This window comes from Variovorax sp. W1I1, from assembly GCF_030815625.1.
GTDB classification, from domain to species: Bacteria; Pseudomonadota; Gammaproteobacteria; order Burkholderiales; family Burkholderiaceae_C; genus Variovorax; species Variovorax paradoxus_C.
Genome location: NZ_JAUSWZ010000001.1, coordinates 3,601,279 through 3,655,649 on the forward strand (window position 1 = coordinate 3,601,279; position 54,371 = coordinate 3,655,649).

56 protein-coding genes and 2 riboswitches (2 of these 58 only partly in view) are annotated in these 54,371 nt (G+C 66.2%); of the genes, 29 read left to right on the forward strand and 27 right to left on the reverse strand.

The window, feature by feature from the left end; genetic code table 11:
* The 7 genes in view from QFZ83_RS16800 to QFZ83_RS16830 are tightly spaced (at most 52 nt apart) and all read right to left on the reverse strand, a layout consistent with a single transcriptional unit that may run on beyond the window.
* Positions 1 to 4,968 carry the 5' portion of a DNA repair ATPase gene (locus QFZ83_RS16800; protein WP_307508233.1) on the reverse strand. It extends 294 nt beyond the left edge of the window, so the window shows 4,968 of its 5,262 coding nt (coding positions 1-4,968); the start codon lies at positions 4,966 to 4,968; its stop codon lies off the left edge, out of view.
* Between the two features lie 12 nt (positions 4,969 to 4,980).
* Entirely contained in the window at positions 4,981 to 5,526 is a 546-nt protein-coding gene (locus tag QFZ83_RS16805) for a zf-TFIIB domain-containing protein (RefSeq protein ID WP_307508235.1), read from the reverse strand.
* Positions 5,523 to 7,709, reverse strand: a complete 2,187-nt coding sequence (locus QFZ83_RS16810; RefSeq protein WP_307508237.1) for a hypothetical protein — start codon at positions 7,707 to 7,709, stop codon at positions 5,523 to 5,525. Before QFZ83_RS16810 ends, QFZ83_RS16805 begins: the two co-directional genes overlap by 4 nt.
* A gap of 52 nt (positions 7,710 to 7,761) precedes the next feature.
* Entirely contained in the window at positions 7,762 to 8,406 is a 645-nt protein-coding gene (locus QFZ83_RS16815) for a ubiquinone biosynthesis protein (RefSeq protein ID WP_307508239.1), read from the reverse strand.
* 35 nt (positions 8,407 to 8,441) lie between these two features.
* A complete protein-coding gene (locus QFZ83_RS16820; RefSeq protein ID WP_307508241.1) occupies positions 8,442 to 8,801 on the reverse strand; it encodes a hypothetical protein in 360 nt (119 codons plus the stop codon).
* Positions 8,798 to 9,511 (reverse strand): PspA/IM30 family protein, encoded by a 714-nt coding sequence (locus tag QFZ83_RS16825; protein ID WP_307508243.1) that lies wholly within the window; start codon positions 9,509 to 9,511, stop codon positions 8,798 to 8,800. Before QFZ83_RS16825 ends, QFZ83_RS16820 begins: the two co-directional genes overlap by 4 nt.
* Before the next feature lie 13 nt (positions 9,512 to 9,524).
* The gene (locus QFZ83_RS16830) at positions 9,525 to 9,941 is read right to left on the reverse strand and encodes a YjfI family protein (protein WP_306877225.1); all 417 of its coding nucleotides are present in this window, start codon (positions 9,939 to 9,941) and stop codon (positions 9,525 to 9,527) included.
* A 140-nt stretch (positions 9,942 to 10,081) separates the two neighbouring features.
* Between QFZ83_RS16830 and QFZ83_RS16835 the strand changes: the two genes are divergently transcribed.
* The 3 genes from QFZ83_RS16835 (at position 10,082) to QFZ83_RS16845 (ending at position 13,225) form a co-directional block, all read left to right on the forward strand.
* On the forward strand, positions 10,082 to 10,513 hold the full coding sequence (locus tag QFZ83_RS16835; RefSeq protein ID WP_307508245.1) for an N-acetyltransferase: 432 nt from the start codon (positions 10,082 to 10,084) through the stop codon (positions 10,511 to 10,513).
* A gap of 92 nt (positions 10,514 to 10,605) precedes the next feature.
* A complete protein-coding gene (locus QFZ83_RS16840; protein ID WP_307508247.1) occupies positions 10,606 to 11,457 on the forward strand; it encodes a class I SAM-dependent methyltransferase in 852 nt (283 codons plus the stop codon).
* 169 nt (positions 11,458 to 11,626) lie between these two features.
* Positions 11,627 to 13,225 (forward strand): glucan biosynthesis protein, encoded by a 1,599-nt coding sequence (locus tag QFZ83_RS16845; RefSeq protein WP_307508249.1) that lies wholly within the window; start codon positions 11,627 to 11,629, stop codon positions 13,223 to 13,225.
* 9 nt (positions 13,226 to 13,234) lie between these two features.
* On the opposite strand, the gene QFZ83_RS16850 is transcribed toward QFZ83_RS16845, so the two are convergent.
* The gene (locus QFZ83_RS16850; protein WP_306877232.1) at positions 13,235 to 14,155 is read right to left on the reverse strand and encodes a LysR family transcriptional regulator; all 921 of its coding nucleotides are present in this window, start codon (positions 14,153 to 14,155) and stop codon (positions 13,235 to 13,237) included.
* Between the two features lie 124 nt (positions 14,156 to 14,279).
* On the opposite strand from QFZ83_RS16850, the gene QFZ83_RS16855 reads away from it, so the two are divergent.
* The gene (locus tag QFZ83_RS16855; RefSeq protein ID WP_307508253.1) at positions 14,280 to 15,032 is read left to right on the forward strand and encodes a glucose 1-dehydrogenase; all 753 of its coding nucleotides are present in this window, start codon (positions 14,280 to 14,282) and stop codon (positions 15,030 to 15,032) included.
* A 4-nt stretch (positions 15,033 to 15,036) separates the two neighbouring features.
* Here QFZ83_RS16855 and QFZ83_RS16860 read toward each other — a convergent pair whose 3' ends face one another.
* Positions 15,037 to 15,492 (reverse strand): FKBP-type peptidyl-prolyl cis-trans isomerase, encoded by a 456-nt coding sequence (locus QFZ83_RS16860; protein WP_307508255.1) that lies wholly within the window; start codon positions 15,490 to 15,492, stop codon positions 15,037 to 15,039.
* Between the two features lie 100 nt (positions 15,493 to 15,592).
* Between QFZ83_RS16860 and eat the strand changes: the two genes are divergently transcribed.
* The 7 genes from eat (at position 15,593) to QFZ83_RS16895 (ending at position 22,017) form a co-directional block, all read left to right on the forward strand.
* Positions 15,593 to 17,026 carry an ethanolamine permease gene (gene eat / locus QFZ83_RS16865; RefSeq protein WP_307508257.1) on the forward strand — a complete coding sequence of 478 codons (1,434 nt, stop codon included), beginning with the start codon at positions 15,593 to 15,595 and terminating at the stop codon, positions 17,024 to 17,026.
* Positions 17,027 to 17,032: 6 nt separating this feature from the next.
* Positions 17,033 to 18,427 (forward strand): ethanolamine ammonia-lyase subunit EutB, encoded by a 1,395-nt coding sequence (locus QFZ83_RS16870; RefSeq protein ID WP_307508260.1) that lies wholly within the window; start codon positions 17,033 to 17,035, stop codon positions 18,425 to 18,427.
* Positions 18,424 to 19,209: an ethanolamine ammonia-lyase subunit EutC gene (gene eutC / locus QFZ83_RS16875; RefSeq protein ID WP_307508262.1), complete on the forward strand. Its 786-nt coding sequence runs from the start codon at positions 18,424 to 18,426 to the stop codon at positions 19,207 to 19,209. Before QFZ83_RS16870 ends, eutC begins: the two co-directional genes overlap by 4 nt.
* A gap of 68 nt (positions 19,210 to 19,277) precedes the next feature.
* A complete protein-coding gene (locus QFZ83_RS16880) occupies positions 19,278 to 19,625 on the forward strand; it encodes a helix-turn-helix domain-containing protein (RefSeq protein WP_307508264.1) in 348 nt (115 codons plus the stop codon).
* On the forward strand, positions 19,615 to 20,871 hold the full coding sequence (locus QFZ83_RS16885; protein ID WP_307508266.1) for a type II toxin-antitoxin system HipA family toxin: 1,257 nt from the start codon (positions 19,615 to 19,617) through the stop codon (positions 20,869 to 20,871). Before QFZ83_RS16880 ends, QFZ83_RS16885 begins: the two co-directional genes overlap by 11 nt.
* Before the next feature lie 155 nt (positions 20,872 to 21,026).
* Complete coding sequence (locus tag QFZ83_RS16890; protein ID WP_307508268.1) at positions 21,027 to 21,317, forward strand: DUF1330 domain-containing protein; 291 nt, start codon at positions 21,027 to 21,029, stop codon at positions 21,315 to 21,317.
* Positions 21,318 to 21,363: 46 nt separating this feature from the next.
* Positions 21,364 to 22,017: a glutathione S-transferase family protein gene (locus QFZ83_RS16895; RefSeq protein WP_307508271.1), complete on the forward strand. Its 654-nt coding sequence runs from the start codon at positions 21,364 to 21,366 to the stop codon at positions 22,015 to 22,017.
* 17 nt (positions 22,018 to 22,034) lie between these two features.
* Here QFZ83_RS16895 and QFZ83_RS16900 read toward each other — a convergent pair whose 3' ends face one another.
* Positions 22,035 to 22,871, reverse strand: coding sequence for an oxidoreductase (locus QFZ83_RS16900; protein WP_307508272.1), 837 nt, complete (start codon positions 22,869 to 22,871; stop codon positions 22,035 to 22,037).
* A gap of 125 nt (positions 22,872 to 22,996) precedes the next feature.
* On the opposite strand from QFZ83_RS16900, the gene QFZ83_RS16905 reads away from it, so the two are divergent.
* The 3 genes from QFZ83_RS16905 to QFZ83_RS16915 all read left to right on the forward strand — a co-directional run bounded on the left by QFZ83_RS16905 (position 22,997) and on the right by QFZ83_RS16915 (position 25,141).
* Positions 22,997 to 23,956, forward strand: a complete 960-nt coding sequence (locus QFZ83_RS16905) for an AraC family transcriptional regulator (protein WP_307508275.1) — start codon at positions 22,997 to 22,999, stop codon at positions 23,954 to 23,956.
* A gap of 277 nt (positions 23,957 to 24,233) precedes the next feature.
* Positions 24,234 to 24,791, forward strand: coding sequence for a DUF2867 domain-containing protein (locus QFZ83_RS16910; RefSeq protein ID WP_307508278.1), 558 nt, complete (start codon positions 24,234 to 24,236; stop codon positions 24,789 to 24,791).
* The gene (locus tag QFZ83_RS16915) at positions 24,788 to 25,141 is read left to right on the forward strand and encodes a nuclear transport factor 2 family protein (protein ID WP_307508281.1); all 354 of its coding nucleotides are present in this window, start codon (positions 24,788 to 24,790) and stop codon (positions 25,139 to 25,141) included. Before QFZ83_RS16910 ends, QFZ83_RS16915 begins: the two co-directional genes overlap by 4 nt.
* Before the next feature lie 536 nt (positions 25,142 to 25,677).
* On the opposite strand, the gene QFZ83_RS16920 is transcribed toward QFZ83_RS16915, so the two are convergent.
* From QFZ83_RS16920 to QFZ83_RS16930, 3 genes are all read right to left on the reverse strand, one after another.
* A complete protein-coding gene (locus tag QFZ83_RS16920) occupies positions 25,678 to 26,091 on the reverse strand; it encodes a hypothetical protein (protein ID WP_307508284.1) in 414 nt (137 codons plus the stop codon).
* Positions 26,092 to 26,142: 51 nt separating this feature from the next.
* Positions 26,143 to 26,553: an Imm70 family immunity protein gene (locus QFZ83_RS16925; protein WP_307508287.1), complete on the reverse strand. Its 411-nt coding sequence runs from the start codon at positions 26,551 to 26,553 to the stop codon at positions 26,143 to 26,145.
* 99 nt (positions 26,554 to 26,652) lie between these two features.
* On the reverse strand, positions 26,653 to 26,922 hold the full coding sequence (locus QFZ83_RS16930) for a hypothetical protein (protein ID WP_307508289.1): 270 nt from the start codon (positions 26,920 to 26,922) through the stop codon (positions 26,653 to 26,655).
* A gap of 437 nt (positions 26,923 to 27,359) precedes the next feature.
* Here QFZ83_RS16930 and QFZ83_RS16935 point away from each other — a divergent pair, with 437 nt between their 5' ends.
* Together QFZ83_RS16935 and QFZ83_RS16940 are read left to right on the forward strand one after the other, a co-directional pair.
* On the forward strand, positions 27,360 to 28,622 hold the full coding sequence (locus QFZ83_RS16935) for an HAD family hydrolase (RefSeq protein ID WP_307508291.1): 1,263 nt from the start codon (positions 27,360 to 27,362) through the stop codon (positions 28,620 to 28,622).
* 72 nt (positions 28,623 to 28,694) lie between these two features.
* Positions 28,695 to 29,276: a peroxidase-related enzyme gene (locus tag QFZ83_RS16940; RefSeq protein ID WP_307508293.1), complete on the forward strand. Its 582-nt coding sequence runs from the start codon at positions 28,695 to 28,697 to the stop codon at positions 29,274 to 29,276.
* A gap of 6 nt (positions 29,277 to 29,282) precedes the next feature.
* Here the strand turns inward: QFZ83_RS16940 and QFZ83_RS16945 are convergent, their stop codons facing one another.
* Genes QFZ83_RS16945 through QFZ83_RS16955 form a run of 3 tightly spaced genes read right to left on the reverse strand, consistent with a single transcriptional unit; the run spans position 29,283 to position 32,356 of the window.
* Positions 29,283 to 31,034: a phosphoethanolamine transferase gene (locus QFZ83_RS16945; protein WP_307508295.1), complete on the reverse strand. Its 1,752-nt coding sequence runs from the start codon at positions 31,032 to 31,034 to the stop codon at positions 29,283 to 29,285.
* Positions 31,035 to 31,080: 46 nt separating this feature from the next.
* Positions 31,081 to 31,665 (reverse strand): phosphatase PAP2 family protein, encoded by a 585-nt coding sequence (locus QFZ83_RS16950; protein ID WP_307508298.1) that lies wholly within the window; start codon positions 31,663 to 31,665, stop codon positions 31,081 to 31,083.
* Positions 31,652 to 32,356: a phosphatase PAP2 family protein gene (locus QFZ83_RS16955; RefSeq protein ID WP_307508300.1), complete on the reverse strand. Its 705-nt coding sequence runs from the start codon at positions 32,354 to 32,356 to the stop codon at positions 31,652 to 31,654. The genes QFZ83_RS16950 and QFZ83_RS16955 overlap by 14 nt, the downstream gene beginning before the upstream one ends.
* 143 nt (positions 32,357 to 32,499) lie before the next feature.
* On the opposite strand from QFZ83_RS16955, the gene QFZ83_RS16960 reads away from it, so the two are divergent.
* Together QFZ83_RS16960 and QFZ83_RS16965 are read left to right on the forward strand one after the other, a co-directional pair.
* Complete coding sequence (locus tag QFZ83_RS16960) at positions 32,500 to 33,174, forward strand: response regulator transcription factor (RefSeq protein WP_013540781.1); 675 nt, start codon at positions 32,500 to 32,502, stop codon at positions 33,172 to 33,174.
* Entirely contained in the window at positions 33,171 to 34,526 is a 1,356-nt protein-coding gene (locus QFZ83_RS16965) for a HAMP domain-containing sensor histidine kinase (protein ID WP_307508304.1), read from the forward strand. Before QFZ83_RS16960 ends, QFZ83_RS16965 begins: the two co-directional genes overlap by 4 nt.
* Here the strand turns inward: QFZ83_RS16965 and QFZ83_RS16970 are convergent.
* The 4 genes from QFZ83_RS16970 to QFZ83_RS16985 all read right to left on the reverse strand — a co-directional run bounded on the left by QFZ83_RS16970 (position 34,523) and on the right by QFZ83_RS16985 (position 37,326).
* Positions 34,523 to 35,215, reverse strand: coding sequence for a M949_RS01915 family surface polysaccharide biosynthesis protein (locus QFZ83_RS16970; RefSeq protein WP_307508306.1), 693 nt, complete (start codon positions 35,213 to 35,215; stop codon positions 34,523 to 34,525). The two genes, QFZ83_RS16965 and QFZ83_RS16970, sit on opposite strands and share 4 nt — an antisense overlap.
* Positions 35,216 to 35,222: 7 nt before the next feature.
* Complete coding sequence (locus QFZ83_RS16975) at positions 35,223 to 35,645, reverse strand: thioesterase family protein (RefSeq protein WP_307508307.1); 423 nt, start codon at positions 35,643 to 35,645, stop codon at positions 35,223 to 35,225.
* Positions 35,642 to 36,466 (reverse strand): DMT family transporter, encoded by an 825-nt coding sequence (locus QFZ83_RS16980; protein WP_307508309.1) that lies wholly within the window; start codon positions 36,464 to 36,466, stop codon positions 35,642 to 35,644. Before QFZ83_RS16980 ends, QFZ83_RS16975 begins: the two co-directional genes overlap by 4 nt.
* Before the next feature lie 77 nt (positions 36,467 to 36,543).
* On the reverse strand, positions 36,544 to 37,326 hold the full coding sequence (locus QFZ83_RS16985) for an SDR family oxidoreductase (protein ID WP_307508310.1): 783 nt from the start codon (positions 37,324 to 37,326) through the stop codon (positions 36,544 to 36,546).
* A gap of 106 nt (positions 37,327 to 37,432) precedes the next feature.
* Between QFZ83_RS16985 and QFZ83_RS16990 the strand changes: the two genes are divergently transcribed.
* From QFZ83_RS16990 to QFZ83_RS17020, 7 genes are all read left to right on the forward strand, one after another.
* Complete coding sequence (locus tag QFZ83_RS16990) at positions 37,433 to 39,130, forward strand: electron transfer flavoprotein-ubiquinone oxidoreductase (RefSeq protein WP_307508312.1); 1,698 nt, start codon at positions 37,433 to 37,435, stop codon at positions 39,128 to 39,130.
* A gap of 156 nt (positions 39,131 to 39,286) precedes the next feature.
* Positions 39,287 to 40,261 (forward strand): TRAP transporter substrate-binding protein, encoded by a 975-nt coding sequence (locus QFZ83_RS16995; RefSeq protein WP_307508315.1) that lies wholly within the window; start codon positions 39,287 to 39,289, stop codon positions 40,259 to 40,261.
* Between the two features lie 88 nt (positions 40,262 to 40,349).
* Positions 40,350 to 40,862 (forward strand): TRAP transporter small permease, encoded by a 513-nt coding sequence (locus QFZ83_RS17000; protein ID WP_307508318.1) that lies wholly within the window; start codon positions 40,350 to 40,352, stop codon positions 40,860 to 40,862.
* Between the two features lie 11 nt (positions 40,863 to 40,873).
* Positions 40,874 to 42,166, forward strand: a complete 1,293-nt coding sequence (locus tag QFZ83_RS17005; protein ID WP_307508321.1) for a TRAP transporter large permease — start codon at positions 40,874 to 40,876, stop codon at positions 42,164 to 42,166.
* Between the two features lie 77 nt (positions 42,167 to 42,243).
* Complete coding sequence (locus QFZ83_RS17010; RefSeq protein WP_306877266.1) at positions 42,244 to 42,765, forward strand: DUF4440 domain-containing protein; 522 nt, start codon at positions 42,244 to 42,246, stop codon at positions 42,763 to 42,765.
* 118 nt (positions 42,766 to 42,883) lie between these two features.
* Positions 42,884 to 43,423 (forward strand): hypothetical protein, encoded by a 540-nt coding sequence (locus QFZ83_RS17015; RefSeq protein ID WP_307508324.1) that lies wholly within the window; start codon positions 42,884 to 42,886, stop codon positions 43,421 to 43,423.
* Positions 43,420 to 43,803 (forward strand): hypothetical protein, encoded by a 384-nt coding sequence (locus tag QFZ83_RS17020; protein WP_307508326.1) that lies wholly within the window; start codon positions 43,420 to 43,422, stop codon positions 43,801 to 43,803. Before QFZ83_RS17015 ends, QFZ83_RS17020 begins: the two co-directional genes overlap by 4 nt.
* A 69-nt stretch (positions 43,804 to 43,872) precedes the next feature.
* Here QFZ83_RS17020 and QFZ83_RS17025 read toward each other — a convergent pair whose 3' ends face one another.
* A complete protein-coding gene (locus tag QFZ83_RS17025) occupies positions 43,873 to 44,301 on the reverse strand; it encodes an H-NS family nucleoid-associated regulatory protein (RefSeq protein WP_307508328.1) in 429 nt (142 codons plus the stop codon).
* Between the two features lie 179 nt (positions 44,302 to 44,480).
* Positions 44,481 to 44,555, forward strand: a riboswitch (glycine riboswitch).
* Between the two features lie 20 nt (positions 44,556 to 44,575).
* Positions 44,576 to 44,691, forward strand: a riboswitch (glycine riboswitch).
* A 47-nt stretch (positions 44,692 to 44,738) separates the two neighbouring features.
* Between QFZ83_RS17025 and gcvT the strand changes: the two genes are divergently transcribed.
* From gcvT to gcvP, 3 genes are all read left to right on the forward strand, one after another.
* Positions 44,739 to 45,917, forward strand: a complete 1,179-nt coding sequence (gene gcvT / locus QFZ83_RS17030; RefSeq protein WP_307508331.1) for a glycine cleavage system aminomethyltransferase GcvT — start codon at positions 44,739 to 44,741, stop codon at positions 45,915 to 45,917.
* A 64-nt stretch (positions 45,918 to 45,981) separates the two neighbouring features.
* The gene (gene gcvH, locus QFZ83_RS17035) at positions 45,982 to 46,353 is read left to right on the forward strand and encodes a glycine cleavage system protein GcvH (protein WP_198784555.1); all 372 of its coding nucleotides are present in this window, start codon (positions 45,982 to 45,984) and stop codon (positions 46,351 to 46,353) included.
* Positions 46,354 to 46,402: 49 nt separating this feature from the next.
* Entirely contained in the window at positions 46,403 to 49,315 is a 2,913-nt protein-coding gene (gene gcvP, locus QFZ83_RS17040) for an aminomethyl-transferring glycine dehydrogenase (RefSeq protein WP_307508335.1), read from the forward strand.
* Between the two features lie 50 nt (positions 49,316 to 49,365).
* Here the strand turns inward: gcvP and QFZ83_RS17045 are convergent, their stop codons facing one another.
* The 4 genes from QFZ83_RS17045 to QFZ83_RS17060 form a co-directional block, all read right to left on the reverse strand.
* A complete protein-coding gene (locus QFZ83_RS17045) occupies positions 49,366 to 49,614 on the reverse strand; it encodes a hypothetical protein (protein WP_013540765.1) in 249 nt (82 codons plus the stop codon).
* 90 nt (positions 49,615 to 49,704) lie between these two features.
* On the reverse strand, positions 49,705 to 50,619 hold the full coding sequence (locus tag QFZ83_RS17050) for a DUF3014 domain-containing protein (RefSeq protein ID WP_306877271.1): 915 nt from the start codon (positions 50,617 to 50,619) through the stop codon (positions 49,705 to 49,707).
* Positions 50,620 to 50,749: 130 nt separating this feature from the next.
* Positions 50,750 to 51,427 (reverse strand): alpha/beta hydrolase, encoded by a 678-nt coding sequence (locus QFZ83_RS17055; RefSeq protein WP_307508337.1) that lies wholly within the window; start codon positions 51,425 to 51,427, stop codon positions 50,750 to 50,752.
* 12 nt (positions 51,428 to 51,439) lie between these two features.
* The gene (locus tag QFZ83_RS17060; RefSeq protein WP_307508339.1) at positions 51,440 to 52,495 is read right to left on the reverse strand and encodes a nitronate monooxygenase family protein; all 1,056 of its coding nucleotides are present in this window, start codon (positions 52,493 to 52,495) and stop codon (positions 51,440 to 51,442) included.
* A gap of 101 nt (positions 52,496 to 52,596) precedes the next feature.
* Here QFZ83_RS17060 and QFZ83_RS17065 point away from each other — a divergent pair, with 101 nt between their 5' ends.
* A complete protein-coding gene (locus QFZ83_RS17065) occupies positions 52,597 to 53,622 on the forward strand; it encodes a hypothetical protein (protein WP_307508341.1) in 1,026 nt (341 codons plus the stop codon).
* Between the two features lie 33 nt (positions 53,623 to 53,655).
* On the opposite strand, the gene QFZ83_RS17070 is transcribed toward QFZ83_RS17065, so the two are convergent.
* Both QFZ83_RS17070 and QFZ83_RS17075 read right to left on the reverse strand, forming a co-directional pair.
* A complete protein-coding gene (locus tag QFZ83_RS17070) occupies positions 53,656 to 53,940 on the reverse strand; it encodes a hypothetical protein (RefSeq protein WP_306877275.1) in 285 nt (94 codons plus the stop codon).
* Positions 53,937 to 54,371, reverse strand: partial view of a UDP-N-acetylglucosamine 1-carboxyvinyltransferase gene (locus tag QFZ83_RS17075; RefSeq protein WP_307508342.1) — the 3' end only. Its footprint extends 867 nt past the window's final position; only the last 435 of its 1,302 coding nucleotides appear in the window; the start codon falls outside the window, past its right edge; the stop codon is at positions 53,937 to 53,939. Before QFZ83_RS17075 ends, QFZ83_RS17070 begins: the two co-directional genes overlap by 4 nt.

Consider the following 54,371-nt stretch of genomic DNA (forward strand, 5'->3'; position numbering starts at 1 on the left):
GCCGTCGACGTCGGCACCGCCGAGCTTGCGCTGCCGCACGAACTCCTCGCAGATGGCGGTCCAGCGTGCGCTCTCTTCCGGCGTCGGGCTGCCCAGCAGTTGCGCGAGGCGCAGCAGGTTTTCTTCAGCGCCGGTGGTCAGCGTCTGCGCCTCGCCGCGGTAGTGGTCGCGCAGGAGCGCATCGAGCTCGTCGTCGCGCATCAGCGCGGTGATCTTGCCCGCGAGCTTGGTCATGTTGCGGTAGCTGCCCTGCAGCTTGAAGGGCGGCGCGACGCGGTAGCTCTCCTGCTGCGCGGCCGATTCGATGTATGCGAGGTTGACCTTGAGCAGCAGGTCGCGCGCGCGGAACAGGCGCTGCAGCAGCGCCTTGATCTCTTCCAGCTCGACCGCGCTGTAGGCATGCGAGAGTGCGCTGCTCGGCACGTCGTGGCCCTGCGCCATCTTCACCAGCAGTTGCACGTCCTTCGGGTCGCGCGAAGCCAGCGGCATCAGCGTGGGGTTGGAGGTCAGGCTGTTCTCGATGTACGAGAGCGCGAAGGCCGCCTCGCGGCCCGAGAGCACATCGCCCAGGTTGTAGATGTCGGCGCGGTTGGCCAGCATGTCCGGGATCTTGAACACGTCGCCCGACTCGGTGTACGGGTTCCCCGCCATCACGATGGCGAAGCGCTTGCCCCGCATGTCGTAGCTGCGCGGCTCGCCGTTCCACACGCCCTCGATGCGGCGCGTGCCGTCGGCCAGCGCGATGAACTTCTGCAAAAACTCGGGGCTCGTGTGCTGGATGTCGTCCAGGTACAGCATCACGTTGCTTCCCATCGCGAGGCCCAGGTTGAGCTTTTCCAGCTCCTGCCTTGCCGCGCTGTTGGGCGCGTTGGCCGGGTCGATGGCCGTCACGCCGTGGCCGAGCGCCGGGCAGTTGATGCGCACGAAGATGAGGCCGAGCCGGTCCGCCACGTACTCCATCAGCGTCGTCTTGCCGTAGCCGGGCGGCGAAATCAGCAGCAGCAGGCCCATGCGGTCGGTGCGGCTCCCCTCGCCCGCCGAGCCGATCTGCTTGGCGAGGTTGTCGCCGATGATGGGCAGGTAGAGCTCGTCGATCAGTTGGTTGCGCACGAAGGTCGAGAGCGGCTTGGCCTGGAACTGGCCGAGCTTGAGCCGCGCCTTCTCGCGCTCGAGCAGCTCGTGGCGCAGGCTGTGCAGCGCTTCGTAGCCCGGCACCGCGTGCATGGTGTGGAACAGGAAGCGGCGCCAGAAGTCGTTGAGGTTCAGCGTGATGCGGCCTTCCGCCACGCGCGGATGTTCGCCGCGCAAGCCTTCGATCGTGCGGTCGAGCGCCGCATTGACGCGGGTGCGCTGCAGCGGAATGGCCAGCACGCTGGCTGCGTCGTCCACCCAGTCGAGCGACTGCGGCGCCTGGTGCACGGCATAGGCGCGCACCCAGTCGCGCGCGAGGCGCCAGCGCTCTGCGGGCGGTGCGGCGTCGAGGTCGTGCTGCCAGGTGTCGCGCCGGCCGCTGCGCTCCAGTTCGCGCAGCAAGGCGGCCGCGAGGTCTTCGCCCGCGCCCGAGACGGCCCAGGTTTCGCCGCCGCGCTCGCCGGCCAGCTCGCGCACGAGGTATGCGGCGGCCTGGTCGCACAAGGTGGACACGCGGCCATCGTGCGCATTGCGCTCTTCTTCGTTCGCGTCCTGCGCCAGCGGCAGCATGTCAGGCACCACGTCGTGGGCGAAGTGCTTCAAGGCGCGCGCCGTGTCCGCTTCGAGCTGCTCCAGCGCATCGCGCCGGCCGAACAGGGTCTGCATCTGCATCGCGGCCCGCGCTCGGCGCAGCAGCGATTCACGATGGGCGATCAAGTGCCCGTGCTGCCAGTAGAGCAAGGCCAGCGCGCGTTCGGTCGGGCCCCAGGCCAGGAGCCCGGCCTGGTCCTGCATCGCGACGAGCGCGCCCAACAGGCGCAATGCGTCGTCGTCATGGATGCCCTTCTGGTAGCCCTCTTGATACCGCGCCGCGGCGAAGCGGCGGACCATGTCGAGCAGTTGCGGATGCAGCGGGTCTTCGGCCAGCAGCGTGAGCACTTCGGCCCAGGTGCGCTCGGCCTTGCCGTCGAGCAGTGCCTCCAACAGGCGCCCCGCGAGGTATTCGGCGCGCGACAGCTCCGGGGTCTCCGACACCAGCGACTGGTTCCAGTAGCGCTGCAGCGGCAGCAGCCGGGGTTCGTCCACGGGGCTCTGGTAGTCGGTGCCCGTCACCTGATAGGCCATACCCTCGTCGCGAGCCACCAGCGTCAGGTCGACCGGCTGGCGGTGCACGGTGAAGGCGTGGCGGCCCAGGCGCAGCGTGTCGCCGCCCTCGCTCACCAGCTCGCGCTTGTCGCGGATCGAGCGCAGCGCCTGGTCGCGCGCGGTCTTCAGGCGGGTGTCGAGCTCGTCGGCCGGGACCGCGGCGCCCAGCGTGCGCAGGTCGGCGATCAGCGTGCGCAGCTTGCCGATCATCGGGTCGGCCGCGAAGTAGCTGTGCACCTGCGTCAGGTCGGCCAGTTGCGCGATGCGGCGCGGAATGCCGTCGAGGATGCGGCCCGCCGCATCGACCACGCCCTGGGCGCGGCGCTGCCGGGCTTCCACCAGGCTCTGCCGGCGCGCGGACAGCGCTTCGTAGACGGTCTCGCGCTTCTCGGCGATGTCGACGAGGAAATCCTCCTGCTCGGCGAAGCGGCCTTCGATTTCTTCTAGCTGAGCCAGGAGACGCGTGAGCGCGTCGTCGCACTTCTCGGGCGTGTCGGCGAACTCCAGCGCGTTTTCGACTGCCTGGCTGAAGAGCTTGAACTGCGCGCCGAACTCCGCGCGCGCCTCGGTCGCGCCCAGCGACTTGCGCCGCACACGGGCGTCGGCGCGCATGCGGTTGATGTCGGCGTAGATCAGCGAGATGCGGTCGAGGATGGACGTGCGGATCACCGCATCGCCGCCCGGCAGGCTGCCCAGCTGCTCGGTCAGCAGGTCCAGGCCCGCGGCCTGCTCGTCGAGCGTGGCGAGCATCTGCCCGAGCGCGGGAGAGGTTGCCAGGTTGGGCAGCTCGAGCGCGAGCTTGTCCAGCGCCTGGCGCTGGCCGTTAAAGGCGGTATCGGCCGCCAGGAACTGCATGGCGCGCTCGCCGATGCGCTGCTGCTCGACCTCGAGTGCCGCATCCATCGCGGCGATGCGCGGCAGATCGGCGTAGCGCAACTCCTTGAGCATCTGCAGCGCGCCGCGGCGCTCCCGCAGACGTCCGAGCGCCTTCACGAAATCATCGGGTGCGCGCCAGATGGTGCTGGCGATGTCGACCAGCAGCGCATGCTGCGCGTCTTCGGCCCGGGCCAATGCGCGCGCGGTTTCGCGCCGGATGGTGTCGACCTTCTCGAACTCGGCCAGCGTGCTGCGCGCCACGTCGGCAATGCTGCGCAGCTCGGCCATGAGGCCGGCGGCTTCGGGCGCGTCGAGCCAGAAGTAGGCATCGCTCACGCGGGTGCACTGGCGGATCAGGTCTTCGTAGGCGGCGCGCGTGGGCGCCTGCTCGCGCACCGCACGCGCAATGCCCATGAGGTCGCTCACGCCGCGCACCAGCTCGGCATTGCCGATCTTGCCGAAGAAGCCGGTGGCCGGCGGCTGCGCGCTCACATGCTCTTCGCTGGCGAACGGCGTCTGCCACAGCTGCATCGGGTGCACGCGCGTCGGCTCGCCGTCGTTGTCGTGGAACACCAGGATGCGGCCGTCCGCAAAGCGCGCGTAGCCGTTGGCGATGATCGGCGTGGCGAGCTTCTTGTCGATCAGGTTGTAGTTGAAGAGCGCGTAGCGCCCCGGCTTCGGGTCGTAGAAGACATAGGCCACGTCCTCGCCGTTGGGCGAGCGGAGCATGCGCTTGAAGCGCAGATGCTCGACCACTTCGGCCGGCAGGTCGAAGCGCTTGTATTCGCCCGACTGCAGGTAGTAGCCCCCCGGAAAGATGATGCCGTGGTCTTCGGGCAGCTGCACGCAGGAGCCGCCGATGGCATCGATGCGCTCGACCTGCTGCGTACGGATGTTGAACACCAGGTAGCGCGTGACCTGCTCGCGGTAAGGCTTCACGCGCAGCAGGATCAGCATGCCGAGCTTCGCCCAGGCGATCTCGGCATCGGTGAGCGACTGGCTCTTGTCCTCCACCGGTTCGCTGTAGATACCGAGGCCCGTCTCGGTGTTGTTCTCGATCTTGATCGTGAGATCGCCGCCCAGCGTTTCGACGAACACCGTGTCGAGCACGTTCACATGCGGATGCTTGCCGCCCACGTGGTCTTCGCGCGTGGCGACGGTCCATTCGAAATCGTGGCTCGCGGGCAGCGCGATGTCGCGCTCGCCGCGGTTGTCGATGTACTGGATGCTGCCGTCGCGCTCGATGGCCCAGCGGAACACACGCACGTCGTGCAGCTGCTGGCCGATCTGGAACGAGGCGAGCAGCTTGTCCTGCGTCACGCGCAGCTGCAGCAGCGTGGCCTGCTTGTAGTAGGCGTAGAGCTCGCGGAAGTCGGAGACGAAGCGGGTGTCTTCGAGGAAGGTGCCGGCCAGCGGCACGGGCTGCAGCTCGTCGTTCTCTGTGGCCGCTTCGCCCGGCGTCGCGAGCCGGTAGAGGCCGAACACGTCGCCCACGGCCGTTTCCTTGCGAAGGCCGATGAACACGTTGTAGCCAAACAGCAGCAGGTCGCCGATGCGCACGATGTCGCGCGCCACGGCGTTGTTCTCGGTGCGTGCGCGGGTGCGCAGGATCAGCGTCTGGTCGGAGCGGCCGAACTCGGCCAGGCGCTGCTCGTTGAGTGCCTGTGTCTTCTTGAGCAGGCCCTCGCCCTGGGTTTCGAGCCGCTTCTTCAGCAGGTCATAGCTGCCGCTGCCCGAGACCAGGGCTTCGGTCGGGTCGGCGGGGGTCTGCGCCTGGGCGCCGGGTGGCGCTCCCGTTTCGTCGGTAGGTTGCATGGGTCGGCGCGGTCAGTCCGCGCGCAGCAGTGCGAGCAGTTCGTCGCGGTGAGGCTGGGTGTCGAGCCAGCCGCGGATGCGGTCCAGCTCGTCGATGCAGTCGTCGCCGTAGCGGCGGCGCAGCGCGGCGAGGCGGGCTTCGCGCACCTCCTCGGTCTGCAGGCGTCGCTGCCATCCGTCGGACAGCAGTTCGTCGAGCCGGCCCGCGAGGCCGCGGCTCACGACGGCGCGCCATTCGCCCGCGTCGAACCACAGGTTCTGGCAGGACACGCAACGGTCGATGCGGAAATCGGGGCCGGCGCTCACGCGCAGGCGCTGCATCAGCCGGTCGCATTCGGGGCAGTGGCGAACGGCGGCGACGTCGAATACCTCGATCACTTCATCGTCGACCTCATGCGGCACGCGCTTCGGGTCGGCGGCCTTCCAGGCGCGCCAGTCGTCCATGGCCATCACCATGCCGTTGCAGTCGACGCACTGCACGCCCAGCAGCGCTTCGGCCAGCGCCACCGGCTGCATCGATGCCTGCCCGGTGCAACTGCACTTCAGGTTCGGGTTCATTGCGCGCTTCCGTTCAACGGACGGAAGGTGGAAATGAGGTTCTGCAGCGCCGACTTCTGGCTGTCGGTGCCGTCGGCGGCGATGCGGCTCATCAGCGAGGCGACGCTCAGGTTCTGGATCTCGCCCGACGAGTTGCCCAGCGCGCCGACGATGTCGCGCAGGTCCTTCACCACGTCGCGTTCGCCCGAAAGCTGGTCCTTGAAGGCGACCTGCACCGCCTGGCTCTTGGAGATGACGCCGTCGATGCCCTTGCCCACCGAGAGCGAGCGCACGAAGCTGTCGAAGTAGTCGCCCGAGCCGCCCACGATGTCGATCTTGGCGTTGGCCAGCGCAGTGCCCAGCACATCGGCCTGTTCCTTGGCGATGGAGGTCTGTGCGTCGATGCCCTTCAGGGTCTCGATGTGCGACTTTTCCAGGCGCATGCGGAACTCTTCGTGGTCGCGGGTTTCGGGGCTCATGGACTTCATGGCCTCGAACTTCTCGTGCAGGCCCTTAGCCTCCGCGTTGAAGCGGGCTTCGATCACCTGCGCATCGGCCTGGCCGGACTTGAGCGTGGCTTCGGCATCGGCCGTGCGCACGCTCACGTCGGCGAGGCCGAGCTTTTCCTTGCCCGAGGCTTCGGCATCGAACTTGGCACGCATGCCGGCGGCTTCGGCCTGCGAGCGCGCCTCGATCACCTGCGCGTCGGCCTGGCCGGCCTTGAGGATGGCGTCGGCATCGGCCTGACGCACATGCACGTCGGCCAGACCCAGCTTTTCCTTGCCCGAGGCTTCGGCCTCGAAGGTCGCCAGGCGCGCCTGTGCAGTGGCGATCTCGACCTTGGCGGCGGCGAGGCCCGGCGCGGCGGAGAGGGCTTCCATGCCCTCGGCTTCGCGCTTCTTCGATTCGGCATCGCGCTCGGCGACCTTGAGCTTGGCGTCGGCCAGCGTCAGTTCTTCGGCCGCCTTGTGGCGCGCGCGCTTTTCCTGCGTTTCGGCGGCCTTCACGTCGATCACCATCTTCTCGTCGGCCTGGCCCTCGGCCATGATGACGACCGATTTCTTGGTGCGCTCGGCCTCCGCGACCACGCGCAGTTCCTTGATCGCTTCTTCCTGCTCGGCCACCGTGCGCTCGACCACGATGCGCTCGCGGATCACATCGGCAATTGCCTTCTTCTGCACTTCGACCGCCTTGTCCTTCTCGATGCGCTGCAGCGTCACTTCCTTCTCGCGGTCGACGATTTCCAGGTCGCGGGCGCGCGTGACTTTTTCTTCCTCGACGGCCACCGCGCGCTTGCGGTTGTTCTCGGCCACTTCCTTTTCGCGCTGCACGTTTTCCTGCTGCACGGCCACGGTCTGCTCCGAGAGCAGGCGCGCGGTTTCGGACTTGGTGCGCTCTTCGGACTGAATCTTGGAAGTTTCGGCTTCCTCACGGGCACGCACGCTGGCGATCTCGCGGTGCTGCCGCGAGGTAGCGTCGGCCTGCTGGCGTTCGAGTTCGAGCAGCGCTTCCTGCGTCTCGACGTTCTTCTTCTTGATCTGCATTTCCTCGTTGCGGCGCAGTTCGTTGGTGCGCACATGCTCGACCGCCGTCAGCTCGGTGATCTTCTTGATGCCCTGCGCATCGAGGATGTTGTTGGCGTCGAGCTCCGACAGCGGCGTCTGTTCGAGGTAGTCGATCGCCGCGTCTTCGAGCACGTAGCCCGAAAGGTCGTTGCCGATCTGGCTGATGATCTGGTCGCGGAAGCCGTCGCGCGCCTGGTAGAGGTCGACGAAGTCCATCGACTTGCCCACCGTCTTGAGCGCTTCGGAGAACTTGGCAGAGAACAGCTCTTCGAGCGTCTCGTGGTTGGAGGCCCGCGCGCAGCCGATGCCCTGCGCCACCTTCAGCACGTCGTCGGCGGTCTTGTTGACGCGCACGAAGAACTTCACCTTGATGTCCGCGCGGATGTTGTCGCGGCAGATGAGGCCCTCGTTGCCGGAGCGGTCGATCTCGATGGTCTTGACCGAGATGTCCATCAGCTCGGCCTTGTGGATGATCGGGTAGACCATGCGCCCGGTGAAGGTCACCTCGGGCTCGGCGCGCAGCGTGTTCACGATGAGTGCGTGGCCCTGCTCGATCTTTCGATAGAACTTGGCGAACATCGCGAACAGGCCGAGGATGACCACGGCCAGAATGACCACGGCAAAGATGATGGGCTCCATTTTTTCTCCAGAATTGCTTTGAGAGCGGACGAACAGTAAGGGGTGCGCGCGGTCAGACGATGTCTTCGTGCGCCGCGATGAGGTAGCGGCCGGCCACCTCGTCGTATTCGAGGATCAGCGCGTGCGAGCCGCGCTTGAGCGTGTTGGGCGTGGGCGCCCAGACGCGGATATTCAGGCTGGCGCCGCGGCGCGAGATTTCGGCGCGGCCGTCCTTCTCGTTCACCACGCCGGTGACCACGCGGCAGGCCTGGCCGACCAGCGCGGCGTTGCTCACGGCCGTGTGGCTCACGAAGAGCCCGCGCAGCGGCCGGATCGCGACGGCGGTGACGGGAATGGCGATGACCATGCTGACCACCAGCAGCACCGTGCCGGCCACGAGCTTGAGCAGCATCGTCGGCACCAGCGGCAGCAGCCACTCGCCGCCCAGGCACGAGACGGTCCATGCGACGAGCACCAGCAGGCTCACGGCCACCGAGAACGGCACGCCGTTGAGGCCGAAGGCGACGACGTAGCTCGCAAGCTGGCCGACATCGCTCGTGTCGCCATCGGCATGCGTCTGCACGTCGACATCGATGCCGCTGCCTTCGATGTCGACCATGCCGAGCACCGCGAGCACCCAATAGATCAACACGACGCCCAGCAGCACCGTGTAGATCGCGGTGGGGTAGCCCACCACCGCATCCATGAAATTACCCATTGATCCCTCCCGCGTGCGGGTTGTTGTTCGTTGTTCTACTTGCGGCCCGGCTTCCCTGCGCCGGTGCTCTTTTTCCCACTGCTTGCAAACGCGATCAGGTCGCGCGTGGCCCTCTCCTTGATGGCTAGGCGGTCGTCGGCGGCGAGCCCGTAGCGCTTCGCCAGGAATTCATAGTCTGCCCCACTGAGCGACACCGTCAGGCGCGGGCGCTTGGGCTTGGACGTGGTCGCCAGGCCCAGCACCTGCCGGATCTGGTCGGAGGTGGACACGTGCTGCTCGAAAGCCGCCGTGCGCACCGCTTCCAGCACGGCCTCCTCCACGTCGAACGCCACCTGGACGGCGCGTATCGCCTCGTCCGAGCCTTGCCAGCGAACCGGCTTGACCCGCACGTTCATTCGGAAACGGTCCCGCCCGGGTTGGCCTGGCGGGCGCGGATGCGTTCCATCACCTTGCCGGTGCGGTCGGCATCGCTTCCGATGCCCGCGGCCGCCAGCTTCTTCTCGAGCGCCTGGTGGCCCAGTTCGTTCTCGAGCGCCTGGCTGGCCGTCATGCGATCGGCCAGGTCTTCGTGGCGGGCGCGGATGCGTTCGAGCGATTCACGCGCGTTCGCCAGCCGTGAACCGCCGCTGCCGATGTTCTCGGAGATCGACTGCGTGGCGCGGTAGACGCTCTCGGTGGTCTTGGCGATGCCGATCTCGCGCTCGTGCTCGCGGATGCGCGCCTCGGCCGACTTGATCAGCTCCTTCAACTTGGAGACCTGCAGCGCGTAGGAGGCGTGGGCCTTGGCCTGCTCCTCGAGCTCCTGCTCGATGGTGCCGACCTTGGCCGCCACGTCGAGCGCGAGGCCCTCCTGCGTCTTGTTGAGCGCTTCGATCGCGAGGCCTTCGTAGCGCGTGATCTCCTTCTTCAGGCGCTCGATCTCGCGGGCCGACTGCATCTCCTTGGCCATCACGCCGGTGAGATCGCCCTTGGCCTTCTCGATGCTGTGCTTGGCATCGATGATTTCCTGCTCGTAGATGCGCGTGGCGTTGCTGTCGACCACGCTCTCGCCGATCTCGCGCGCGCTGCCGCGCAGCAGGGTGACAAGCTTCTTGATGACGGTCATGTGGATCTTTCGCTTAATTCAGGAATTCGGACAGGGCGTCCAGGGCATCGATCGCGTTGTCGCTGAGCACCGCCACTTCGCGCGCGACGTCTTCCACGCTCGCATTGCGCCCCAGCGCGCCGGTGAGCACGTAGCGGCCATCGACGCGGCCGAAGGACGACAAGGGCACGGACGGATTGAGGTCGAGCAGCGATTCGAGCAGCTCGGTGCGGCGCTCGGGCTTCACTTCATCTTCGGTCCAGAGGTAGCAGATGCAGATGATCTGCATGTCGGAACTGGTAATAAAGATAGGCAGCTCATCGCGCCCCTCGATGCTCACCTGGACCACGGGCGTGCTGCCCGGAATGGGTTGCAGCTGCACCGGCAGCCCTCCCATTGCGGCGCCGGCCAGCGCATCGAGGCCCTTGAGTTGATCGAGCAGTGATTGCATACCTCTCCTTGTGTTTGGAACCGTTGGAAGCGCGCGGTGCTTCGATGGATTCACTATAGGTGTGCCGACATAACATGTCAAAAATTTTCTTTTGGCCGATCCATGACTTTCGGCACTGGCGTGCTTCATAGAATCCGCCGATGTGCACCCCGACACCTCCCGTCATCTCGACCGCCACGCAAGAAGAAGTCCGAAGCGGCGTGCTCGGCCTGCACCTGCGGCAGTTCAACTACGGCTTCGTCGGCGAGTACCCAGAGTCGCAGCCGGTATGGCTCAACGCCAAGGACGCGAATGGCGAACTGGTCGGTGGATTGCGCGCCTACGTCTTCCTGTATTGGCTGCGCATCGACTCGCTCTGGGTCGCGGAGGCCGCACGCGGCCAGAAGCTCGGCACGCGGCTGCTCGCCGAAGCCGAAGAGCGCGCGAGGAATCTGGGCGCCCACAGCGCCGCGCTCGAAACCTTCGAATGGCAGGCGCGGGGCTTCTACGTGAAGCAGGGCTACGAGGAATACGGACGCATCGACGACTATGTCAAAGGCTTCTATCTCGCCTCGATGAAGAAGAAGCTCTGAGGCCGCGCCGGCCCGGCAGGCTGAACGAAAGACTGACTTGCCCAGGCGTGCGGGAGCCGCCAGACTTTGCGCATGACCTCGCTCCCGCATCCATGACGACCAGCAAGCTCGCACAGCGCCTGTCGGCCGTCCCTTCCACCTTGCGCATTCCCCTGGCCGCGCGCGCATCCGGCGATGCCATCTTTCCGCAGGTGGCCGTGCGGGACGCCTACGCCGCGGACATCCTCGAGAAGATCCGCGACGACGGCCATGCCCTGCCGGAGGACCGGGCGACCATCTACGGCATCCTCGCGCGCACCCGGCGCTTTCGCAGCCTCGCGCAGGATTTCCTCAAACGGCATCCCGGCGCCCGCGTGGTGAACATGGGCTGCGGCCTCAGCCATTACTTCCAGTGGCTGGACGACGACAAGTCGCACATGACCGATGCCGACCTGCCCGAGGTGCTCGCGCTGCGCCGCGAGCTGATTCCCGAAACCCATCCGCGCCACGACGTGCGCGAACTCGACCTGACCTCGCCCGACTGGTGGGAGCAACTCGGCCTGCCGAAAAAGCGAAAAGCACAGCCCGTCTTCCTCTTCACCGAAGGCGTGCTCATGTACCTGAAGCCCGAAACGGTGCAGGCGGTGCTCGCCACTTTCGGCGAGCGGGCGCCCCCGGGCTCGGTGCTGGCCTTCGATGCGATGTGCTGGATCGCCACCGGCCGAGCCCGCAACCATCCCTCGGTGCGGCCGACGGGCGCCGAATTTCTCTGGGGCCTTCGCCGCCCCGCCGACCTGACCGAACCGCATCCGCGCCTGCGTCTGGACGGCACCTACCGCGTGATGGAGGGTCTGGGCCTCGCCTATACGGTGCTCGGCCCGATGTTCAGGATGGTCTTCGGCGTGCCGCTCTATGCGGTGTATGCGTTGAGCGCCGTGGACCCGATCGAAGTGGCCGATACATAAACGCACAATTTTCCCAATCGCCGGCTTTGTCCGGCCTGCATTGCGCGGATTGGCTGACGCGGTCGTCCAGCGCCAATGCGGCAAGCTACTGGCTGTCTTCATCGCGCAAAATCCTTTGCGCATCGCTCCGCCTCCCCCTTCCCAAAGATTCGAAACCCTCAAGAAACACATGCTTGATCGCCGATCCTTCCTTGCCGCAGGTGGTGCCGCCGCCGCACTCGCCGCCCTTGGACTGCCCGAAGAGGCGCTGGCCGCCAACGGCCTGCAACTGAGCCAGCCTTCGCCCTTCTCGTTCGACCGGCTGGTCGCACAGGCCAAGCGCCTCGCCGCGCAGCCCTACGTCGCCGCGGCGCCGCTCGCACCCGACGTGCTCGAGAAGATCGACTACGACGCCCACGGCAAGATCAAGTTCGACCCCGCCAACGCCCTCTTCCGCGAAGGTCCCGGCGCATTCCCCGTCACCTTCTTTCACCTCGGCCGCTTCTTCCAGACACCGGTGCGCATGCACGTGCTGGAGAACTCCGACGGCGATGCCTTCGCGCGCGAGGTGCTCTACAGCCCCGACTACTTCTCGATGCCGCCCGACAGCCCCGCGCGCGCGCTGCCGCCCGGTGCGGGCTTCGCGGGCTTCCGCCTGCAGGAAAGCCGCCTGGGCGACCAGGGCAAGCTCGACTGGCAGAAGAACGATTGGGTCGCCTTTCTCGGCGCTTCGTACTTCCGCGCGATCGGCGAGCTGTACCAGTACGGCCTGTCGGCACGCGGCCTCGCGCTCGACGTGGCGGTGCCCGGCAAGCCCGAGGAATTCCCCACCTTCACCCGCTTCTATTTCGAGACGCCGGCCGCGAACAACACCACCTCGATGACGGTCTACGCGCTGCTCGAAGGGCCGAGCGTCACGGGCGTCTTCAAGTTCGTGATGCAGCGCGGCAAGGCCGTGATCATGGACATCGATTCGCGCCTGTTCCTGCGCCGTGACGTGGCGCGCCTGGGCCTCGTGCCGCTCACCTCGATGTACTGGTACTCCGAGACCATCAAGCCCACTGCCATCGACTGGCGCCCCGAGGTGCACGACTCCGACGGCCTTGCGATCTGGAACGGCGCGGGCGAGCGCATCTGGCGTCCGCTCAACAACCCGACGCAGACCCGCGCCTCCGCTTTCGCCGACACCAAGCCGCGCGGCTTCGGCCTCTTGCAGCGCGACCGTTCGTTCGATCACTACCAAGACGGCGTCAACTACGAGAAGCGCCCGAGCCTCTGGATCGAGCCGCTGGGCGACTGGGGCGAAGGCTCGGTGCAACTCATCGAGATTCCGACCGACGACGAGATCCACGACAACGTCGTCGCCTTCTGGGTGCCCAAGGCCGATGCCAAGGCCGGCGCGAGCTACAGCCTTCAATACCGGCTGCACTGGACCGACCAGGAGCCCTTTCCCTCGCCGCTCGCGCGCTGCGTGGCCACGCGCATCGGGCGCGGCGGCCAGCCGGGCCAGCCGCGGCCGCAGGGCGTGCGCAAGTTCATGGTCGAGTTCATCGGCCAGCCGCTCACCACGGTGCCTTTCGGCGTGAAGCCCGAGCTGGTGCTGACGGCGCCGCGCGGCAAGTTCTCGTATGTGTTCGCAGAAGCCGTTCCCAATGGCGTGCCCGGCCACTGGCGCGCGCAGTTCGACTTCACGCCCGAAGGCACGGAGCCGATCGACATGCGGCTCTACCTGAAGAACGGCGACCAGACGTTGACGGAAACCTGGCTGTATCAATACCAGCCGGGTTAAGTTTCTTCTTCAACGCGCGGGTGGGTGTGCGTTGTGGGGTGCGAAGAGCTCCACCGCCCAGTCGACGAACACGCGCAGCTTGGCGCTCAGGTGCCGGTTGGTCGGGTACACCACGTGCAGCGGATACGGCTCGGGCGCCCAGCCCTGCAGTATCTCGACCAGCGCGCCGCTCGCCAGATAGGGGGCCGCCATCACACGGAAGGTCTGTGCCACGCCGATGCCTGTGAGCATGGCCGTGAGGTGCGCGGTGCTCTCGTTCACACCTACCGCCGTGTGGCCGTGGATCTCGATGCGATCCTCCCCCTGCACATAGCGCAGCGGCATCGGCCGGTTGCTCAGCGACGAGAAGTAGCCCACCACGCGGTGCGTGCCGTCTCCAAGGTCCGCCGGCGTCTTCGGGATGCCGTGGCGCTCCAGGTAAGCCGGCGCAGCGCAGGTCACGAAGGACAAATTCGCAATGCGCCGCGCCACGAGCGTCTGGTCGCTCAGTTCGCCCGCTCGGATCACGCAGTCGACCGCATCGCCGATCAGGTTGACGGGTCGGTCGCTCACGCCGATCTCCAGCTCGATCTCCGGATAGCGTGCAAGAAATGCTGGCAGTTGCGGAATCAGGATCATGTTGGCGAACGAGGAGCCGACGTCCACTCTCAGCCGTCCGCGCGGATTCGCCTGTGCATTGCTGAGGTCCGATTCGATGTCCGCCAGCTCGGCCAGCACGCGCGCGGTGCGCTCGTAATAGGCCGCGCCTTCGGGAGTGACCGTGACGCGCCGCGTCGTGCGCTGCAGCAGCTTCACGCGCAGATGGGTCTCGAGCTGCTGCACCAGCTTCGTCACGCTGGGCTTGGGCATCTGCAGCGAGTCGGCCGCGCGGGTGAAGGTGCCGGCCTCGACCACACGGGCGAAGACGCGCATGGCGGTGATCTGGTCCATCGCCGGATTATTAGTGATTCGGAAATAAACAAGTCCCGCATCGCGTCTTGGTGCGGGAGGGGATGACGCCCAAACTGCCCTCCATCGTCAACGCTGCTTTGCGGCACATCCCAAGGAAGAAACCATGACTCTCAAGCTCAACGACAAGATCGCCCTCGTCACCGGCGGCACCAGCGGCATCGGCCTGGCCACCGCGCAACGCTTCGTGGCCGAAGGCGCCCATGTGTTCATCACGGGCCGCCGCCAGGCGGAACTCGACGCGGCCGTGAAAACTATCGGCCGCAACGTGACCGGCGTGCTCGGCGATGTCTCCAAGCTCGCCGATCTCGACAAGCTCTACGCCACCATCAAGGAACAGAAGGGCCGGCTCGACGTGCTGTTCGCCAACGCCGGCGGCGGCAGCCTCTTGCCGCTGGGCCAGATCACCGAAGAGCACTTCGACAAGACCTTCGGCACCAACGTGCGCGGCCTGCTCTTCACCGTGCAGAAGGCACTGCCGCTGATGCCCAAGGGCGCGTCGATCGTTCTCAATGCATCCATCACCAGCATCAAGGGCAACCCGGCCTTCAGCGTCTACAGCGCGACCAAGGCGGCGGTGCGCAGCTTCGCGCGCGGCTGGTCGGTGGACCTGAAGGATGCCGGCATCCGCGTCAACGCTGTCAGCCCCGGCGTGGTGCCGACCCCAGCCTATGAGCTGCTGGGCCTCACGCCGGAACAGGTGAAAGGTTTCATCGAAGGGCAGGCACAGAACATTCCACTGGGCCGGGTCGGCACGCCCGACGAAATCGCCAAGGCGGTGGTGTTCCTCGCCTCCGACGACAGCAGCTTCGTGAACGGCACGGAACTGTTTGTCGACGGCGGCATGGCGCAGATCTAGTCGATCAGCGCTTGGTGACCGACACCAGCTCCACTTCGAAATTCAGCGTGGCGTTCGGCGGAATCACGCCGCCCGCGCCGCGCGGACCGTAGGCAATCGACGGCGGGCAGGTCAGCTTGGCCTTGCCGCCCGGCTTCATCTTCTGCACGCCTTCGGTCCAGCACGGGATCACGCCGTTGAGCGGGAACTCGGTCGGCTCGCCGCGCTTGTAGGAGCTGTCGAATTCCTTGCCGGTGTCGGGGAAGGTGCCGCGGTAGTGCACCTTGACCGTGTCGGTGGCCGCGGGCGATGCGCCGGTGCCTTCCTTGAGCGACTGATAGATGAGGCCGCTGGGCGTGGTCACGGGCGCGGATTGCGCGAATGCTGCGGGAATGGCGAAGACGGACACGAGAGCGGCACAGAAATAAGACTTCACGAAACACCTCGGGGATTGAAAGGCCCCGATTATGGCCAGCGCCATGTCCTGCTGGCCCCCGTCGATGTAGCGCGATGTACGTAGTGGAACGACCCTTGCTTTGCTGAATGCGCACTGTCAACATTCACGAAGAGAGGAAGCCTCCATGCACTCCACCGAAGCCGCCCCGGTCGCATCGACTGCCCAGGGCACGGGTCATCTGAAAAAGGTACTCGGTCCCATCCAGCTGTGGGGCATCGCGGTAGGCCTCGTCATCTCCGGTGAGTACTTTGGTTGGAGCTACGGCTGGAACACCGCCGGCACGCTCGGTTTCCTGGTCGCCACGGTGCTGGTGGCCACGATGTACACCACCTTCATCTTCAGCTTTACCGAACTCTCCACGGCCATTCCACACGCGGGCGGGCCCTTTGCGTATGCACGGCGCGCGTTCGGTCCCAACGGTGGGTTCGTCGCGGGCTTTGCCACGCTGATCGAATTCGTCTTCGCGCCGCCGGCCATTGCGCTGGCCATCGGCGCCTACCTCAATGTGCAGTTCCCGGGCATCAATCCGAAGTGGTTTGCGCTCGGGGCGTATGTGATCTTCATCGCGCTCAACTGGGTCGGCGTGGGCATCGCCGCGGCCTTCGAGTTGTTCGTGACCGTGCTCGCCATCGTCGAGTTGCTGGTGTTCATGGGCGTGGTCACGCCGGGCTGGACGATGGCCAACTTCGTTGCCAACGGCTGGGCCGGCGGCAGCGTGCTCAACGGCGCGGCGATCTCGGGCATCTTCGCGTCGATTCCGTTCGCGATCTGGTTCTTTCTCGCCATCGAGGGCGCGGCCATGGCGGCCGAAGAGGCGAGAGATCCGCACCGCACCATTCCCATCGCCTACACCACCGGCATCGTCACGCTGGTGGTGCTGGCCTTCGGCGTGATGATCTTCGCGGGCGGCGTGGGCGACTGGCGCAAGCTCGCCAACATCAACGACCCGCTGCCGCAGGCCATGAAGGCGGTGGTGGGCGACAACAGCGGCTGGCTGCACATGCTGGTGTGGATCGGGCTCTTCGGGCTGATCGCGTCCTTCCACGGAATCATCATGGGCTACTCGCGGCAGATCTTCGCGCTGGCACGTGCCGGTTATCTGCCGGCCTACTTCGCAGGCCTGAGCCCGCGCTTCGACACGCCCCACCGCGCCCTGCTGGCCGGCGGCGTCGTGGGCGTGATCGCGATCTTCAGCGACGAGTGGGTGCAGTTCGGCGGGCAAACACTCACCGCCAACATCGTGACGATGGCGGTGCTCGGTGCGATCGTGATGTACCTCATCTCGATGGCCGCGCTCTTCAAGCTGCGCAAGAGCGAACCGAACCTGCTGCGCACCTACCGCGCGCCCTTCTACCCTGTGTTCCCGGCGATCGCACTTGGCCTGGGCGTGGTGTGTCTGGGTGCGATGGTGTGGTTCAACTTCATGCTGACGGTGCTGTTCCTGGTGCTGATGGCGGCTGCCTACGGCTACTTCCTGTTGACCTCTTCGCAGCGCAAGGCGGCGGCGCCCGACGAGATGCTTTCCTCCACCGCCACCAACGCCCGAACCAACGCCTGAAAGACGATGCGCTATCGCACCACCATCGCAGAACAGGTCTTCAGCTTCGACGACCTGAAGCAGGTCATGGCCTTCGCCAGCCCCGCGCGCTCCGGCGACTACCTCGCGGGCGTGGGCGCCGCCACCGCGCAGCAGCGCATGGCCGCGCGCCATGTGCTGGCCGAGACGCCGCTCAAGCAGTTCCTGACCGAAGCGCTCATTCCCTACGAGAGCGACAACATCACGCGGCTCATCATCGACAGCCACGATGCAGGGGCATTCGCGCCGGTGTCGCACCTCACGGTCGGCGACTTCCGCAACTGGCTGCTGTCGGACGAAGCCACGACCGCCACGCTCACCGCGCTCGCGCCCGGCCTCACGCCCGAGATGGTCGCGGCCGTGTCCAAGCTCATGCGCAACCAGGACCTGGTGTCGGTCGCCAAGAAGTGCAGCGTGATCACGCGCTTTCGCAACACCATCGGCCTGCCCGGGCATCTGTCGGTGCGGCTGCAGCCCAACCACCCGACCGACGATCTGCGCGGCGTGGCCGCGTCCACGCTCGACGGCCTCCTCTACGGCGCGGGCGACGCGGTGATCGGCCTCAACCCGGCCTCCGACAGCATGCCGGTGCTGGGCCAGCTGCTGCACATGCTGGACGAGGTGATCCAGCGCTTCGAGATTCCCACGCAGAGCTGCGTGCTCACCCATGTGACCAACACGCTCAAGCTCGCGGAGGCCGGCGCACCGGTGGACCTGGTGTTCCAGTCGATCGCCGGCACCGAGAAGGCGAACCTCTCGTTCGGCGTGACGCCCGAGCTGCTCGACGAGGCCTACGCCGCGGCGCTTGCATTGAAGCGCGGCACCGTCGGCGACAACGTCATGTACTTCGAGACCGGCCAGGGCAGCGCGCTCTCGGCCAATGCCAACTTCGGCGTCGACCAGCAGACCTGCGAAGTGCGCGCCTATGCGCTGGCGCGGCGCTACAAGCCCTTTCTCATCAACACGGTGGTCGGCTTCATCGGGCCGGAGTACCTGTACGACGGCAAGCAGATCATCCGCGCGGGCCTCGAAGATCACTTCAGCGGCAAGCTGCTCGGCCTGCCCATAGGTTGCGACATCTGCTACACGAACCATGCCGAAGCCGACCAGGACGATATGGACACCCTGCTCGTGCTGCTGGGCACCGCGGGCATCAACTTCATCATGGGCATTCCGGGCGCGGACGACGTGATGCTCAACTACCAGAGCACCTCGTTCCACGATGCCCTGTTCCTGCGCCAGACGCTGGGTCTCAAGCGTGCGCCCGAGTTCGAGGCGTGGCTGCAGCGCATGCAGATCACCAACGCGGCGGGGCAACTCGCGCCGCCCTCTTCCAACCGCCTGCTGGCTGACATGAGCGGGCTCAAGGCGCTTGCATCATGAGCGATGCCGTCACTCCGAACCCCTGGGCGCAATGGCGCTCGGCCACGCCCGCGCGCCTCGCGCTCGGCCGCGCCGGTGCCGGCATGCCCACCGACGAGACGCTGCGCTTCGGCTGGGCGCATGCGATGGCGCGCGATGCGATCCATGCGGCGCTCGATGTCGATGCACTCGAAGCCACGCTGAGCGCACAACATTGGGAAGTCGCCCGCGCCCGCAGCCGTGCGGCGGACCGCACCACGTACCTCCGCCGCCCCGACCTCGGCCGCCAGCTCGATGAGGAGGACGACGGCCGCCTGCGCGCCATCGGCCGCTACGGCTGCGATGTCTGCGTCGTCATCGGCGATGGGCTTTCGTCGCTCGCGGTCGCGCGCCATGCCGCGCCGCTGCTCGCCGCGCTGCGCTCGCAGTTGCCGGCCGACACCCGCTTCTCGCCCGTGGTCATCGCCACGCAGGCGCGCGTGGCGCTGGCCGACGAGGTGGGCGAGCTGTTCGGCGCGATGCTTTCGGTGATGCTGATTGGCGAGCGGCCAGGCCTGAGCTCGCCCGACAGCCTGGGCATCTACCTGACCCATTCGCCCAAGCGCGGGCTGAACGATGCGACGCGCAACTGCATCTCCAACGTGCGGCCCGAAGGCCTGCCCTACGAAGCTGCCGCATTCAAGCTGGCGTGGCTGATGCGAGAGTCCCTGCGGCGGGGGCTGACCGGCGTGGCGCTCAAGGACGAGAGCGATCTTGCATCGCTGGAGCAGCGCGATGGGCGACGACCGCGCCTGCCCGGATAAGGCGCCCTTCCTTTATCTATAAATACGCAATAAAATGACTCTTAAGCCGTTTAATAGTCATTTTATTGATGCCAAGAAGCAGCCACGGCCTCTCGGCCCTGCCCTCGCAAACCATCGCGCCTCTTGAAAGGCTGGGCCTGCGCCTGCGCGCGCACAGGGTCCAGCGCGAATGGACGATCGCCGAAATGGCCGAGCGCCTGCTCTGCTCGCCCAACACGCTGCGCGCGCTCGAATCCGGCAAGCCCGGCACCAGCATCGGCCTGCTGGCCCATGCGCTGTGGCTCTTCGGCGAGATCGATTCGATCGACGGTGTGGCCCCGGCACCCACCGGCCTGGCGGCAAAGCGCCGCGTCCGCAGGTCGGCTGCGCAACAAGGCACGGCAGGCGTGATCGCGGAGAACGAACGTGATTTCTGACGACGGCATCGATGCCGAGCGGCGCATCTACGTCGGCCTCGCGCATCACACCGGCGAACGGGTGCAGCCGGCCGGCCTGATGAAGCTCGTTCGCCGCGGCGTGGTGGAGTCCGGCGAATTCGCCTACGGCCGGCGCTATCTCGAAGACCCGGCCGCCGCACCGCTCAACCCCGAGCACCTGCCGTTGCGCGATGCCGCCTTCGTGCTGCCCGAGCGCCGCCTCCGCGAAGGCGGCGCCATGCCGCTCACGCTGCGCGACGCGCTGCCCGACAGCTGGGGCCGCAAGGTGCTCGAAATACGCCAGGGCAAGCCCCTGTCCGACATCGATGCATTGCTGCTGACCAACGAGGACCGCATCGGCGCGATGGTGTTCGCCGAAGCCCTGCCCATCGAGAGCGAGGAGCCGCCCTCGGCGCTCCTGTCGCTGGAAGAACTCGCCGACGCATCCCGGCGCGTCGAGGCCGGCATGGAGATCGGGCCCGACATGCACCGGCTCCTGCGCGGTGGCAGCTTGGGCGGCGCGCGCCCCAAGGCCGCCTTCGTGCACGAAGGCCGGCGCTTCATCGCCAAGTTCGCATCGCGCGGCGACGACCACGACGTGGAAGTGATCGAAGCCGCCACGCTCTGGCTGGCCGACGCCTGCGGCATCGAGGTTCCGCCCTTCCTGCTGCAACCCCTTGCGCTGGGGCATGCATTGCTGGTCGAACGCTTCGACCGGGCGGGCCCGGTGACCGACGAGCGGCGCTTTCACTACCTCTCGGCCTCGGCGTTGCTCGACGTGCCCTATGAATCCAGCCGCGGCAGCTACGTCGAGCTCGCGCAGTTGCTGCGCCGCATCTCGCGGCGGCCGCAGGAAGACCTGTCCGAGCTGTTCCGCCGGCTGGTGTTCAACCTGGCGGTGGGAAACAGCGACGATCACGTCAAGAACCATGGCGCGCTGCGTGGCGAAGACGGGCTGTGGCGCCTCGCCCCCGCCTTCGACCTCGTGATGCAGCTCGGCGGGCACACGGGTTACCAGGAGCTGGCCATTCTTCCGGGGCAGCACGCATCGAGCCTCGCGCTGGTGCGCGAGGCGGCGCCGCACTTCGGCTTGACGGCTGCGGCGGCCGAGGAAATCATCCTTGCCATTGGCGAGACGGTCGCCGTTCATGCGGCCGCCAGCGTGGCGTCTGCCGGTGGCGATCAGGCGCTCGTGCGGCGCGTAGCGGCTTTCATTGAACAGCAGGCGGGACGCATTGCCGCGTAGGCGCCTGCACTCGACTGCCAAAGGGCAGCACAGATAGACTTTGATTCCCCTGCCCCGGACAGGTCGAACGCAGGCGCCGAAGATCCGGTCCGCGGATCGTTTTTCAGCGACGCGAATTACTCATTCACTCAGCAACCAGACAGAAAGAGATCGCCATGGCAAAAGCCTATTGGGTCAGTGCATACCGAGCCGTCAAGGACGCCGACAAACTCGCGGCCTACGCGAAACTGGCCGGCCCGGCGATCGCGGCCGGCGGCGGACGCTTTCTCGCGCGCGGCCTGCCCGCCAAGGTCTACGAGTACGGCTTGGCCGAACGCACCGTGCTGATCGAGTTCGACAGCGTCGAGCAAGCGACGGCCGTGCACGACAGCCCCGACTACCAGGCCGCGCTTGCCGCGCTGGGCGACGGCGCCGAACGGGACCTGCGCATCATCGAAGGGGTTTGAGCAACCCGGGGCGAGCGGGCGCCCGCAAGGCCGAAGGAGATTCACGATGACCATCACCATCACTGCCTTTGAACGGTCGCCGGACGGCGGCAAGGGCCTAGCGCGCGACACACGTGTGCGTTGGGCGCTGGAGGAAGCCGGCCTGCCCTACGAAGTACGCCTGGTGTCCATGCGCGCAATGAAGGAGGCAGCGCATCTGGCGGTGCATCCCTTCGGCCAGATTCCCACCTACGAGGAAGGCGAGCTCGCGCTGTTCGAGACCGGCGCCATCGTGCTGCACATCGCCGAGCGCCGGCCCGGCCTGCTCCCGACCGAGGCCAACGCAAGGGCGCGCGCCATCACGTGGATGTTCGCGGCGCTCAACACCGTCGAGCCTCCCATCCTCGAACTCGTCACCGTCAAGTTCGTGGAGGGCGACAAGCCCTGGAAAGACGAGCGCATGCCCCTCGTGCACGACCGCGTGCGCGCCCGGCTCGACCAGCTTGCCGCTCGCCTGGGCGATGCCGACTGGCTGGACGCCGACTTCAGCGCGGGCGACCTGCTGATGGTGTCGGTGCTGCTGCGGGCGAGACCGTCCGGCCTGCTGGACGAGTTTCCCAGCCTGGCCGCTTTTGTCGCTCGCGGGGAAGCGCGGCCGGCCTACCAGCGGGCGTTTGCTGCGCAGCTGGCGATCAACGCGGCGCCCTCGCCGGCAGGCTGACCGGAGCGCACGCAACCTCAAACGATATCGGTCGAGCGAGTCAGCGCCTCATGGCGCGCCAAGCTCGCCAACATGGCTTCGGTCTTTGCGCGCACGAGCCCGAGCGCATCGCTGCCGATCAGCAAGTGCTCCGGGGGCTCCGGCATGTCGACCAGCGCAAGGATCGCCGCGGCCGCCTTGTGCGGATCGCCAAGCTGCTTGCCGCTCTTGTCGATGCGCGATTGGCGGATCGGATCGAACAGGCTGTCGTAGTCGCTGATGGAACGCGCGCTGCGCACCATCGAACGCCCGGCCCAGTCCGTCCTGAAGGATCCTGGCGCGACCGCAGTCACCGCGATGCCGAGGCTCTTCACCTCCTTGGCCAGCGTCTCGGAGATTCCTTCGAGGGCGAACTTGCTACCGCAGTAGTAGCTGATGCCGGGCATCGTGATGTAGCCACCCATCGACGTGATGTTGACGATGTGGCCGCGCCGGCGCTGGCGCATGAACGGCAGGAACGCCTTCATGACCGCGACTGCGCCGAACACGTTGACGTCGAACTGGCGGCGCGTTTCGTCGAGCGACGATTCCTCCAGGATGCCCTCGTGCCCGTATCCCGCGTTGTTGATCACCACGTCCACTGGCCCGAGCTCCGCTTCGACGGCGGCGGCGAGCGGTGCGACGGCGTCGAACTGTGTCACGTCGAGCAGCTTCACGTGCGCGTCTCCTTGAAATTGCGTCTGGAATTCCGCTGCCGCCTGTTCGTTTCGAACGGTTCCGACGACGCGGTGACCGGCCTGCAGCGCAGCGCTCGCGATGGCCCGGCCGAAGCCGCTGCTGACGCCCGTGATGAAGAATGTCCTGGTGTTTTTCATGCGTCGATTCTAGGAATCGAGGGTGTCCCGGAGCCAGTCGCAATCCTCTGCTTGGTTTGCCTATTCCTATGAGAGCTGCCCGGTTTTTGGCTGCTTTCAGCTCCAATTGATGCACAGTACGATGAATGAAAAAACCGAGCGCATCACCCGCCGCCCGCCTTTCTTCCAGCGCGCGCATGGTGGCGCTCTTGAAGCAGCTCGCACCGCAAGAGGGCTACACGCTGACTGCGCTTGCGGGCGTGCGCTTCCTTCGCTCCGATCACCCTTTGGTTTCGACCCCCGTGCTCTACGAACCGGGCATCGTCATCGTCTGCCAGGGCCGCAAGCGCGGCCTTTGGGCCGATCAGGTCTACCTCTACGACGCCCAGCACTACCTCGCGGTGTCGGTGCCGGTCCCGTTCACCATGGAGACCGACGCGAGCGCCGACGAGCCTCTGCTCGCGATTTATTTCAGCCTCGACCTCCCCGTTCTCGCCGCCCTTGCATTGCAGGTCGATGAGCTCACCGAGCGTTCGGGCGCCGCACCCGTCGGAATGTTCTCGACACCAATGGACGACGCGCTGGCGCAGACTGTCCTGCGATTTCTCGAAGCGATGAGTTCGCCGGTGGAGGCCGTGTTGCTCGGGCCGGCGATCGTGCGCGAAATCTACTTCCGGGTGCTCATCGGAGAACAGGGCGCATCGATGCGCGCAGCCCTCGCCGGCCAGGGCCAGTTCGGAAGAATCGCCAAGGCCGTGCGGCGCATCCACACCTCGTTCGGCGAACGTCTCACCGTCACGCGCCTGGCCCGCGAGGCGGGCATGAGCACCCCTACGTTTCACGCCCACTTTCGCAGCGTCACCCAGAGCTCTCCGATGCAATACCTCAAGTCGGTGCGCCTGCATCAAGCGCGCCTGCTGATGCTGCGAAACGGGAAGACCGCGTCCGCAGCGAGCCTCGAGGTGGGATATGAAAGCGCGTCGCAGTTCAGTCGCGAGTTCAAGCGCTTCTTCGGGCTCAGTCCGGGCGATGAGGTTGCGCGCCTGAAGTCGAGCTTCGCGATGCCTCCTTTGCCGGGAGCGCAAGAGTGGGTGTCGTCGCATTGATCGACGAAGCAGGACTTGCGCAATGTGCGCCGTTGAGTCAACGTCATGCTCGCTGGCGAGGTGCACTGCCACCCTGCGGTGCACGCGTCGAGCAGCAGCAGCAGCGGCAACACGGTCGCCTCCTCTCAACCTCCAACCCCAAGCATGGAGACCTGAATGAGAAAGCCTGCGCGCCGATGCCTTTGTCCCTTTCAGCGCGGAGAGGTGCAAGATCTGGCTTCACCCGCTGTCGGCCGCCCTTCTCTCATGTCATCCGCTCAACCTCGGAGTGCCATCCATGCCAAGCGAACTCACACCCGTCAAGCCGGTCGCTCTTCCCACGCAGTCTGCCGTCGCTGCTATTTACGAGTCGACGAATCTCGCAGACGCATTTGCGATTCAACTTCCCTTGGGCACCTCCAGCGATCCGGATGTCCTGTGGCGATTCCTTATCGCGCAGCAGCCAGCCTGGATCGGATGGCTTACCAACATCCGGGATGCAATCGTTGCAAGCTTCGGTCTGAAGACCGCCAAGCACCTTGCGACCCTCTCCGGTGAAGCCAACGCCGATGACCGCATCGGCATCTTCAAGGTCTACGGCAGAAGCGCAACCGAGATCGTTTTGGGCGAGGACGACAAGCACCTTGATTTCAGACTGTCGGTGCTCCACACCCCCGACTTGTCGCCAACGCGCGGTGGCCAACTGACGGTCTCCACCGTCGTCCATTGCCACAACCTTTTGGGTCGAGCGTACCTATTGGTTATTGCTCCTTTTCATCGCCAGGTGGTGAAAGCCAGCCTTCGTCGCGCTGCGCATGTCGGTTGGCCGAAGACCGCCGCGAGCGTGCTGCCATGACCGGCACAAACACACTCCCTCCCGACCTTCAAGCCGCCATGCGTGCAAGAGACGAAGCCTTCTATGCCGTCGATTCGGCGCAATGGGGCAAGTACACCGCGAGCGACTTCACGACTGTCCAACAGAACGGCCAGTTCATGTCTCGGGCCGAACGAATCGGCAATCTTCAAACGCAGAAGCAACGGCCCTATGTGCCGCGCGAACGCGAGCAACACGAACAGCAAGGCGACCTTGTGGTCACGCGCTTTTTCAGCGGCGGGCTATGGGTAATGGAAGTTTGGAAACGCATCGACGGCGCGTGGGCCACCGTCATGACGCAAGCCACGACGGCGGCTGCGACCACGGCCTGACCAGGCGTTGTCGAAGATCCGCCTTTGTCCGGCAAACGTCATGCATCAAACCAATGAGCGCGCATGCTGCTCAGAAATTCGTGAGTGATAGGAACTCCAGCGGCGGAGCCTACGACAGAGTCAATGCCGCATTTTGGACATATGGCAGTCCGACCTACATCGACCCACTCAACGATAGTCGCCGGTGGAAATGAAGCCATGCAATAGAAGCAGCCGCATATCTCGCTCGCCTCGATTTGGCGTCTGTGATTGCTGCTGAAAGTGTGGGCCGTGATGACATCCATCTATCTTCAATCTGTCAGGAACTGAGGCCCCCGAAAATCCGCCCCTGGCCATTTCCTCATGACGTTCCTACGTCCCTTGGGCTTCGCCCTTGGCTATTCGGAGGCAATCTTGCAGGCGCTGGATAAGGGCCTCCACTTCTTGGTCCCCCAGGTCAAGCGGATCACCATGCGAGCCGACCGCGATGAGGCAGACAGTGGATCCATCGACCCAAACATCGAGGCGTTCTTGGGCTTCGGAAGCAGGCTGCTCGTTCAACGGCACAGTGCACCCTTGCTCATAGGTTGACCAGGAAATTCGGCATCCATCTTGAAGAGGCATTCAGGGGCCTGCTGAATCTCAGCAGTTCCGCGGAGATGTCGGCTACTGGCTGACTTCAGAAGCTGCCGAGGCGCGTGGATCGTATCGTGCTTCGCAATCGTCACGCTCTCCTCAAGGCGCTCCATCTGCAAGTGGCTCGGGCCAAACGCAACCGCAATTACCGTCACCGCTTGCTGGCGCGTCGCCGCTTCGATCACCTGAATTTCAATCCGAAGTTCCTCGCCTTCCACCTCGACTGTTTTTGAAGTGGGTCCAGCGCTGGCATGCGCCGCAAGCATCGACCAGGGCAACAGGCGGAACGCCTCCAACTCACTTGCAAGTACTGCATAGGCGCTTCCACGCTTCATGACACTCCTCCCAAAGCTTGTTGATTTGCTGCTCCTGGCCGATTGCCACCATCACTGCAAAACCGCATCTCGCCGCTCCTCGGCAGAAGCCACCAACACCTGCTCCAGAACATCGAACATCCCACGTCCCGCACTCGTCACGAAGTAGTTGCCCAAGCTCGTGATGTGCGATGCGATGTTGCTCCCCCACGGCGGCCTCGCCTGGCGGTTCTCGATGTCCCAGACCACAGCCGAGGGCGGCAACTTGTCCAGCGCGGCTTTGGCCAGCCGCAGTTCATCGAGCGCGAGCAGGGCGTTCCCGTGAGGCAGGCGCCCCTGATAAAGCTCGTTCATCAGATGCGGAAAGCGGCTTCCCCAACCATCGGGTTCGCAGTGCGCGCTGATGGTCGAGAAGAACGAGTGCACGAACGACGGCGCGCCGAGTTCGTTCGTGATGGATCCGACTGTCACTCCCACTGCCATCAGTGCTGCTCCTTGTGAACTGGGCGCCGCCCGATGCGTCGCCTTGCATGACTGCTGTCCGGTCGGGCGGATTCTGCCTTGCGGCTGGCTGCGTGGCCGCTACGGGCCGGTCACTGGCGCCTCGCGCCGCGCCTTCTCGCTCAACTGAAACAACGCCCCCGCCTTTCGCGCGAGGTCGGAGGCGAGCCAGAGCACGTTGTCCAGGTGCGAGGGCCCGTTGCCGCTGCACCAATCGATGTCTTCGCCGTGGCAGATCCACAGCAGGGCCTCGAGTTGTGCGAGCGTGTTTTCGAGGAGGTCCGTCGGGTCTTGGTCGTTCCCGGTGGGAGATACCGGCGTGCGAGGCCGGGCTATAGTCTTGGTAGCCATTTTTGTGCGGTCCTTTAGAGGTTGTTGCACGTCTTTGGTCAGACGGCTGGGGTGTTTGCGCATCCCGGCCGTCGCCTTTTGATACCTCGCATTTGCATCGGTGCTTGCACACCGACAACCCGCCGCGAGGCGAAGCGGTTCTTCATTCATCAATCAGCTTGTGTCGTGCGTTGCGCCTTGCTGCGCCCCTTGGTGGGGTGCTGGGTGACAGGGGCATTCACTTTAGAGAAGAGCGCGTGCTGCGGGGCCTTTGCGTGGTGCACGAAGTCCCCGTTCGCGCGCACAAATACAACTTCCGACGCGCGACGAAGGCATGTGCCGGCCGCGCACAGCAAACAGCTGGCACGGCTGATGCGTAGGTCGATGCTGAAGTGTCATGGGCGTTGCCTACGCTCGATGCTTCTCATCCATCGACAACGCACCACCACAGGGAACGCATGCAACGCCGCCTCGCCCTCCTCACCCCGCTCGCCGCCGCGCTGGTCGCCACCGGCTGCGCGAGCCTTTCGCCCGCCATGGGCCTCTCCCCTGCCCACTGGGACGCCTTCAACCGCGCGCAGATCGAAGGCCTGATCGCCAGCCTCGGCAAGGGCAGCCCGGGCTACAACGCCGCCAAGCGGCCCTACGTGGTGTTCGACTGGGACAACACCAGCGTCTTCCTCGACATCGAGGAAGCCTCGCTCATCTACCAGCTGGAGAACCTCGCCTTCGGCGCCACGCCGGCGCAGCTCGAAGTGGCGCTGCGCAAGAACATTCCGAAGAAAGACTTCCTGCCCGCATACAACAACGCGGCGGGCAAGCCGGTCAACATCGACCTCGTGGTGCCCGACATCGTGGCCAGCTACACCTGGCTCTACCAGAACAGCAGCACCCTCAAGGGCAGCAAGCCGCTGGCGGCCGTGAAGCTCGATCCGAACTACATCGCCTTCACCACCAAGGTGCGCTATCTCTACGAAGCCATCGGCGACACCTTCGACCACGACACGGCCTACCCATGGGTCACCTACCTCTTCGTCGGCATGACCGAGGCGCAGGTGCGCAAGCTCACGGCCGACACGGTGGCATGGCAGTTGAAGGAGCCGGTCGCCAAGGTGAAGTGGACCTCGCCCGCCGCGCTGCCGGGCCAAGCGGGCGTGGTCTCGGTGAGTTGGAAGAATGGCCTGCGCCTCCAGCCCGAGATGCAGGAGCTGTACGCCGCATTCCGCAACGCGGGCTTCGATGTGTGGGTGTGCTCGGCGTCGTTCGTCGACGTGATCAAGGAGATCTCTTCGAACCCCGCCTTCGGCTACAACAACCCGCCTGATCGCGTGCTGGCGATGGAGCTGGAGCGCGACGCCAACGGCGTGATCCAGCCCGAGTTCCGCCGCGGCTACGACCAGACGCAGGGCCCGGGCAAGACGAAGAACATCCAGCGATTTCTCGTGAGCAAGTACGGCTACGGCCCGAGCTTCATCGCCGGCGACAGCGAAGGCGACCAGAACATGATGGCCGACTTCGCCGACACGAGGAAGGTGCTGATCGTCAATCGCCTGCGCGATCCGAAGACGGACATCGGCAAGTTCTCGGCGATGGCGGTGCAGAACTACGGCAAGCCCGACACCCGCTATCTGCTGCAGGGCCGCGACGACAACACCGGCCAGTGGGTGGCATCGCAACTGCACACGCCGTTGGGCGCCACGCAGGGCAAGGCGCTCAAGTAGGTACGCAGAGGTACGCAGGCGGCGGGCACCTGCCTATGATCCTGGCATCGAACGAACACCAGGAGACAAACCATGGCTGCCCGCTACCCCCTCGCCGAACTCAAGGACCTGCCTGAAGACATCCGCACCGCGATCCTCGCCGTGCAGGAAAAGGCGGGCTTCGTGCCCAACGTATTTCTCGGCCTTGCGCGCCGTCCGGCCGAGTGGCGCGCATTCTTCGCGTATCACGACGCGCTGATGCTCAAGGAAGAAGGCTCGCTCACCAAGGGCGACCGCGAGATGATCGTCACCACCACCAGCGCGGCCAACCAGTGCCTGTACTGCGTGGTGGCGCACGGCGCGTTGTTGCGCATCTACGAGAAGAAACCGCTGGTGGCCGACCAGGTGGCGGTGAATTACCGCAAGGCCGACATCACGCCACGCCAGCGCGCGATGCTCGACTTCGCGATGAAGGTCTGCAACCGCTCGCACGAGATCGACGACAGCGACTTCCCGCCGCTGCACGCCCACGGCTTCGACGACGAGGACATCTGGGACATCGCGGCCATCACCGCCTTCTTCGGCCTCAGCAACCGCCTCGCGAGCTTCAGCGGCATGCAGCCGAACAACGAGTTCTTCCTGATGGGGCGGCTGCCCCGCGAGAAGAAGCAGTAAAGGCGTTCAGGCCTTCGCGCGGCAGGAGGCGAGCGCGTCCAGTGCAGGCTTGTAGGTCGGCGTGTTCACGTCCATCAGGCCCAGCACCGTGTGATAGAGGTTGTCATGCGTGAGGGGTGCATCGAGCCCCGCCTCCATGCACGAGCGCGAGAGCTTGCGGCGCTCGCTCATGCCTTCGCTGAACCAGGTGACCATCGGCACGTGCTTCTGCGCCTCGGGCGCAAAGCTGTACGGCACGCCGTGCAGGAACAGGCCGTATTCGCCGAGCGATTCGCCGTGGTCGCTCACGTAGAGCATCGCCGGGTCGTACTGCTTCGATTGCGTCTTGAGCCAGTCGATGGTGTCGGCCAGGAAGCGGTCGGTCTGCACGATGGAGTTGTCGTAGACGTTCATCAGCTCGTTGTGCCCGCACTCGGCCAGCGCGTTGGTCTTGCACTCGGGCGTGAAGCGCTTCACGTCGGGCGCCGAGCGCTTGTAGTAGGCCGGGCCGTGGCTGCCCATCTGGTGCATCACCAGCACCACGCCCTTGGCGCGGCGCTCGGCCGGCAGCGCGGCGATACGTGCGTCCAGGTTCTTGAGCATCACCTCGTCCAGGCACTCGTCGCCGTCGCACAAGGCCTTCTTGGTGGCCGCATCGAGCCCGTCGAAGGCTGACGCATTGGGAATGCGCGTGCACACGTCCTTGCAGCCGGCCTGGTTGTCGAGCCACAGCACGGCCAGGCCCGAGGCCTGCAGCACGTCGACCAGGTTCTCGTAATCGTCCTTGCGCGATTCGTAGCCTTGCTTGCCCAGCGGCGAGAACATGCACGGCACCGAAGCCAGCGTGTTGGTGCCGCACGAATGCACGTCGCGGTAGCTCAGCACGTTGCGCTTGGCCAGCTCGGGCGTGGTGTCGCGTGCGTAACCGTTCAGCGCAAAGTGATCGGCACGCGCCGTTTCGCCCACCACGACCACGAACATCGGCGGGCGCACCTGCGCTGCGTAGCTCACGCCGAGCGTGGTGCCGGCGGTGATCGGAATGAGCTTGCCGCTGCGCTTGAACAGCGGCTTGATGAACACGGCGCCCGTCGAGTAGAGGCTCGCGATCGGGTTCATCATGTAGCGCAGGTGGATGTTGTTCCGCATCAGCGGCGCGAGCTGCCGGTTCATCGCCACGCCGGTCGCGAGCGCCACCACCACGGCCAGCACCAGCAGGGCCGCGTTGCGCCAGAGCTTCGAGAGAAAGCCCATCGGCGCGATGCGCATGCGCCAGAGCATCAAACCCGCGGGCAAGGCGACGATCAGCACGTTGAAAGCCATGCGCCAGCTCAAGAGGTCGCGCGCCTCGTTGGGGTCGGTCTGCAGCGCGTTGGCGATCATGGTCGGGTCCATGACGACGCGGTACTCCAGCATGTAGTGCTGCGTCACCGCGGCCAGCACGACCACCAGGAACCACAGCGGCTTCAGCCAGTGCGACCAGGCGGTGAGCGAAAGCATCGCCACGGTGCCGCACAGCGTGAGCAGGCTCATGGCAATGACGGTCGGCAGGTAGGTGCTCGGCGCCCCGCCGATGCGGGCCAGCTCGTTCCAGAGCGGCCAGTTGGTGGTCAGCACCAGGTACAGGCCGAGCCAGAGCATGACCAGCGCGGCCGATCGCGGGCGCGTAAGCCACTGGTCGACACGTTGCCAGAGCGCACCGGGCGGGGAAAGCTGTTGCGCAGAAGCCTCGAAAAGAGGTGCGCTGTGCACGGGTGCGGGCTCGATACGCGAAAAAGACATGCAGCGACTGTAGGGACGCTGCCTGAAAGGAGCCTGAACCGGCCGTTCAGTCCGCGTTCAGACTCGTCCGCCGTGCACGCGCAAGCCGGCGGCGGGCCGGCATCCTGGCAAGGGCCAGGCTCAGCGGGCGGCTCACGCCGCGCTCGACCATGATCGACACCAGCGCCGCAAGGAGCACGGCCGCCGCAATGTCCGAGGGAAAGTGCACCCCCAGGTAGAGGCGGCTCCAGGCCACCACCGCCGCCACCGCGAGCGCCGCCAGTATGGGTGCGCGCTGCGGCAGGCACCACAGCGAGAAGGCGGCGGCGAAGGTGCCGGCCGCATGCAGGCTCGGAAAGCCCGGCCGCATGCCCTGCGGCTCCCACTGGATGCCAAGGCCGAAGAACGCGGGTCTCGGGAACGGCAGCGCCGAGCGGAACACGTTCACGATGACCCACGTCGCGATCACGCTCACCAGCGCGGTGAAAAGCGCGTAGCGCCAGCGCTTGTCGAACATCGCGCTCGCGATGATCGTCACGGCCAGCAGGGCCGGCAGCACTTCGGAGGCGAAACGGGCGAATTCGATGAGCCACAGCGGCGCCGAAGCGTCCGCGTTGAGCCAACCGAACAGGGCGAAATCAAGAGCTTGCATGAAGGGAGGCTGCTGGTTCGAGCGGAGCCTGGTTCCGGCGGGTCACCGCCACGTCGATGGCGAATCCGACCACCCAGCAGACCCAGGCGGTCCAGAGCGTGTGGCTCATGTAGTGGGCGCCGCGCAACTGCTGCGCGAAGCCCAGCACCAGGCCGGCCACCACCGCCACGCCCAGCCAGATGAACGCCGCGCGGGCGGACGCCCGGCGCAGCACGAAATAACCGCCGACGTAGGCGAACGCGGCCGACGCGTGCCCGGCCGGGAAGCACCCGCCGGGACCGCCGTCGCCCACGCCCCACGACCAGTGCGACACGTAGTGCGCGACGCCGCCGAACTCGTTCAGGTCCCAGGGGCAGCTGGTGTCGCTGAAATGCTTGATGGCACTGACGGCCAGCACCGAGGCCAGCACGGTCACCGCCAACTGCACCCGGTCGCGCGTGGGAAGCTTCCGCAGGAGGCCCAGCGGCCATCGGATGGCCACGAACAGGCCGATCACCAGCAGCCAGCTCAGGTTTCTGGCGCCCTCGTGCATCACATGGACCAGGAAGGGGTTCTCGCGCCACGGAAAGCCCATGGGCGTACCGGCCATGCGCGCCAGGACCAGGTCGCCGTGGGAGGCATCCCAGATCATCAGCAAGGCCAGTGCGAGCAAGGTCAGGGCTCCGAGACGGAGATTCGCGGTACGTGTCATTGAAAAAACCAGGCCTCGACAAAAACTGGCGCGAGCCTACGTTCGCGAAATGAACCCAGTCTGAAGCGACCTGAACGAATGCTGACGCGGCCCCCCGACCGCCCTGCGGCGATAGACTTCGTGTTTTTTCAGAGACACACCGCGTGCGCATATTGCTTGTCGAAGATGACACTTCCTTGGCAGACGCCGTGTGCAGCTATCTGCTGGCCAAGGCTTTCGTCGTCGACGTGGCGCCCAGCCTCGCCGAGGCGCGCGGCGCCCTGCTCTCGGTGCAGTACGCCGCGGTGCTGCTCGACCTGCACCTGGGCGACGGCGACGGCCTCTCGCTGCTGCCGCAGGTGCGCGCGCTGCGCGAGCCCCCCATCGTCATCGTGCTCACGGCCCGCGACCAGGTCACCGACCGCATCCGCGGGCTCGACGCGGGCGCCGACGACTACCTCATCAAGCCTTACGACCCCGCCGAACTGCTGGCGCGGCTGCGCGCGGTCGAGCGGCGGCGCAGCGCCAACACATCGCCCGTTCTGCACTTCGGCACGCTGGAGATCGACCTGGCCCACGACCGCGTGCGCAAGGACGGCACCCCCGTCGTGCTCACGCAAAAGGAATGGGCGCTGCTGCGCGTGATGGCCACGCGCCCCGAGCGCATCCACACGCGCGAGAACCTCGCCGACGCGCTCTACGGCTTCGGCGACGAGGCCGACAGCAACACGCTCGAAGTCTTCATCAGCCGCCTGCGCCGCAAGCTCGGCAAGAGCCACATCCAGACGCTGCGGGGCCTCGGCTACCGGCTGTCGTTCTCGGCGGACGACGAGGAATGAGCGCCGCGCTGCCTATGAGCGGTCGCGACTCGCTGGCGGGGCGCCTCACGCGCACCCTCATCCTTTGGGTCGGCGGCGTGTGGCTCTTGTGCGTGCTGGCCGTGGTCTGGTATGTGGACCGCGAGATCAACCACAACTTCGACAACGAGCTGGTCGAGGTGTCGCACCGCATGTTCGACATGGCCGTGCAGGAACTCGACAAGCTGCAGCACAGGGGCGAGGCAATGCCGGCCACGCCGCTGGTCGCACCCAAGCAGCTGTTCGCCGAAGACGCGGTGATGTACCAAGTGGTCGACATCCACGAGCACGTGCTGCTGCGCTCGGCCGAAACGCCCATCGACACCTTCGATGTGCCGCTCGCCCCCGGCTTCGCCAACAACCCGACCTGGCGCATCTACACCGTGCGGCATCCGACGCTCGGCCTCTACTTCCAGGTGGCCGACCCGCTCGACGAGCGCCGCCACGCGCTCAACCGCACGCTGTTCGGCTTGATCATTCCACTCGGCGCGGTGCTGCCGCTGCTCGCGCTGGTGCTGCGCAACGTGGCGCGCACCGAACTGCGCGTGCTGCAGCAGCTCGCGGGCGAGATCGAAAAGCGAAGCGGCACCGACCTGCGGCCGATCACGCTGCCGGGATTGCCGCAGGAGCTGCGCTCGGTGGGCGACCACGTCAACAGCTTGCTGGAGCGGCTGTCGCAGTCGCTCGACGTGGAACGCGCGCTCGCCGCCAACGCGGCCCACGAACTGCGCACGCCCCTGGCTGCAGCGCGCCTGCGGCTGCAGACCGCGCTCGACCATGACCTCAAGCGCGACGACGTGCAGGGCGCGCTCCAGGCACTGCAGATGCTGAGCCATCGCACCGAGAAGCTGCTGCAGCTGTCGCGCGCGGAATCGGGCGCTTCGCTCACGCGCGCGCGGGTCGATCTGGTTCAGCTTGCGGGCACCGTGGCGCAGGAGTTCTGGCAAGACCCGCTGAACAACGAGCGCCTGAAGCTCAAGGTGCCCGACAGCGCGGCGCCGGTGGCGTTCGGCGATGTCGATGCACTCGCGATCGCGCTGCGCAACCTGGTGGAGAACGCACTGCGCTACGGCGGTGACGGGCGCGTGGTGATCGAAGTGGCGGCACCGTGCACGCTGGTGGTGAGGGACTTCGGTGCCGGTGTGAATGCAGCGCAGTTGAAGACGCTGCAGCAACGCCACGTGCGGCACGGCTCGGACCGCGCGGGCTATGGGCTGGGGTTGTCGATCGTGGGCACGATCGTGGAGAAGCACAACGCGAAGTTGGAATTGGCGTCGCCGCCGGCGGGGGCGGCGCAGGGGTTCGAAGCGCGGATTGTGTTGCGGCCGGCCTAGCGCGCTTTCGCCTTCTTCGGCACAAAGTCATTGCCGTTGTCGAAGCCGAACTGTCCAGCCTCGTACATGCGCGCCATCTTCTTGACCAGGTGCTCACGCACAGCCTTCGGCAAGGCGAAGAACTCGGCGTTGGCCCTGGTGCTTCGGTCGCCGTCCAGGTCGCCGGTGATGGCGTGGATCACCACCTTGCGGCCCTGGTGGAACGCGACGATCTTGATGGCACCCGAGAAATCCTCGCTGTCGAAACTGTCCCCGCCGATCGGTGCGAAGAAGCGATAGACCAGGATGGGATCGATCAGCCCGTCCGCATCGATATCGGTGAACTCGGAGAGCTTCGACCTGAAGTTGATGCCGGCATCGTCCTTGCCCGCGAAGTCGCGAATCGACCATTGCCGCGTCAATGCGCCATCGCTTCCCACCTTGAAGAGCGTGGCCTGGATGGTGGAAGACAGCGTCTCCTTGGTGAAAGGCAAATCCTGCTTCTCGGCGAGCAACAACGCGTAGCTGCCTGATTTGTCGGTGTAGCAATAGCGCTTGAAAACCGGCAGTTCGACGCCGGCTTTCTTCGCCGCATCGGCGTTCCGGAACGGCGCATCGGCCGGGCAAGCGTTCTTCTCGGCCTGTGTCTGGGCATGGCTCGCGGCGGCGAGCAGCGCGGACGCGGCAAGCGCCAATACCTTGCGTTTCATCGCGCGCCTACTCGCTGACCAACTCGCGCAGCCAATCCGGCAACGCCAACGCCTTCTGCTTCGGAAAGTCCACCCAGATCGTCGTCGCCCCGCCCGCTGCGCAGATCACGTCGGGCGCCTCTTCGCGCGCCATCGTGCCCCAGCTCTCGAAGGTGGTGCGGCCCGGGTCGCTCACGTACATCTTCAGCAGCACGTTGCCCGGGTATTCGATCTGCCGGTAGAAGTTGCAGAAGGCATTGACGATCACCATGCCTTCGCCGCCGGGCTCGGGTTCGAAGCCGATGGAGCGCATCCAGTCGATGCGCGCGGTTTCGAGATAGCGAAAGTAGGTGCCGTTGTTCAGGTGGCCCATGGCGTCCATGTCGCCCCAGCGGATGGGGATGGACATTTCATACACGAGCTTCTTCTTTTCGGGGATTTCGATTCTCATCGGTGCGCCTTGATGGATGCGAGGATGCCCAGCACGAACAGCAGCGCCGCCACCCATTCGGTGGCCTGCGGCCAGCGGCCGTCCCAGACGAAGGAATAGAGCAAGGCGAACAGCGTCTCGCTCACGATCAGTTGGCCGCACAGGCTCGCAGAGAGGCGCTGGCTGGCGATGTTCCAGAGGATGGTCGCGAGCCACGACGAGCCGAAGCCGCCCGCCAATGCGATCCAGACGAAGAGCATGCCGTCGGGCTGCGCCTTCAGCGTTGCCATGTCGCTGCCCGCCACCAGCCACAGCAGCAAGGCACCGAGGCCTGTCGAGATGCCGAGCCAGTTGGCCCAGTCGGTCGCGTTGAGTTCGGTGTGGCGCTGCAGCCATTTCGCGTTGAGCAGGCCGTAGATCGTCCAGCTCACCATCGCGCCGAGGGCCAGCGCAATACCCCACCCGAAGCGCACCCCACCCTCGCGATGCTGCGTCGACCAAGCGCCCCAGATCATCAGCGCGATGCCCGCACCCGTGAGCACGAGGCCCGGCAGCAGCGCGCGCATGCGCAGTCCCGCGGGCCGGCCGAGCAGCATCATCCAGACGGGAATCGTGCCGATGATGAGGCTGGGCACCTCGGTGCCGGCCGCCACGATGCCGAAGGCCAGCAGCAAGTAGTAGCCGATGAAGCCCAGCACGCTGAGCCCGAGCGCCGCGAGCGCCTGTCGCCCGTTGGGCCAGCGTACGGCCGCCGGTCGCGCGAACACTGCCAACGCCGACACAGCACCAAACACCGCGAAGCGCGCGGCGGTGATGTCGACCATGCCGAAGTGACCGACCATCCGCGGCGCCACGAACACCAGGCCCCAGAGCGCGCCAGCGCCCAGCCCGGCAGCAATGCCGATCCAAGCCCTCGGAGTCAGACCGCGAACCCGTCGTCGGCCGCGATGACGGCGCCGTTCACGAAATGGCTCTGCCCACTGGCCAGCAGCACGATCAGGCCGTCGAGGTCTTCGGCCTTGCCCACGCGCTTGCGCGGCAGGCTGCCGACCAGCTTGGCGCCGGCCTCGGTGGCCCAGAGCGCTTCGTTGAGTTCGGTCGCGATGTAGCCCGGGCACAGCGCGTTCACGTTGATGCCGAAGCGGCCCCACTCGAGCGCCATGGCCTTGGTCATCTGCACCACCGCGGCCTTGCTCATGCCGTAGGCGCCGATGTTGGCCACCGACTTGAGGGCCGACACCGAGGCGATGTTGATGATGCGGCCGCCGATGTAGGTGCCGGGCGCCGAGCCGTCGGCGCGCGCCAGCATGCGCTTGCCGACTTCCTGCGCGACGAAGAAGGCGCCCTTGAGGTTGGTGTCGAAGATGAAGTCGTAATCGTCGGGCGTCACGTCCTGCAGCCGCTGGCGAACGTTCACGCCGGAGTTGTTGACCAGGATGTCGATCGGGCCGACCTCGGTCTCGGCGCGCGCGACGGCAGCCTTGATGCTGCCGTGGTCGGTGACGTCGAGTTCGACCACGTGGGCGTCGCCGCCCTCGCCTTCGATGCGGGCGCGCAGTTCCTTGAGTTTTTCGACCCGGCGGCTGGCCAGGACCACCGCGGCACCGGCGCGCGCCAGCGTTTTTGCGAACTGGGCACCGAGGCCGCTGGAGGCGCCGGTGACGAAGGCCACGCGGCCCGAGAGATCGATGCTGTAAGCCATGGAAAACAGGTCCTGGTGAGTCGCGGAGGTGACGGGTTGCGCTCCCCCTAAAATGTTTCGCGCCCTCGTAGCGTCCGAGCCTCAAAACATTATCGACCAGACCCACATGACCCACGACGAAATCCTTGCCCAGTTCGGCCCTCGCGAAGCCATGGAATACGACGTGGTCGTGGTCGGCGGCGGCCCGGCGGGCCTCTCGACCGCGATCCGCCTGAAGCAGCTGGCTGCCCAGCACGAAAAAGAGATCTCGGTCGTGGTGCTCGAGAAGGGCTCCGAGCCCGGCGCGCACATCCTCTCGGGCGCGATCATGGACCCGCGTGCGCTCAACGAACTGCTGCCCGACTGGAAGCAACTGGGCGCCCCGCTGAACCAGCCCGTGACCGACGACGCGATGGTGTTCCTCGGCGAGAAGTCGGGCCTGCGCACCCCCAATGCGTTCCTGCCGGCGTGCTTCCAGAACCACGGCAACTACATCATCAGCCTGGGCGCGTTCACCAAGTGGCTGGCGCAGCAGGCCGAGAACCTCGGCGTCGAAATCTTCCCGGGCTTCCCGGCCGCCGAGGTGCTCTACAACGAGAACGGTTCGGTGCGCGGCGTGGCCACCGGCAACATGGGCGTCGGCAAGGACGGCGAGCCGACCGAGAACTTCCAGCTCGGCATGGAGCTCCTCGGCAAATACACGGTGTTCGCCGAAGGCGCGCGCGGCCACCTGGGCCGCCAGCTCATCGCGAAGTTCAAGCTCGACGAAGGCAAGGACCCGCAGACCTACGGCCTGGGCGTGAAGGAAGTGTGGGAAATCGACCCCAAGCGCCATCAGCCCGGCTTCGTGCTGCACACGGCCGGCTGGCCGATGAAGAGCGACACCTACGGCGGCGCCTTCCTCTATCACATGGAGGACAACAAGGTCACGATGGGCTTCATCACGGGCCTGGACTACAGCAACCCGTACCTCAGCCCCTTCGAGGAAATGCAGCGCTGGAAGCTGCACCCCAACATCCGCTGGTACCTGGAAGGCGACGAGGCCAAGGGCATCAAGCCGGCCAAGCGCATCGGCTACGGCGCGCGCGCCATCACCGCCGGCGGCCTGCAGTCGCTGCCCAAGACGGTGTTCCCGGGCGGTGCGCTGGTCGGCTGCGAAGCCGGCTACCTGAACGTGAGCCGCATCAAGGGCAGCCACGCCGCCATCAAGACCGGCATGCTCTGCGCCGAAGCTGCCTTCGACGCGGTGCAGGCCGGCCGCCAGCACGACGAGCTCACGGCCTACCCGGCCGCGTTCGAGAAGAGCTGGCTCTACACCGAGCTGAAGAAGGCGCGCAACTTCAAGGCTTGGTTCAAGAAGGGCCTGGGCGTCGCCACCCTCATGAACGGCATCGAGCAGTGGCTGCTCAAGGGCAACATCCCCTGGACGCTGCGCCGCACCAAGCCCGACCACCTGTACCTGAAGCCCGCGGCGGAGTGCAAGCCCATCGTCTATCCAAAGCCGGACGGCAAGCTCACCTTCGACCGGCTCTCCAGCGTGTTCATCAGCAACACGAACCATGAAGAGCAGCAGCCGGCCCACCTGACGCTCAAGGATGCGACGGTGCCGGTCAACATCAACCTCGAGAAGTTCGCCGGCCCCGAGAGCCGCTACTGCCCGGCCGGCGTCTACGAGTTCGTGGGCACCGAAGACGGCAAGCAGCGCCTGCAGATCAACGCGCAGAACTGCGTGCACTGCAAGACCTGCGACATCAAGGACCCGACGCAGAACATCGTGTGGGTCACGCCCGAAGGCGGCGGCGGGCCGAACTACGTCGGCATGTAAGGCGCCCTCCGCGCTGCTCCCGCAAGCCCTCTTCGGAGGGCTTTTTCGTTTCGGCTTGTCCGTGAAACTCCCGACACGTCCGCTCCCCCGCTTGCGGCATAGTCGAATGCGCCTGACGCATTCCTGACCCTGACCACATTCCCCCCCGGAGACACCATGAAACTCGGCCACATCGCCGCCGCCTGCCTTTCGCTCGCCCTCTGCACATCCGCCCTCGCACAACAACCGACGGTGCTGAAGATCGGCTATGCGACGTCCAAGGAGTCGCACTACGGCGTCGGGTCCACGGTGTTCTGCGACGAGGTCGAGAAAGGCACGCAAGGCCGCTTCAAGTGCCAGCACTTCGCCAACTCGGCCCTGGGCGGCGAGCGCGAGCAGATCGAGGCCATCCAGCTGGGCACGCAGGACCTGGTGAACACCTCGACCGGCCCCGTGGGCAACTTCGTGCCCGAGGTCAAGATCGTCGACATCCCCTTCCTCTTTCGCGACTACGACCATGCGCGCAAGGTGATGGACGGCCCCATTGGCCAGGACATCCTCACCAAGTTCCCGAGCAAGGGCATCATCGCGCTGGCCTGGACGGAGAACGGCTTTCGCCACATGACGAACAGCAAGCGCGACATCGTCAAGCCCAGCGACGCTGCCGGCCTGAAGATGCGCACGATGGAAAACAAGGTGCACATGGACGGCTACCGCACCTTCGGCATCCTGCCGACGCCGATGGCCTTTCCCGAACTCTTCGGCGCGCTGCAGCAGGGCACGGTCGATGGGCAGGAGAACCCGATTCCGGTGATCCTCGCGTCCAAGTTCTCGCAGGTGCAAAAGCACCTGTCGCTCACGGGACACGTGTACTCGCCCGCCCTGCTGCTGCTCTCGCCGAAGGTGTGGAACAAGCTGTCGGATGCCGACAAGAAGGTCTTCGTCGATGCGGCCAAGAAGGCTTCCGTGGCCCAGCGCAAGAAGGTCAACGACGACGAGAACAACGGCATCGCCCAGCTCGAAAAAGACGGCATGAAGGTCACCAAGGTCGTGGATGGCGCGGCCTTCCGCGAAGCCCTGAAGCCGGCCTATGCGGGCTATGCCAAGGAGTTCGGCGCCGACAACATCAAGAAGATCACGGACGTCCAGTAAGCCTCGCGCGCCAGACTTCTTTGACGACCGCGCCCGGCCCGCTTCAGTGCGCCGGGCGCTTCGCTTTTTCAAGACAAGAGAACCACACGTGCAAGCCTTCGAGCGCTACTTTCTCGCCGCCAACCGCTGGGCGCTGATCCTTCTGCTGGCCGCCATGTCGGTCATCATCTTCACCAACGTCGTGATGCGCTACACCACCAGCAACTCGCTCGAGTGGGCCGAAGAGGTGTCGCGCCACATGATGATATGGCTCACCTTCCTCGGGGCCGGGCCGGTGCTGCGCTACGGCGGCCACATCGCGGTGGAGAACCTGCAGGACGCGCTGCCGCGCGCGGGCGGCATCGCGGTGCGCGCCTTCGTCGCCGCGCTGCTGTTCGCCTTCTTCGGCTTCATGGTCTGGTACGGGTGGCTCTACATGCAGCGCACGATGTTCCAGCTCACGGCAGTGACGCAGATTCCGTTCGCCTACATCTACAGCGCGATGCTGTTCGGCGGCATCTTGTTGATCGTGCACTGGCTGCTGGTGGTGCGGGGCTATGTGCTGCGGCGCGAGTTCGCATCGGATGCGCACTTCGACGCCAACGCCTCGGCGTCGCTGTAAGGAGAACGACCATGGATGCCAGCATCGTTCTCATCGTCTCGGCCTGCATTTTCCTGGCCATCGGCGTGCCCGTGGCCTTTGCGCTCGGGCTCTCGACCGTCACCACGCTCATCCTCGCGGAGAACTATCCGCTGATGGTGCTGCTGAAGGAAACCTTCACCGGCATCGACAGCTTTCCGCTGATGGCCGTGCCCTTTTTCATCCTCGCGGCCGAGCTCATGAGCGGCGGCTCGCTCACCGAGGTGCTGCTGCGCTTCGCGGGCCAGTTCGTAGGCCATCGACGCGGGGGCCTGGGCTACACCAACGTCGTGTCGCTCACCTTCTTCTCGGGCATCTCGGGCTCGGCATTGGCCGATGCGGCGGGGCCGGGATCGATGCTCATCAAGATGATGGACAAGGCCGGCTACGACCGCTCGTATGCGGCGGCGCTCACGGCCTCGACCGCGATCGTCGGGCCGATCATTCCGCCCTCGATCATCATGATCATCTATGCGCTGCAGGACGAGACGGTCTCGGTCGGCACCCTCTTCGCGGCCGGCATCCTGCCCGGCATCCTGATCGCGGTGGCGATGTGCGTGGTGAACTTCTACGTATCGAAGAAGCGCAACTACAAGGGCGACGGGCAGACGCCGCCGCTGCGCGAAATTCTCATCACGACCTGGAAGGCGATACCCGCGATCCTCTTGCCCGTGGTGATCCTCGGCGGCATGCGTGCCGGCTGGTTCACGCCGACCGAAGCCTCGGTGGTGGCGGTGTTCTATGCGCTGGTGTGCGGCAAGTTCATCTACCGCACGCTCGAGTGGAAGATGCTGCCCGACATCCTCTCCCGCTCCGCCCTGCTGTCGGCCTCGGTGCTGATCATCATCGGCCTCTCGGCCTCGTTCGCATGGGTGCTGACCATCGAGGGCATTCCGCAGCAGATGGCCGAATGGCTCATCAGCATGAACCTCTCGCCGTGGATGTTCCTCATCATCGTGAACATCTTCCTGCTGCTGTTCGGCATCTTCATCGAGCCGCTGCCGGGCGTGATGGTGCTGGCGCCGATCCTGGCGCCCGTCGCGATCAAGCTGGGCGTGGACCCGGTGCACTTCGCGATGATCGTGATCTTCAACCTCACGCTCGGGATGATCACGCCGCCAGTGGGCGGGCTCTTGTTCGTGACCTGCAACGTGTCGAAGGTGCCGATGTCGGCGCTGGTGAAGGAACTGGTGCCGTTCCTGTGGGCGCACGGCGCGGTGCTGATGATCCTGACCTTCGTGCCTGCGCTCAGCACCTGGCTGCCGCGGGCGCTCGGGTTCAAGTAGCGGCGCCGGTGCCTCTGCAGCGGTTCGCTGCCAGAATCGGCGCCACGCCAACAACCGACAACCGAGGGAACCGCTCCATGAATCGACTCGCCACCTGCCTGCTCGCCGCAGGGCTGCTGTCCACGGCCGCATTGGCTGCCACGCCCGTCGCCACCCCCGCGGCAAAGCCACCAGCACCTGCCGCATCGGCGGCCGCTGGGGCAGCGGCGACCCCGGCGCCGGCTGCGCCAGCGGCCGCTCCCGCGCAAGCGCCCAGCGCGGGCATCGCCGAAATCGAAACCGCCGTGCGCGCCTGGGCCGACGCCTGGTCCGCGCGCGACGTGGACCGCTACCTCGCCGCCTACGCCCCCGACTTCACACCGGCCAGGAAGCAGGACAAGAAGCAGTGGGAAGCCGAGCGGCGCACCCGCATCTCGAACAAGTCGAAGATCAGCGTGACCGTCGACGACCTCGTCATCAGCGTGAACGGCCAGACCGCCAGCGCGCGCTTTAAGCAGGTCTACACCGCCGACAAGCTCAAGAGCACCGACCGCAAGACGCTGGAGCTGCAGCGCGTGGGCGACAAGTGGCTGATCCGCAAGGAAAGCACCGGCGCCTGAAGACCTGAGCGTCCGATGGCGCGGCGGCGGCGATCTCCCTGTAAGCCGAACAGGTTCATGAAGATGTCACCGCTCGCGACGATGCTGCAGCCTTCGATCTTCGAAAGCTGTGGCCGCCATGTTTCCCACCAAGACCGACAAGGCACGCGACGAACTCCAGGGCGGGCAGCGCACGCTCAGCCAGCGTGAACGCGCCCTGCTGCTGATGGCCGACGGCCGGCGCTCGCTGACCGACTTCAGCCCGCTGTTCGCGAACCGCACCGAGGCGGAGCAGGCGATCCTGGCGCTGGTGAGCAGGGGCTATCTGCAGGATGCGCAGGCGATGGCCGCTGCTGCGGCTGTACCAACTCCGATGCCGGTGCCGGCCGTCGACCCGATCCGCATCGCCACCTCGGCCGACACTTTCGACGGCAAGCGCTCGCTGGCCACCACGCGGATGTTTTTGTTCGACATCTGCGAGCGCATGTTCGTGCGGCGCGACCCCAAGTTCGCCCTGCAGATGCGCGACGCCCTGCGCGAAGCCCGCGACCGCGAGGCGATGCTGACCATCGCCGCGCTGATGCTCAGTGAAATCGAGAAGACGGCCGGCGCCGAGCGGGCCGAATCGCTGCGGGAGCGCATCGAGCGGCTGCTGCCGCCCGCGGAAGTGGTGCATTGAAGTCGCATCTGCGCTCCCACTCCGACGAGCCGCGGTATTTCCCGGACACCGCGAAGACTCGATCAGATTTTTCTGGATCTGATTTCCACTCTCTCGGGCGGACCATCGTCCACCATGCCCCATTCCAGACGGTCCTTGAATATCTCGCGGTATCGGTCATTGTTCGAGACATTGGCCTCGCTCATTTGATCCCGCATATCCCCCGCGCAAATTCCACTCCCGTTTGGCGTATTGAACTCGACGCGGCAATGGGCAATCAGCAAGACCTCTATCGCTTGAACTTCCGCGGTCTTGTTGTGGCGGGCGGCAATATGCAACACGGTATCTCCGCAGATATCACGGCTTTTGCATTTCCATTCAGATCATTTTTGAAAAAATGATGAACCGCCTCGACGTTTCCAGCAACGATCGCCGGCGTGCTGGCCGGCGAAACCCGGCATTGAATGCCATCAACCGTTATTGACGTGGTCGCCGCCTACAGCCAGATTTTCGTAAGCCTTGCTCTTGTCCGGCGCGCCTTCGAGGGCGGCAATGAGCCACGGCGGTTGTCGGCCTTTTGTTCCCCCCGTCCAGGTCGCGCTGGAATTGGGATCCTTGTACACGGTGCCCTTCACATAGGCCTTGGCTTCCGATGCCTGGCTGCCATTGGGTGAACGCGTGCGTTTTGCGCCCGATTTGTCGTAGGGGTCCAGCGCGGCCTTGCCCTCCGGGATGCTGAAACCGGCTGCCTCGAGTTTCTTCGCATAGGCATCGGCCAGCACCTTCAATTCTTCTCCACGCTTGGCCTGCAATGCCAGCTCCAGTTGGGCCCGTTCATTGTCCATTTCCTGGATGCGCTTCTGGATATCCGCGAAGCTCATATTTCTGGCATCTGTCATTCTTTGCGTTCCTTTGGGGGTGTGTTGTGTGCCCAATATGCTAGTGCCAAAAGAAGAGGCTCACCAGATTGATCTGTTCAGGCCTCGGTGCGGTCTTGCCGCCCCGCATCGATGACCGAAACCCCGCCCCGACGCTCTGGATTCGGAAGTCGTGCGATTCGTCCACTACACTCGGCGGGGTCAGGAGAGAGCCCCGCACGACGGGGCCGCCGAAGGCGCAGGGGATCCCCGAACGCTCAGGCAAAAGGACTGACAAGGCGCCGGTTCACACCGGCGTTTCCTTGCTGGAGAGAGGCCGTTGCATGCACACATGCATTGCACCGGCCCACCGAAGGAGCAAACCCCGATCGTGGGGCGAATCTCTCAGGTAAAGCGGACAGCAGGGGTGGCCCGTGGCGTTGCAGCCATGGATTTCGACTGCCCCTTTGGAGTGCCCCGTGGCCGCTTCTTCCGCTCCCGATACCCATACCCAACTTCTCAAGACGCCGCTGTACGACCTCCACGTGGAGCTCGGCGCGCGCATGGTGCCCTTCGCGGGCTATTCGATGCCGGTCCAGTACCCGGCCGGCCTCATGGCCGAGCACAAGCACACGCGCGATGCGGCCGGCCTCTTCGACATTTCCCACATGGGCCAGCTGCGCCTCGTCGGCCCCGACGCCGCAGCGGCCTTCGAGACCTTGATGCCCGTCGATGTGATCGACCTGCCCGCCGGCAAACAGCGCTACGGTCTGCTGTTGAACGATGAGGGCGGCATCCTCGACGACCTGATGTTCTTCAACGAAGGCCACGGCTCGATCTTCGTGATCGTGAACGGTGCCTGCAAGGTGGCGGACATCGCGCACATCCAGCAGAAGATCGGCTCGCGCTGCGAGGTGCAGCCCCTGCCCGACCACGCGCTGCTCGCGCTGCAGGGCCCGCAGGCCGCGGCCACGCTGGCGCGGCTGTCGCCCGGCATCGAGCGCTTCGTGTTCATGACGGGCGGCGCGGTGCAGATCGGCGGCATCCCCGCCTTCGTCACGCGCAGCGGCTACACGGGCGAAGACGGTTTCGAGATCTCCGTGGCCGGCAAGGACGCCGACGCCCTCGCCCGCCTGCTGCTGGCGCAGCCCGAGGTCAAGCCCATCGGCCTGGGCGCGCGTAATTCGCTGCGGCTCGAGGCGGGCCTCTGCCTCTACGGCAACGACATCGACACCACCACCACGCCCGTCGAAGCCTCGCTCAACTGGGCGATGCAGAAGGTGCGCCGTGCCGGCGGTGCGCGCGAAGGCGGGTTCCCGGGCGCGGCAAAGATCCTCGCCCAGCTCACAGCCGCGACCGTCGGCGCCGCAGGCCACACCGACCACGACACCTTGAAGCGCAAGCGCGTCGGCCTCGTCGCGCTGGAGCGCATTCCGGTGCGCGACGGCACGCTGCTGCAATCCTTCGAAGGCCAGGACATCGGCATCGTCACCAGCGGCCTGCTCGGCCCGACGGCCGACCGCTGCATCGCGATGGGCTACGTGGCCACCGCGTTCTCCGAGCCCGGCACGCGCGTGCAGGCCATCGTGCGCGGCAAGCCGGTGCCGATGGAAGTCTCGACCCTGCCCTTTGTGCCGACCCGCTACTACCGAGGCTGATCGCGGCTGACCGCGGCTAGGCTCTGCATTCCCTTATTCAATTTTTTCCACGAGGAGTTTTCCCATGAGCATCAAGTACACCAAGGACCATGAGTGGGTCTCGGCCGAAGGCGGCGCCGCCACCGTCGGCATCACCGTGCATGCGCAGGACGCGCTGGGCGATGTCGTGTTCGTCGACCTGCCCGAAGTCGGCAAGACCTTCGCGCAGGGCGAAGTCGCCGGCGTCGTCGAATCGGTGAAGGCCGCGGCCGATGTGTTCATGCCCGTCTCGGGCGAGATCACCGAAGTGAACGAAGCACTGCGCGCCGACCCCTCGCTCGCCAACAGCGACCCGCTGGCCACCGGCTGGTTCTTCAAGGTCAAGCTGAGCGAGCCCGCGCAGCTCGATGCCCTGCTCGACGCTGCCACCTACGACAAGTTCGCCGCCGAATCCTGACCCCCAGCGTTCGCCCGCCTTTCCTTCTTCTCCTCGAGCCTTCACCGCCATGCCGATTCCCGCCCTTCCCTCTTTGCAAGAACTAGAGAACGCCGAAGAATTTCTCGCCCGCCACATCGGCATCGATGCGGCGGACGAGGCGCGCATGCTGCCGGTGATCGGCTCGGAGACGCGGGCGGAGCTCATCGACGGCATCGTGCCCGCGGCCATTCGCCGCGCGAAGCCGATGCGCCTGCCGGCCCCGGTGACCGAAGCCGAGGCGCTGGCCGAGCTGAAGGCGATGGCGTCGAAGAACAAGGTGTTCAAGAGCTTCATCGGCCAGGGCTACTACGGCACGCACACACCGGGCGTGATCTTGCGCAACGTGCTGGAGAACCCCGCCTGGTACACCGCCTACACGCCCTACCAGGCCGAGATTTCGCAGGGCCGCATGGAGGCCCTGCTCAACTTCCAGACGATGGTGTGCGACCTCACGGGCATGGCCATCGCCAACGCGTCGATGCTCGACGAAGCCACGGCCGCGGCCGAGGCGATGACGCTCGCCAAGCGCAGCGTGAAGAGCAAGAGCAACGTGTTCCTGGTCTCTGGCGACTGCCATCCGCAGACCATCGAAGTCATCAGGACGCGCGCCGCGCCGCTGGGCATCGAGGTCAAGGTGAGCACCGTCTCCGAGACGCTGCCGCACCTGATGGCGAGCTGCGAATTCTTCGGCGTGCTCGCGCAGTACCCCGCCACCACCGGCCATGTGCACGACCTGCGCCCGCTCGCGGGCCATGCCCATCAATGCGACGCCGCGTTCTGCGTGGCCGCCGACCTGCTGGCGCTGACGCTGCTCGCTCCCCCCGGCGAATGGGATGCCGACATCGTCTGCGGCACCACGCAGCGCTTCGGCATGCCGCTGTGCAACGGCGGCCCGCACGCCGCGTACCTCGCTTGCCGCGATTCGTTCAAGCGCTCGCTGCCGGGCCGCCTGGTCGGCGTGAGCGTCGACTCGCACGGCCAGCCCGCGTACCGCCTCGCGCTGCAGACGCGCGAGCAGCACATCCGCCGCGAGAAGGCCACTTCCAACATCTGCACCGCGCAGGTGCTGCCGGCCGTCGTGGCCAGCATGTACGCCGTGTACCACGGGCCCGATGGCCTCGCCCGCATCGCGCAGCGCGTGGCAGCGCTCACCGCCATCCTTGCGCAAGGCCTCACGCAGATGGGCCGCGCGCCGGTCAACGAATTCGCTTTCGATTCGCTCACGATCCGCACCGGCGACGACACGCCGAAGATCATCGAGCGCGCCACCGCCGCCGGCGTCAACCTGCGCCAGCGGCTGCAACAGCACCTGGGCATCTCGCTGGACGAAACCACGACGCGCGCCGACATCGAAACCCTCTGGGCCCTGTTCGTGCCCGCCGGCACCGCGATGCCGCGCTTCGACGACCTCGCCAACGCCGCGCCGCGCCTGCCCGAGGACCTGCGCCGCACCAGCGCATTCCTCACCCACCCGGTGTTCAACACGCACAAGAGCGAGACGGCGATGCTGCGCTACATCCGCAGTCTCTCGGACAAGGACCTGGCGCTCGACCGCAGCATGATCCCGCTCGGCAGTTGCACGATGAAGCTCAACGCGACCAGCGAGATGATCCCGATCACCTGGCCCGAGTTCGCGAACATCCACCCCTTCGCGCCCGCCGAGCAGCAGCTGGGCTATGCGCAGCTCGATGCGCAACTGCGCGCGTGGCTCTGTGAAGCGACCGGCTACGCGGGCATCAGCCTGCAGCCCAATGCGGGATCGCAGGGCGAGTACGCGGGCCTCCTGGCCATCAAGTCGTTCCATGAAGCCAAGGGCCAGGGCCACCGCAACATCTGCCTGATTCCCTCGTCGGCGCACGGCACCAATCCCGCGAGCGCGCAGATGGTGGGCCTGCAGGTGGTGGTGACGGCCTGCGATGCGCAGGGCAACGTCGACATGGACGACTTGAAGCGCGCCTGCGAGAAGCACAGCGACAAGCTGGCCGCGGTGATGATCACCTACCCCAGCACGCACGGCGTGTTCGAGACGCGCGTGAAGGAACTCTGCGAGCTGGTGCATGAACACGGCGGCCGCGTGTACGTCGATGGCGCCAACATGAATGCGCTGGTCGGCGTGGCCGCACCGGGCGAGTTCGGCGGCGACGTGAGCCACCTGAACCTGCACAAGACCTTCTGCATTCCGCACGGCGGCGGCGGCCCGGGCGTCGGCCCGGTGTGCGTGGTCGAAGACCTCGTGCCGTACCTGCCGGGCCATGCGACGGCCGGCGTGGCATCGAACGGCGTAGGTGCTGTTTCAGCCGCACCGCTGGGCAACGCGGCCGTGCTGCCGATCAGCTGGATGTACTGCCGAATGATGGGCGCCAAGGGCCTGCAGGCCGCGACCGAAACGGCGATCCTGAGCGCCAACTACATCAGTGCGCGCCTGAAGGACCACTACCCCACGCTGTACGCGAGCCCCAACGGCCACGTCGCGCACGAGTGCATCCTTGATCTGCGCCCGCTGAAGGACACGAGCGGCGTCACCGCCGAAGACGTCGCCAAGCGCCTCATCGACTACGGCTTCCACGCCCCCACGCTGAGCTTCCCCGTGCCCGGCACGCTGATGGTGGAGCCCACCGAGAGCGAGCCGCTGGCCGAGCTCGACCGCTTCATCGACGCGATGATCGCGATCCGCGGCGAGATCCGCCGCATCGAAGAAGGCGTCTGGCCCAAGGAAGACAACCCGCTCAAGCACGCACCGCACACCGCGGCCAGCCTGCTGGGCGCCGAATGGGCGCACCCGTACTCGCGCGAACTCGGCGCGTTCCCGCTGGCCGAACTCAAGCTCGCGAAGTACTGGCCGCCGATCGGCCGCGTGGACAACGTGTATGGCGACCGCAACCTGTTCTGCAGCTGCGTGCCGGTGGGCGAGTACGAAGAAACCGAAGCGGCGCGAGGCTGAACGCGCGGGCGCCGCGGCGCCCTGTCCGTCTCAGCGTCTGAGCCTTCGTCTCAGCCTTCGCGGCGGTACATCGCCCACTTCACCGTGAGGATGTCGGCGGCGATCTTGGCCGCGTTGACCCCGGCATAGGTTCCGGAGGGATCGAATTCGAAGGCCTCCTGGTAGCGCTTGACCTGCGCATAGTCGCGGTCGAAGGTCATCGGCCCCATCAGCTCGGCGGGGTTGATGCCCGTGGGCAACGCCAGGAATTTCTCGGGATCGGTGGCACTCTGGTAGAGGTCGACGCTCAGCAGGCTCATACGGGTGTCCTCGAAATTTTTGAAGGTCGGGCCATCATCTGCGGCATGCGGGCCGCCCGCAATCGGCCTGCGCCTACACGGCGCGCGGCCTCAGGGCTGCTTCTTCTTCGCCAGCTCGCCCGTGGCGATCTGCTGGCGGAAACCGCGCAGGCTGGCCTTCACCTTGCGTTCGTTCTCCGGCCCCATGCGCACCATGATCTTCTGGCCGGAGGACATCGCCTCCAGCTTCGGATCGACGTATTCGTAGCGCACCCAAGGCCGCGTCGAAGGCACGTCGCCCTTCACCTCGACCAGCCGCACCTGCACCGGGCCGCTGGGCTCGGGCGCCTGCAAGAGGTGGTCGATCACCGCGATGAGCCGGTCGTTGAAGTAGCGCCCCGGAAAGCCGAGTTCTTCGTACGCCTTCTGGAACAGCGGATAGAGCTTGGCGTACACCGTCGCCGCCTTGGCCGGATCGACCGTTTCCGCGAGCAGCACGATGCCGTTGTAGCGCGCCGCGTTGTTCGCGGCGATGGTCTGCGTGCCGCCCTGCGGTCCATCGGTGATGAAGCGCTGCCCTGTAGGCTGCACCGGCCATGCGCTGGCGGGCGCCTGCTCGCGCGCGAGGTTGTCGACCGTGGCGACGAAGCGCCGCACGATGCCGTCGGAGCGCAGGTAGTCGGAAGCGTGCTTGCCACCGAGGAGTTCGGCCAGCGCCTTCATCACGCGCGAATCGGATTCCGCGAGCGCCGGCAAGGCGGCATCGGGTGGTGCGAGCGCTTCGATGGGGTTCTGCGGGCCGGTGGGCTCGGTGGCCGCAGGGGCCGGCGCCGGTCCGTCGTTCGGCGCGGTGGCCACCGGCGCGGACTCGGGCGGCTTCTGCTGTTGCTGGTACCAGCGCCAGCCGAAGAACGCGGCCACCAGCACCACGAGGCCGATGGCGACGATCATGCCGATCGGCGTTTCGCGGCGGGGCCTGAAGTCGGGGGCGTCGTCCCTGGAGCCGGGGGAGTCGTTGTCGGTCATGGCGGCACTTTCCTTTTGCTGAAGGCTGTGTGATGCAGGAGACCGGTCGATGTTGCATCAATCGGCACCGCGTCACGCCACAAGCTCGTAACGCCTTGTGACGCAACCGCCCTCGCGGTGACAACCCAGGTCAGGCTGCGCCGGCCGGCGCGCTGAGCGACTGCAGCCACGCGATCGAGCCCTGCAGCTCGGCCGGGCGGATCTCGTGCGCGCCCGGAAAGTCCGAGCCCGACAGCGCCAGCGGCAGCGTGCGCGCCAGTTCGCGCGTGGCCGCCGCGGCGGTCGGCGGAATCACGTTGTCCGCGCTGCCGTGGCTCACCCACAGCGCCTTGCCCTCGAAGGCCTCGGCGGGCGCGATGTGCGGCGCCACCTGCGCGAGCAGCCGGCTGTGCCACACCATCGCGGCGCGCAGCTTCGCGGGCTGCGTGAGCAGCAATGACAGCGCCATGATCCCGCCCTGGCTGAAGCCGCCCACCACGATGCGCTCGGGCGGCACGCCCAGTTGCTGCGCGGCCGAATCGATCATCTCGCCGACCAGGAAGCGGCTCTCGCGCTCCTGCTCTTCATCGATGCGGCGCTCGCCGTTCGGCAACACCTCGAACTCGAACCACGCATAGGCATCGGGCGACAGCACATACGGTGCGCGCAGGCTCAGCACATGGAACTGCGGCGGCATCAGCCGCGCGAGGCCGAACAGGTCCTGCTCGTTGCTGCCGACGCCGTGCATCAGCACAAGCAGCCAGGGCTCGCGCACGTTGGCCTGTGCGCTGTGTTCGAGAAACTTGAGGGGCAGGTGGAGTTGGGTCATGAATGGAACGGATCAGCGGGATGCGTGAAGAAAACCTTCGGCCAGCGCGCGCGTCACTTCGGCCGCCGGCACCTCGCGGCAGCCGGTGGCGTTCTGCCCCGACCACAGCGGAGAAAAGTCGCCGCTGCCCTGCGCCTCGGACTTGGCGCGCAGCGGCGCGATGCCCGAGGTGGCGAGCGGAAATTCGGGTGCGGCCGCGCCGATGGGCCCCAGCTCGCGCATCACGCGATTGACGATGCCGCGTGCCGGCCGCCCGGTGAAGAGATTGGTGAGCGCGGTGTGGCGGGCCGCTTCGCTCTTGAGCGCCGCACGGTGGATCGCGCTCGTCGTGGCTTCGGGTGTCAGCATGTAGGCGGTGCCGATCTGCACGCCTGCCGCGCCCAGCGCCATCGCCGCGGCCACGCCGTTCGCATCGGCGATGCCGCCCGCCGCGATCACCGGCACTTTCAACGCGCGCACCAGTTGCGGCAGCAGCGCGAAGGTGCCGAGCTGCTTCGTGAGGTCATGCGAGAGGAAGTGCCCGCGGTGCCCGCCCGCCTCGAGCCCCTGCGCGATGACCGCATCGGCGCCGTGCGCTTCAAGCCACAGCGCCTCTTCGACCGTCGTGGCCGAGGCCAGCACCTTCGCGCCCCAGCCATGCACCCGCGCCAGCAGCTCGACGGGCGGCAGCCCGAAATGAAAGCTCACCACCGGCGGCTTGAACTCGGCCAGCAGGTCGGCCACATCGGCGCTGAAAGGATTGCGGCCCGGACCGGTCGGGATGCTTGCCGCATCGATGCCGTGCTCCGCGTAGTACGGCGCGAGCGCGGCGCGCCAGGTGGCCTCGCGTTCGGTGCTCGGCACGGGCGGCGTGTGGCAGAAGAAGTTGACGTTGTACGGTTTGTCGGTGCCGGCACGGATCGCCGCGAGCTCGCTGCGCATCACCTCGGGGCTCAGCATGGCGCAGGGCAGCGAGCCGAGCCCGCCCGCGTTGCTCACCGCGATGGCCATCGCGCTGACCTGGATGCCGGCCATCGGCGCCTGGATGAGGGGGAGTTCGGTGCCCAGGATCTTCTGCAGCGTCGTCATTCGAATGCTCCTTCTGTGTCGAATGCCGGCGATTGTCTCGCCAAGCCGCAGAGCGCTCTGGCCGCGGGGTCATCGCGGCATGGCTTGGCACAATCGCGCGCATGCCCAGCCCGATCTTCCCCCTGCCCCGCCCGTCGAAGCCGCTGCAGCGCGCCGTCGTTGTTGCCCTCGCCACTGCCGGGCTCTTCGTGCTCAGCGGCTGTCCGCAAAAAGAAGCCCTCGTTGTCAGCGCCGACGCGCAGGCGGACGAAGCCGCAGTGGCCGTGGCAACGGCCGAGGCAGTTGCCCCCGCAGCACCACCTGCACCACCAGCGCCTCGCCCCACCGCATCGGCCACGCTCAAGCGCGCCGAACTCATGGCGCTGGTATTCCCCGACTCCCAGGGCCCCGGCGCCGCGCCCCGACAGCCCGACACCGTCTCGCTGCCCGAGAGGGCCAACGAGGGCAAGACAGTGCCCGGCAGCGAGGCCGAGCAACAGGCGCATGTGTCGCCGCGCGAAGTGGTGCGGCTCGACGATACGCATGCCGTCATGCTGACCGAGACCGTGCCGCTCGACGACCGAGGCCAGCCGATGAACGGCCACGTGAACGGCGCATGGCTCGGCGCCTACTTCTTCGAGCAGGGCGCGGACGGCTGGAAACTCGCGAGCCGCAACGACGCCGTCGACTACCTCGGCTTCATGGGCAACCTGGGCACCACCAAGGTCGAGCGCATCGCGCCCCAGCGCTTTGCGCTGACCATCGCCCACGGCAGTTGCTGGCAGGGCTACTGCGGGCAATGGCTGTCGGTGTATGGGCTCGAAGCGGGCCAGGTGCGCGTGCTCGCATCGGGCATTCCGCTGTCGGCAACGAACGCAGGCGTCCACGAGTCCTGCGAGAAAGTGCGCGACGCCGGGAAGCCGGATGAACCGCCGCCAAGCGGCGGGTGCTTCGACATCGGCGGCACGCCGACCTTCGCGCTCGGCACCGACGACGCGCCGGGCGAGATGCGCATCGCCTTCAAGGGCGAGCGCATGGCCGGCGGCAAGAGCCGCCGCGTGTCCACCATCGACAGCACGCTGGTCTATGCCTGGCGCAAGGGCGCCTACGTGCTCACCGAAGGACGCAACCCGGTGCCGTCGTTCTGACGGACGGGATCGGCATCCGGAGGCCCCAACCGCCTACGGGCGTGCCGCTGCCCTCGACCGGTCGCGTGCCCGGGCACGCAACGCCAGCCACGCCATGCCGCCGAACAGCACGGCAAAAACGGCCAGCGGCATCGCGCCCTTCCATGCGGCGCCCACCACCAGCAAGTCCTTGAGCGCGAGCAACGGAAGCAGCGGAAAAACAAGCAGCACCGCGACCGCGGGCACATGCGCATGCGACGGAAAAAAGACGGCCAGCACCACCGCCATCGCGAAGCTCGCCACCAGGTAGGCCAGCAGCAGCCTGAGCGCGAGCTTCACTCCTCGCTCGTCCACTCCACTTGCACGCCCAGGCTGCGCAGGTTCTCCACGAAGCGCGGATGCGCGCGGCGGATCGGCGTCGCGTTGCGGATTTCCGAGCGCCCTTCGATGCTCGCCGCCACCATGAAGAGCGCGATCGCTACGCGGATGATGTAGGGGCTTTCGACCACCGCCGGCGTCAGCGGATTGCCGCCGAAGGTGATGAGCCGGTGCGGGTCCGACGAGAACACGTGCGCGCCGAACTTGGAGAGCTCGCCGGTCCAGCCCAGCGCGCCGTCGTACACCTTGTTCCAGAACATCGCGTTGCCCTGCGCGCGCACGCCCAGCGCGATGAAGATGGGCAGCAGGTCCACCGGAAAGTAAGGCCACGGCGCCGCCTCGACCTTGGTGAGCACATTGCTCGTGAACGGCGTCTGCACCTTCAGCGGACC

Excerpts from the sequence above, each read along its gene's own strand:
- QFZ83_RS16945 (WP_307508295.1), bottom strand. The coding sequence starts at position 31,034 with ATGTCTTTTTCGCGTATCGAGCCCGCACCCGTGCACAGCGCACCTCTT.
- QFZ83_RS16905 (WP_307508275.1), top strand. The coding sequence starts at position 22,997 with ATGAAAAAACCGAGCGCATCACCCGCCGCCCGCCTTTCTTCCAGCGCG.
- QFZ83_RS16895 (WP_307508271.1), top strand. The coding sequence starts at position 21,364 with ATGACCATCACCATCACTGCCTTTGAACGGTCGCCGGACGGCGGCAAG.
- QFZ83_RS16965 (WP_307508304.1), top strand. The coding sequence starts at position 33,171 with ATGAGCGCCGCGCTGCCTATGAGCGGTCGCGACTCGCTGGCGGGGCGC.
- QFZ83_RS16930 (WP_307508289.1), bottom strand. The coding sequence starts at position 26,922 with ATGGCTACCAAGACTATAGCCCGGCCTCGCACGCCGGTATCTCCCACC.
- QFZ83_RS16850 (WP_306877232.1), bottom strand. The coding sequence starts at position 14,155 with ATGGACCAGATCACCGCCATGCGCGTCTTCGCCCGTGTGGTCGAGGCC.
- QFZ83_RS17065 (WP_307508341.1), top strand. The coding sequence starts at position 52,597 with ATGCCCAGCCCGATCTTCCCCCTGCCCCGCCCGTCGAAGCCGCTGCAG.
- QFZ83_RS16820 (WP_307508241.1), bottom strand. The coding sequence starts at position 8,801 with ATGAACGTGCGGGTCAAGCCGGTTCGCTGGCAAGGCTCGGACGAGGCG.
- QFZ83_RS16870 (WP_307508260.1), top strand. The coding sequence starts at position 17,033 with ATGCGCTATCGCACCACCATCGCAGAACAGGTCTTCAGCTTCGACGAC.
- QFZ83_RS16990 (WP_307508312.1), top strand. The coding sequence starts at position 37,433 with ATGACCCACGACGAAATCCTTGCCCAGTTCGGCCCTCGCGAAGCCATG.
- QFZ83_RS16855 (WP_307508253.1), top strand. The coding sequence starts at position 14,280 with ATGACTCTCAAGCTCAACGACAAGATCGCCCTCGTCACCGGCGGCACC.
- QFZ83_RS17010 (WP_306877266.1), top strand. The coding sequence starts at position 42,244 with ATGAATCGACTCGCCACCTGCCTGCTCGCCGCAGGGCTGCTGTCCACG.
- QFZ83_RS16840 (WP_307508247.1), top strand. The coding sequence starts at position 10,606 with ATGACGACCAGCAAGCTCGCACAGCGCCTGTCGGCCGTCCCTTCCACC.
- QFZ83_RS16890 (WP_307508268.1), top strand. The coding sequence starts at position 21,027 with ATGGCAAAAGCCTATTGGGTCAGTGCATACCGAGCCGTCAAGGACGCC.
- QFZ83_RS16810 (WP_307508237.1), bottom strand. The coding sequence starts at position 7,709 with ATGGAGCCCATCATCTTTGCCGTGGTCATTCTGGCCGTGGTCATCCTC.
- QFZ83_RS16835 (WP_307508245.1), top strand. The coding sequence starts at position 10,082 with ATGTGCACCCCGACACCTCCCGTCATCTCGACCGCCACGCAAGAAGAA.
- QFZ83_RS16925 (WP_307508287.1), bottom strand. The coding sequence starts at position 26,553 with ATGGCAGTGGGAGTGACAGTCGGATCCATCACGAACGAACTCGGCGCG.
- QFZ83_RS16815 (WP_307508239.1), bottom strand. The coding sequence starts at position 8,406 with ATGGGTAATTTCATGGATGCGGTGGTGGGCTACCCCACCGCGATCTAC.
- QFZ83_RS17025 (WP_307508328.1), bottom strand. The coding sequence starts at position 44,301 with ATGACAGATGCCAGAAATATGAGCTTCGCGGATATCCAGAAGCGCATC.
- QFZ83_RS17005 (WP_307508321.1), top strand. The coding sequence starts at position 40,874 with ATGGATGCCAGCATCGTTCTCATCGTCTCGGCCTGCATTTTCCTGGCC.
- QFZ83_RS16805 (WP_307508235.1), bottom strand. The coding sequence starts at position 5,526 with ATGAACCCGAACCTGAAGTGCAGTTGCACCGGGCAGGCATCGATGCAG.
- QFZ83_RS16915 (WP_307508281.1), top strand. The coding sequence starts at position 24,788 with ATGACCGGCACAAACACACTCCCTCCCGACCTTCAAGCCGCCATGCGT.
- QFZ83_RS16985 (WP_307508310.1), bottom strand. The coding sequence starts at position 37,326 with ATGGCTTACAGCATCGATCTCTCGGGCCGCGTGGCCTTCGTCACCGGC.
- eat (WP_307508257.1), top strand. The coding sequence starts at position 15,593 with ATGCACTCCACCGAAGCCGCCCCGGTCGCATCGACTGCCCAGGGCACG.
- QFZ83_RS16860 (WP_307508255.1), bottom strand. The coding sequence starts at position 15,492 with ATGGCGCTGGCCATAATCGGGGCCTTTCAATCCCCGAGGTGTTTCGTG.
- QFZ83_RS16950 (WP_307508298.1), bottom strand. The coding sequence starts at position 31,665 with ATGCAAGCTCTTGATTTCGCCCTGTTCGGTTGGCTCAACGCGGACGCT.
- QFZ83_RS17050 (WP_306877271.1), bottom strand. The coding sequence starts at position 50,619 with ATGACCGACAACGACTCCCCCGGCTCCAGGGACGACGCCCCCGACTTC.
- QFZ83_RS16955 (WP_307508300.1), bottom strand. The coding sequence starts at position 32,356 with ATGACACGTACCGCGAATCTCCGTCTCGGAGCCCTGACCTTGCTCGCA.
- eutC (WP_307508262.1), top strand. The coding sequence starts at position 18,424 with ATGAGCGATGCCGTCACTCCGAACCCCTGGGCGCAATGGCGCTCGGCC.
- QFZ83_RS16980 (WP_307508309.1), bottom strand. The coding sequence starts at position 36,466 with ATGGTCGGTCACTTCGGCATGGTCGACATCACCGCCGCGCGCTTCGCG.
- gcvH (WP_198784555.1), top strand. The coding sequence starts at position 45,982 with ATGAGCATCAAGTACACCAAGGACCATGAGTGGGTCTCGGCCGAAGGC.
- QFZ83_RS16940 (WP_307508293.1), top strand. The coding sequence starts at position 28,695 with ATGGCTGCCCGCTACCCCCTCGCCGAACTCAAGGACCTGCCTGAAGAC.
- QFZ83_RS17055 (WP_307508337.1), bottom strand. The coding sequence starts at position 51,427 with ATGACCCAACTCCACCTGCCCCTCAAGTTTCTCGAACACAGCGCACAG.
- QFZ83_RS16920 (WP_307508284.1), bottom strand. The coding sequence starts at position 26,091 with ATGAAGCGTGGAAGCGCCTATGCAGTACTTGCAAGTGAGTTGGAGGCG.
- QFZ83_RS16910 (WP_307508278.1), top strand. The coding sequence starts at position 24,234 with ATGCCAAGCGAACTCACACCCGTCAAGCCGGTCGCTCTTCCCACGCAG.
- QFZ83_RS16825 (WP_307508243.1), bottom strand. The coding sequence starts at position 9,511 with ATGACCGTCATCAAGAAGCTTGTCACCCTGCTGCGCGGCAGCGCGCGC.
- QFZ83_RS16935 (WP_307508291.1), top strand. The coding sequence starts at position 27,360 with ATGCAACGCCGCCTCGCCCTCCTCACCCCGCTCGCCGCCGCGCTGGTC.
- QFZ83_RS16880 (WP_307508264.1), top strand. The coding sequence starts at position 19,278 with ATGCCAAGAAGCAGCCACGGCCTCTCGGCCCTGCCCTCGCAAACCATC.
- QFZ83_RS16970 (WP_307508306.1), bottom strand. The coding sequence starts at position 35,215 with ATGAAACGCAAGGTATTGGCGCTTGCCGCGTCCGCGCTGCTCGCCGCC.
- QFZ83_RS16975 (WP_307508307.1), bottom strand. The coding sequence starts at position 35,645 with ATGAGAATCGAAATCCCCGAAAAGAAGAAGCTCGTGTATGAAATGTCC.
- gcvP (WP_307508335.1), top strand. The coding sequence starts at position 46,403 with ATGCCGATTCCCGCCCTTCCCTCTTTGCAAGAACTAGAGAACGCCGAA.
- QFZ83_RS16995 (WP_307508315.1), top strand. The coding sequence starts at position 39,287 with ATGAAACTCGGCCACATCGCCGCCGCCTGCCTTTCGCTCGCCCTCTGC.
- QFZ83_RS17060 (WP_307508339.1), bottom strand. The coding sequence starts at position 52,495 with ATGACGACGCTGCAGAAGATCCTGGGCACCGAACTCCCCCTCATCCAG.
- QFZ83_RS17045 (WP_013540765.1), bottom strand. The coding sequence starts at position 49,614 with ATGAGCCTGCTGAGCGTCGACCTCTACCAGAGTGCCACCGATCCCGAG.
- QFZ83_RS16830 (WP_306877225.1), bottom strand. The coding sequence starts at position 9,941 with ATGCAATCACTGCTCGATCAACTCAAGGGCCTCGATGCGCTGGCCGGC.
- QFZ83_RS16900 (WP_307508272.1), bottom strand. The coding sequence starts at position 22,871 with ATGAAAAACACCAGGACATTCTTCATCACGGGCGTCAGCAGCGGCTTC.
- QFZ83_RS16845 (WP_307508249.1), top strand. The coding sequence starts at position 11,627 with ATGCTTGATCGCCGATCCTTCCTTGCCGCAGGTGGTGCCGCCGCCGCA.
- QFZ83_RS17015 (WP_307508324.1), top strand. The coding sequence starts at position 42,884 with ATGTTTCCCACCAAGACCGACAAGGCACGCGACGAACTCCAGGGCGGG.